This window comes from Kitasatospora sp. NPDC091207 (assembly GCF_044768625.1).
GTDB lineage: Bacteria > Actinomycetota > Actinomycetes > Streptomycetales > Streptomycetaceae > Kitasatospora.
Genome location: NZ_JBIVVS010000005.1, coordinates 227142 through 282308, shown reverse-complemented (window position 1 = coordinate 282308; position 55167 = coordinate 227142). Strand labels below are relative to the sequence as shown.

The 55167-nt window shown below is 74.3% G+C and carries 55 protein-coding genes (2 of these 55 running past the window's edge); 33 read left to right on the top strand and 22 right to left on the bottom strand.

Features of this window, described 5'->3' with window-relative positions:
- Positions 1-511, top strand: the 3' portion of a protein-coding gene (locus tag ACIQTO_RS12815; RefSeq protein ID WP_402386855.1) for a FadR/GntR family transcriptional regulator. Its footprint begins 242 nt before the window's first position; only the last 511 of its 753 coding nucleotides appear in the window; its start codon lies off the left edge, out of view; it ends in the stop codon at positions 509-511.
- Positions 512-601: 90 nt separating this feature from the next.
- Here ACIQTO_RS12815 and ACIQTO_RS12810 read toward each other — a convergent pair whose 3' ends face one another.
- Positions 602-1330: a (2Fe-2S)-binding protein gene (locus ACIQTO_RS12810; RefSeq protein ID WP_402386852.1), complete on the bottom strand. Its 729-nt coding sequence runs from the start codon at positions 1328-1330 to the stop codon at positions 602-604.
- A gap of 490 nt (positions 1331-1820) precedes the next feature.
- Here ACIQTO_RS12810 and ACIQTO_RS12805 point away from each other — a divergent pair, with 490 nt between their 5' ends.
- From ACIQTO_RS12805 to ACIQTO_RS12795, 3 genes are all read left to right on the top strand, one after another.
- Complete coding sequence (locus ACIQTO_RS12805) at positions 1821-2975, top strand: sensor histidine kinase (RefSeq protein ID WP_402386849.1); 1155 nt, start codon at positions 1821-1823, stop codon at positions 2973-2975.
- 245 nt (positions 2976-3220) lie between these two features.
- Positions 3221-3685, top strand: a complete 465-nt coding sequence (locus tag ACIQTO_RS12800; RefSeq protein WP_402386846.1) for a hypothetical protein — start codon at positions 3221-3223, stop codon at positions 3683-3685.
- A 159-nt stretch (positions 3686-3844) separates the two neighbouring features.
- Positions 3845-4492 carry a response regulator gene (locus ACIQTO_RS12795; RefSeq protein WP_402386986.1) on the top strand — a complete coding sequence of 216 codons (648 nt, stop codon included), beginning with the start codon at positions 3845-3847 and terminating at the stop codon, positions 4490-4492.
- Between the two features lie 365 nt (positions 4493-4857).
- On the opposite strand, the gene polX is transcribed toward ACIQTO_RS12795, so the two are convergent.
- On the bottom strand, positions 4858-6585 hold the full coding sequence (gene polX, locus ACIQTO_RS12790; protein WP_402386843.1) for a DNA polymerase/3'-5' exonuclease PolX: 1728 nt from the start codon (positions 6583-6585) through the stop codon (positions 4858-4860).
- Between the two features lie 307 nt (positions 6586-6892).
- Between polX and ACIQTO_RS12785 the strand changes: the two genes are divergently transcribed.
- From ACIQTO_RS12785 to ACIQTO_RS12770, 4 genes are all read left to right on the top strand, one after another.
- The gene (locus ACIQTO_RS12785; protein WP_402386840.1) at positions 6893-7615 is read left to right on the top strand and encodes a hypothetical protein; all 723 of its coding nucleotides are present in this window, start codon (positions 6893-6895) and stop codon (positions 7613-7615) included.
- Between the two features lie 149 nt (positions 7616-7764).
- Positions 7765-8445: an ArsR/SmtB family transcription factor gene (locus tag ACIQTO_RS12780; protein ID WP_402386837.1), complete on the top strand. Its 681-nt coding sequence runs from the start codon at positions 7765-7767 to the stop codon at positions 8443-8445.
- The gene (locus ACIQTO_RS12775; RefSeq protein ID WP_402386834.1) at positions 8442-9899 is read left to right on the top strand and encodes an MFS transporter; all 1458 of its coding nucleotides are present in this window, start codon (positions 8442-8444) and stop codon (positions 9897-9899) included. Before ACIQTO_RS12780 ends, ACIQTO_RS12775 begins: the two co-directional genes overlap by 4 nt.
- Complete coding sequence (locus tag ACIQTO_RS12770; protein ID WP_402386831.1) at positions 9886-10434, top strand: Imm21 family immunity protein; 549 nt, start codon at positions 9886-9888, stop codon at positions 10432-10434. Before ACIQTO_RS12775 ends, ACIQTO_RS12770 begins: the two co-directional genes overlap by 14 nt.
- An 81-nt stretch (positions 10435-10515) precedes the next feature.
- Here the strand turns inward: ACIQTO_RS12770 and ACIQTO_RS12765 are convergent, their stop codons facing one another.
- From ACIQTO_RS12765 to ACIQTO_RS12755, 3 genes are all read right to left on the bottom strand, one after another.
- Positions 10516-11718, bottom strand: coding sequence for an SLC13 family permease (locus tag ACIQTO_RS12765; protein ID WP_402386828.1), 1203 nt, complete (start codon positions 11716-11718; stop codon positions 10516-10518).
- Positions 11719-11853: 135 nt separating this feature from the next.
- Entirely contained in the window at positions 11854-12516 is a 663-nt protein-coding gene (locus ACIQTO_RS12760) for a DUF6629 family protein (protein WP_402386826.1), read from the bottom strand.
- A 29-nt stretch (positions 12517-12545) separates the two neighbouring features.
- Positions 12546-13532, bottom strand: coding sequence for a DMT family transporter (locus tag ACIQTO_RS12755; RefSeq protein WP_402386823.1), 987 nt, complete (start codon positions 13530-13532; stop codon positions 12546-12548).
- A 286-nt stretch (positions 13533-13818) separates the two neighbouring features.
- Between ACIQTO_RS12755 and ACIQTO_RS12750 the strand changes: the two genes are divergently transcribed.
- Positions 13819-14082 carry a dsRBD fold-containing protein gene (locus ACIQTO_RS12750; protein WP_329490920.1) on the top strand — a complete coding sequence of 88 codons (264 nt, stop codon included), beginning with the start codon at positions 13819-13821 and terminating at the stop codon, positions 14080-14082.
- 259 nt (positions 14083-14341) lie between these two features.
- On the opposite strand, the gene ACIQTO_RS12745 is transcribed toward ACIQTO_RS12750, so the two are convergent.
- Positions 14342-15850: an MFS transporter gene (locus tag ACIQTO_RS12745; protein ID WP_402386820.1), complete on the bottom strand. Its 1509-nt coding sequence runs from the start codon at positions 15848-15850 to the stop codon at positions 14342-14344.
- Between the two features lie 256 nt (positions 15851-16106).
- Here ACIQTO_RS12745 and ACIQTO_RS12740 point away from each other — a divergent pair, with 256 nt between their 5' ends.
- The gene (locus ACIQTO_RS12740; RefSeq protein WP_402386817.1) at positions 16107-16706 is read left to right on the top strand and encodes a TetR/AcrR family transcriptional regulator; all 600 of its coding nucleotides are present in this window, start codon (positions 16107-16109) and stop codon (positions 16704-16706) included.
- A gap of 59 nt (positions 16707-16765) precedes the next feature.
- On the opposite strand, the gene ACIQTO_RS12735 is transcribed toward ACIQTO_RS12740, so the two are convergent.
- Positions 16766-17731 (bottom strand): alpha/beta fold hydrolase, encoded by a 966-nt coding sequence (locus tag ACIQTO_RS12735; RefSeq protein ID WP_402386814.1) that lies wholly within the window; start codon positions 17729-17731, stop codon positions 16766-16768.
- 118 nt (positions 17732-17849) lie between these two features.
- Here ACIQTO_RS12735 and ACIQTO_RS12730 point away from each other — a divergent pair, with 118 nt between their 5' ends.
- Positions 17850-18284, top strand: coding sequence for a MarR family winged helix-turn-helix transcriptional regulator (locus tag ACIQTO_RS12730; protein WP_402386983.1), 435 nt, complete (start codon positions 17850-17852; stop codon positions 18282-18284).
- Between the two features lie 76 nt (positions 18285-18360).
- On the opposite strand, the gene ACIQTO_RS12725 is transcribed toward ACIQTO_RS12730, so the two are convergent.
- Together ACIQTO_RS12725 and ACIQTO_RS12720 are read right to left on the bottom strand one after the other, a co-directional pair.
- Entirely contained in the window at positions 18361-18684 is a 324-nt protein-coding gene (locus ACIQTO_RS12725; RefSeq protein WP_402386811.1) for a hypothetical protein, read from the bottom strand.
- Positions 18685-18822: 138 nt separating this feature from the next.
- Complete coding sequence (locus ACIQTO_RS12720; RefSeq protein ID WP_402386808.1) at positions 18823-19749, bottom strand: AEC family transporter; 927 nt, start codon at positions 19747-19749, stop codon at positions 18823-18825.
- Positions 19750-19894: 145 nt separating this feature from the next.
- On the opposite strand from ACIQTO_RS12720, the gene ACIQTO_RS12715 reads away from it, so the two are divergent.
- Positions 19895-20353, top strand: a complete 459-nt coding sequence (locus ACIQTO_RS12715; protein WP_402386805.1) for an HD domain-containing protein — start codon at positions 19895-19897, stop codon at positions 20351-20353.
- A 339-nt stretch (positions 20354-20692) separates the two neighbouring features.
- On the opposite strand, the gene ACIQTO_RS12710 is transcribed toward ACIQTO_RS12715, so the two are convergent.
- Together ACIQTO_RS12710 and ACIQTO_RS12705 are read right to left on the bottom strand one after the other, a co-directional pair.
- A complete protein-coding gene (locus tag ACIQTO_RS12710) occupies positions 20693-21067 on the bottom strand; it encodes a transglycosylase SLT domain-containing protein (protein WP_402386803.1) in 375 nt (124 codons plus the stop codon).
- A gap of 560 nt (positions 21068-21627) precedes the next feature.
- Complete coding sequence (locus tag ACIQTO_RS12705) at positions 21628-22422, bottom strand: NAD(P)H-dependent oxidoreductase (RefSeq protein ID WP_402386800.1); 795 nt, start codon at positions 22420-22422, stop codon at positions 21628-21630.
- Positions 22423-22512: 90 nt separating this feature from the next.
- Between ACIQTO_RS12705 and ACIQTO_RS12700 the strand changes: the two genes are divergently transcribed.
- On the top strand, positions 22513-23520 hold the full coding sequence (locus tag ACIQTO_RS12700) for a helix-turn-helix transcriptional regulator (protein ID WP_402386980.1): 1008 nt from the start codon (positions 22513-22515) through the stop codon (positions 23518-23520).
- 21 nt (positions 23521-23541) lie between these two features.
- Here ACIQTO_RS12700 and ACIQTO_RS12695 read toward each other — a convergent pair whose 3' ends face one another.
- The gene (locus tag ACIQTO_RS12695; RefSeq protein ID WP_402386978.1) at positions 23542-24348 is read right to left on the bottom strand and encodes a methyltransferase domain-containing protein; all 807 of its coding nucleotides are present in this window, start codon (positions 24346-24348) and stop codon (positions 23542-23544) included.
- A gap of 623 nt (positions 24349-24971) precedes the next feature.
- Between ACIQTO_RS12695 and ACIQTO_RS12690 the strand changes: the two genes are divergently transcribed.
- Entirely contained in the window at positions 24972-25505 is a 534-nt protein-coding gene (locus ACIQTO_RS12690; RefSeq protein WP_402386797.1) for a SigE family RNA polymerase sigma factor, read from the top strand.
- Entirely contained in the window at positions 25502-26458 is a 957-nt protein-coding gene (locus ACIQTO_RS12685; RefSeq protein WP_402386795.1) for a hypothetical protein, read from the top strand. Before ACIQTO_RS12690 ends, ACIQTO_RS12685 begins: the two co-directional genes overlap by 4 nt.
- Positions 26459-26548: 90 nt before the next feature.
- Here ACIQTO_RS12685 and ACIQTO_RS12680 read toward each other — a convergent pair whose 3' ends face one another.
- The gene (locus ACIQTO_RS12680; protein WP_402386792.1) at positions 26549-28111 is read right to left on the bottom strand and encodes a carboxyl transferase domain-containing protein; all 1563 of its coding nucleotides are present in this window, start codon (positions 28109-28111) and stop codon (positions 26549-26551) included.
- Between the two features lie 175 nt (positions 28112-28286).
- On the opposite strand from ACIQTO_RS12680, the gene ACIQTO_RS12675 reads away from it, so the two are divergent.
- A complete protein-coding gene (locus tag ACIQTO_RS12675; RefSeq protein ID WP_402386789.1) occupies positions 28287-28682 on the top strand; it encodes a hypothetical protein in 396 nt (131 codons plus the stop codon).
- Positions 28683-28712: 30 nt separating this feature from the next.
- Here ACIQTO_RS12675 and ACIQTO_RS12670 read toward each other — a convergent pair whose 3' ends face one another.
- Both ACIQTO_RS12670 and ACIQTO_RS12665 read right to left on the bottom strand, forming a co-directional pair.
- Positions 28713-29498 (bottom strand): sirohydrochlorin chelatase, encoded by a 786-nt coding sequence (locus ACIQTO_RS12670; RefSeq protein ID WP_402386786.1) that lies wholly within the window; start codon positions 29496-29498, stop codon positions 28713-28715.
- A 104-nt stretch (positions 29499-29602) separates the two neighbouring features.
- Complete coding sequence (locus ACIQTO_RS12665) at positions 29603-30751, bottom strand: uroporphyrinogen-III synthase (RefSeq protein ID WP_402386783.1); 1149 nt, start codon at positions 30749-30751, stop codon at positions 29603-29605.
- Between the two features lie 346 nt (positions 30752-31097).
- Here ACIQTO_RS12665 and nirB point away from each other — a divergent pair, with 346 nt between their 5' ends.
- From nirB to ACIQTO_RS12635, 6 genes are all read left to right on the top strand, one after another.
- Positions 31098-33692 carry a nitrite reductase large subunit NirB gene (gene nirB, locus ACIQTO_RS12660; RefSeq protein ID WP_402386780.1) on the top strand — a complete coding sequence of 865 codons (2595 nt, stop codon included), beginning with the start codon at positions 31098-31100 and terminating at the stop codon, positions 33690-33692.
- Positions 33689-34105, top strand: a complete 417-nt coding sequence (nirD, locus tag ACIQTO_RS12655) for a nitrite reductase small subunit NirD (protein ID WP_402386778.1) — start codon at positions 33689-33691, stop codon at positions 34103-34105. Before nirB ends, nirD begins: the two co-directional genes overlap by 4 nt.
- Positions 34102-35460 carry a nitrate/nitrite transporter gene (locus ACIQTO_RS12650; RefSeq protein WP_402386775.1) on the top strand — a complete coding sequence of 453 codons (1359 nt, stop codon included), beginning with the start codon at positions 34102-34104 and terminating at the stop codon, positions 35458-35460. Before nirD ends, ACIQTO_RS12650 begins: the two co-directional genes overlap by 4 nt.
- 170 nt (positions 35461-35630) lie before the next feature.
- Positions 35631-36302, top strand: a complete 672-nt coding sequence (locus ACIQTO_RS12645) for a TetR/AcrR family transcriptional regulator (RefSeq protein ID WP_402386773.1) — start codon at positions 35631-35633, stop codon at positions 36300-36302.
- 190 nt (positions 36303-36492) lie between these two features.
- Complete coding sequence (locus ACIQTO_RS12640; protein WP_402386769.1) at positions 36493-37092, top strand: universal stress protein; 600 nt, start codon at positions 36493-36495, stop codon at positions 37090-37092.
- On the top strand, positions 37089-37487 hold the full coding sequence (locus ACIQTO_RS12635) for a hypothetical protein (protein ID WP_402386766.1): 399 nt from the start codon (positions 37089-37091) through the stop codon (positions 37485-37487). Before ACIQTO_RS12640 ends, ACIQTO_RS12635 begins: the two co-directional genes overlap by 4 nt.
- Before the next feature lie 140 nt (positions 37488-37627).
- Here ACIQTO_RS12635 and ACIQTO_RS12630 read toward each other — a convergent pair whose 3' ends face one another.
- Together ACIQTO_RS12630 and ACIQTO_RS12625 are read right to left on the bottom strand one after the other, a co-directional pair.
- Positions 37628-38389 carry an alpha/beta hydrolase gene (locus ACIQTO_RS12630; RefSeq protein ID WP_402386763.1) on the bottom strand — a complete coding sequence of 254 codons (762 nt, stop codon included), beginning with the start codon at positions 38387-38389 and terminating at the stop codon, positions 37628-37630.
- A 512-nt stretch (positions 38390-38901) separates the two neighbouring features.
- Positions 38902-39966 carry an IclR family transcriptional regulator gene (locus ACIQTO_RS12625; protein ID WP_402386760.1) on the bottom strand — a complete coding sequence of 355 codons (1065 nt, stop codon included), beginning with the start codon at positions 39964-39966 and terminating at the stop codon, positions 38902-38904.
- A 321-nt stretch (positions 39967-40287) separates the two neighbouring features.
- Between ACIQTO_RS12625 and ACIQTO_RS12620 the strand changes: the two genes are divergently transcribed.
- The 3 genes from ACIQTO_RS12620 to ACIQTO_RS12610 are packed head-to-tail and all read left to right on the top strand — an operon-like array spanning position 40288 to position 43472.
- A complete protein-coding gene (locus tag ACIQTO_RS12620; protein WP_402386757.1) occupies positions 40288-41601 on the top strand; it encodes an extracellular solute-binding protein in 1314 nt (437 codons plus the stop codon).
- 45 nt (positions 41602-41646) lie between these two features.
- Positions 41647-42627, top strand: coding sequence for a carbohydrate ABC transporter permease (locus tag ACIQTO_RS12615; RefSeq protein WP_402386754.1), 981 nt, complete (start codon positions 41647-41649; stop codon positions 42625-42627).
- Positions 42624-43472: a carbohydrate ABC transporter permease gene (locus ACIQTO_RS12610; RefSeq protein ID WP_402386752.1), complete on the top strand. Its 849-nt coding sequence runs from the start codon at positions 42624-42626 to the stop codon at positions 43470-43472. Before ACIQTO_RS12615 ends, ACIQTO_RS12610 begins: the two co-directional genes overlap by 4 nt.
- Before the next feature lie 216 nt (positions 43473-43688).
- Here ACIQTO_RS12610 and ACIQTO_RS12605 read toward each other — a convergent pair whose 3' ends face one another.
- The 3 genes from ACIQTO_RS12605 to ACIQTO_RS12595 all read right to left on the bottom strand — a co-directional run bounded on the left by ACIQTO_RS12605 (position 43689) and on the right by ACIQTO_RS12595 (position 46838).
- Positions 43689-44510, bottom strand: coding sequence for a VOC family protein (locus ACIQTO_RS12605; RefSeq protein WP_402386749.1), 822 nt, complete (start codon positions 44508-44510; stop codon positions 43689-43691).
- Positions 44511-44599: 89 nt separating this feature from the next.
- A complete protein-coding gene (locus ACIQTO_RS12600; protein ID WP_402386746.1) occupies positions 44600-45241 on the bottom strand; it encodes an alpha-ketoglutarate-dependent dioxygenase AlkB in 642 nt (213 codons plus the stop codon).
- A 103-nt stretch (positions 45242-45344) separates the two neighbouring features.
- Positions 45345-46838 carry an MFS transporter gene (locus ACIQTO_RS12595; RefSeq protein ID WP_402386743.1) on the bottom strand — a complete coding sequence of 498 codons (1494 nt, stop codon included), beginning with the start codon at positions 46836-46838 and terminating at the stop codon, positions 45345-45347.
- 115 nt (positions 46839-46953) lie between these two features.
- Here ACIQTO_RS12595 and ACIQTO_RS12590 point away from each other — a divergent pair, with 115 nt between their 5' ends.
- Positions 46954-47442 carry a MarR family winged helix-turn-helix transcriptional regulator gene (locus ACIQTO_RS12590; protein WP_402386740.1) on the top strand — a complete coding sequence of 163 codons (489 nt, stop codon included), beginning with the start codon at positions 46954-46956 and terminating at the stop codon, positions 47440-47442.
- A 264-nt stretch (positions 47443-47706) separates the two neighbouring features.
- Here the strand turns inward: ACIQTO_RS12590 and adhP are convergent, their stop codons facing one another.
- Positions 47707-48720: an alcohol dehydrogenase AdhP gene (gene adhP, locus ACIQTO_RS12585; RefSeq protein WP_402386738.1), complete on the bottom strand. Its 1014-nt coding sequence runs from the start codon at positions 48718-48720 to the stop codon at positions 47707-47709.
- A 464-nt stretch (positions 48721-49184) separates the two neighbouring features.
- Between adhP and ACIQTO_RS12580 the strand changes: the two genes are divergently transcribed.
- Positions 49185-49586 (top strand): SHOCT domain-containing protein, encoded by a 402-nt coding sequence (locus ACIQTO_RS12580; RefSeq protein WP_402386735.1) that lies wholly within the window; start codon positions 49185-49187, stop codon positions 49584-49586.
- A 176-nt stretch (positions 49587-49762) separates the two neighbouring features.
- Here ACIQTO_RS12580 and ACIQTO_RS12575 read toward each other — a convergent pair whose 3' ends face one another.
- Entirely contained in the window at positions 49763-50017 is a 255-nt protein-coding gene (locus ACIQTO_RS12575; protein ID WP_380575994.1) for a LapA family protein, read from the bottom strand.
- 180 nt (positions 50018-50197) lie between these two features.
- On the opposite strand from ACIQTO_RS12575, the gene ACIQTO_RS12570 reads away from it, so the two are divergent.
- From ACIQTO_RS12570 to ACIQTO_RS12545, 6 genes are all read left to right on the top strand, one after another.
- On the top strand, positions 50198-51415 hold the full coding sequence (locus tag ACIQTO_RS12570; RefSeq protein ID WP_402386733.1) for a DUF2254 family protein: 1218 nt from the start codon (positions 50198-50200) through the stop codon (positions 51413-51415).
- Positions 51416-52150: 735 nt separating this feature from the next.
- The gene (locus ACIQTO_RS12565) at positions 52151-52534 is read left to right on the top strand and encodes a hypothetical protein (protein WP_402386730.1); all 384 of its coding nucleotides are present in this window, start codon (positions 52151-52153) and stop codon (positions 52532-52534) included.
- A gap of 130 nt (positions 52535-52664) precedes the next feature.
- Complete coding sequence (locus ACIQTO_RS12560; RefSeq protein ID WP_402386728.1) at positions 52665-53858, top strand: hypothetical protein; 1194 nt, start codon at positions 52665-52667, stop codon at positions 53856-53858.
- 82 nt (positions 53859-53940) lie between these two features.
- On the top strand, positions 53941-54345 hold the full coding sequence (locus tag ACIQTO_RS12555) for a roadblock/LC7 domain-containing protein (protein WP_402386727.1): 405 nt from the start codon (positions 53941-53943) through the stop codon (positions 54343-54345).
- A 216-nt stretch (positions 54346-54561) separates the two neighbouring features.
- A complete protein-coding gene (locus ACIQTO_RS12550) occupies positions 54562-54936 on the top strand; it encodes a hypothetical protein (RefSeq protein ID WP_402386724.1) in 375 nt (124 codons plus the stop codon).
- Between the two features lie 211 nt (positions 54937-55147).
- Positions 55148-55167 carry the 5' end (the start) of a VOC family protein gene (locus tag ACIQTO_RS12545; RefSeq protein ID WP_402386721.1) on the top strand. 385 nt of this gene lie beyond the right edge of the window, so 20 of the gene's 405 nt are visible here — the first part of the coding sequence; the start codon lies at positions 55148-55150; its stop codon lies beyond the right edge, outside the window.

The window sequence follows — 55167 nt, the reverse complement described above, 5'->3', positions numbered from 1 at the left end:
GCGCCGGGGCGGCAGCTTCGTCCGCAGCCCGGCCGAGGAACCCGTCGGCCGCCAACTGGCCCGGCTGCGCGCACTCGGGACCGTCGAGCTGCGGGACCTGGGCGACGAGGAGCTCGCCGTCTCCGGTACCGCCGCCCGGCTGGCCGCCGAACGCGCCGCCCCCGCCGACCTCGCCGCCCGCCTCGCCCGTCTCATCGCCCTGCTGCGGGAGGCCGCGACCCCGGCCGAGCGGCGGCGCGCCGACACCCGCTTCCACATCGAACTCGCCGTCGCCGCCCAGTCGTCACGCCTCACCCGACTGGCCGTCCGGCTCCAGGCGGAACTCGCCCCGGTGCTCTGGCTGCCGGCGCCCTACGCCCCCGACCGGGAGCGGCTCGTCGAGGAGCACCGGGAGATCCTGGTCGCGGTGGTCGCCGGGGACGGCCCGGGAGCCCGTGCGGCGGCCGAGGCGCACACCGTCGCCTGCGTGCGCCACCTCGTCCGCGGCCGCCTGCGGCTCGGTGACGACTGACCCCGGGCAGGTGGGACGCCGACCGTCGCGGACCTGACCTCCGAAAGGAGAGGTATCGCGCGGCCGGTCGCCCCCTCCCGGGGCACGGGATCAGGGGCGGCGGGGAGGGCTGTCGAAGCAGCAGTCGCCGCAGACACCCGCGCCCGGGCCGACCCGGTAGTAGAGGCAGCAACTGGTCCGCCGGAAACCGGTGCTGCGCAGCGTCCCGGTGCCGGCCAGCGGAGGCCGGCGGAGCAGCTCCGCGACGAGGGCACGGGCCCCACCGGGGGCCGCGTGGGCCTCGACCATCCGCAGGGCTCCCGCCAACGCGGAGGCGGCATTGCCGTCGAGCAGCTTGCCGGCGAGCGGCACGGCGGCCCGGACGGCGGCCGCGAGCGGCGCCAACTGGCCCTGGACGAGCACCTGGTGGAGCCGGTCGGCCAGGTGCTCGCGCGGTCTGTGCGTCTCGGACGCTTCGTGCGTCTCGTACGGCGTCCAGAGATCGATCGGGCCCTGCTCGGGCACGCGCACCTGGGCCCGGTCGGGATCCAGCGCCGGCACCGTGCCCAACAGGACGGCGGAGCCGAGGCCCACCGAACAGAACCGCGCGGCCAGTCCGAGGTGCAGGATCGAGGCCGCCACCCGGAGTTCGGCGGTGCCGAGCCTTCGGGCCACCACCCGAACCCGCTCCGCCAGCGGCCCGTCCGGCCCCTGCGCGTACAGCTCGCGCAGCGGGCGGAACCCCGCCGGCGGCACCTCGGCGGGCGAGGCGGCGGCGTCCAGGGCGAAGTACGGTCCGACGGCGGCGAGTCGGCGGTAGTCGGCCACGGCGCCGGTCATCGGCCGGCTGCCCGGGGGAGCAGCCGGCCCGGGGTCGACCGGTGGCGTCCCGGGCTGCCTGCGGGCGGGCGGTCGTCGGTCATGGGAGGCTCCTCCGGGGGCGGGCCGGTGGGGTGTCGGCCCCGAACGGTCAAGATGCCGCTGCCGGCAGCGATGAACGCTACCCTGCCCCGGCGGTTCGGGAGAGGGCAGTCGGACGTGGTCCGGAACCGGCCCGGCCGATGGCGCGGCTGTCGGCGTTCAGGGGTGCGGCCGTACCACCGCTTGAGCGGCTCGGGGCCGGGCCGGTGCCCGAGGGCGGGGCCGTAGGCTCGGGCGCATGCGTACCGAACCGCCGGCGCCGTCCGGTACGGCCTCGGCCGCGTCCGGCCCAGTGACGTCCGGCTCGCCGTCGTCCGCCCGGGCTTCGGGGCCGCCCCCGGCCCTGGTCCCGTCCCGGTCGCCGGCCCCGGTCGCCCTCGCGGGTCGCCTTCGTCGACTGCTGTGCGTCGTGGCCGTCCTCGGGGTGGTGGCGCCCGTCCTGCTGGCGCACCCGGGGGAACACGCGGCCGCGCTGCTCGTCGCCGTGACGGCGGCGCTGGCCGTGGCGTCGGCGATCCTGCCGTGGCCGGTCGGCCGGGTGGCGCTCGCGGGGGCGGCCGCGGCGGCGGCGGTGGCCTCGCTGGCACTGGACGCGGCCTACTCCGGCCCCTACCGGCTCCCCGCCTTCTGGTTGCCCGTCGAGTGGTCCGCCCTGCTGGTGCTGCTCGGGCGGGCGACGCGACGGGTCCGGGGGCGGTGGGCCGGACCGGTCGGGGCAGTGGCGGGCCTGGCCGTGCTCCTGGTGCCGCTCCGGTTCACCTTGCGGGTGCCGGACGCCGGTTGGACGGGTTCGCTGGTCGCTGTTCTGTTCTCCGTCCTCCCGGTCGCCGGAGTCGCCGGGGCCGGTCTCTACCTGCGTGCCCTGGACACCCGGCGGGAGGGTGCGGTGATCGGTGCCCGCCGCGAGCAGCGCCTCGAAGTGGCGCGCGGCCTCCACGACTTCGTCGCGCACGAGATCACCGGCATCGTGCTGGAGGCACAGGCCGGCCAACTTCCCGGTGCGGGTCCGGAGGAGACGGCAGCGCTGCTGCGCCGGCTGGAGGAGGCCGGGCTGAGGGCCCTGGACTCGATGGACGCGATGGTGGGCGCGCTGCGCGACCCGCAGGTCGACGAGACGGGTCAGGGCCGGGCCGTCGGCGCCACCCGGATGCACGGACTGGCCGATCTCCCGGAGCTGGTCGGCCGCTTCACGACGACCGGCACCACCCGGGCCACGCTCGACTCGGCGCCGGACACGGCCGGGTTGCTGTCCCCCGAGGGCGAGGCCACCGGGTACGCCGTGGTACTGGAGGCGTTGACCAACGTGCGACGGCACGCACCCGGCGCCGCAGCGGTGGTCGTTCGGGTCGCGATCGGCCCGGACGGCCGGTCGGTCGAGCTGTCGGTGACGGACGACGGCGGGCGTGGACGCGGCCCGAAGGGCCTGCGCCGGCGTCGCCAGGGCAGCGGCGGCACCGGGCTGGCGGGGCTCGCCGAACGGGTCGCCGCCCAGGGTGGGGCGCTGGACGCCGGCCCGTACCGGCCGCCGGGCTGGCGGACCCGCTGCGTCCTGCCCGTGCGGTAGGCCTCTTTGGCAGGGCTATGGGCTGACGGGGGCCGCTGCCATCTGCCGAACGGCACCTGCGGTACTGACGGACGAGGGCCGCGAATATGTGCCGAACGGCAGATGGCAGCAGGGCGCGGAACGGCGAAGCTCGTACTTGTCACCCGCTGTCGCCACCGCTTCGTTCCTGCCGGAGGACTTGTCCCATGACCATCGCATCGGCCGTCCGTCGCCTCCCTCTTCGGTTGCCGCCTTTTCGTCGTTTGTTGGTCCGTCGATCGCCGGTCCGTCCGGAGTCCGACGGTCCGAAGGCCTTCGGCCGGAGCCCCGGCCGCCGAACGGTCGGCAGGGCGAGGCCCGTCATCGTCCTCGTCCTGGCCGCCCTTGCCGGGTCGGTGGTTGTCACCGGCTGTGCGAGCGCCGACGAGGCCAAACCCGAGGAGATGACCTTCTCCTACAGCGGTTCCACGCTCGACGTTGTCTCGCTCCATCACGTCCCCACCGATCTGGTGGCGACGGACCGTCAGGACATCAAGGTCACCCGCTGGTTCAAGGCGGACGTCGTCGGTACGCAGAAGAGCGACTGGTCCCTGGAGGGCGACACGCTCACCCTGGAGGCCAGTTGCAGCGGCTTCGCGAACTGCGATGCCCGGTTCCGCGTCGAGGTCCCGTCCAGTGTCGCCGTCCTGCGGGACGGCCGGGCGACGGACCTCAAGGGCACGGTCCTATGACCCGTCAGTTGCTGGGGGTGGTGTGCGAGACTGCCCCCCGTGACGAGTCCGACGGCCGAGCCCGATCCGCAACCCGCCCCGCAGCCCGACCCGCAGCTCGGCGTGGAGTGCCGGCCGGAGCCCGGCCCGGGGCATCGCCCGGGTTCCGGGCCGGGGCCGATCCGCGTCCTGATCGCGGACGACCAGGAGGCGGTGCGCCGGAGTGTGCGGCGGATCCTGGAGGTCCAGCCCGACATCAGCGTGGTCGGCGAGGCCGCCGACGGCGCCGCTGCGCTCCGACTCGCCGGGGAACTGCGCCCCGACGTGGCGCTGGTGGACATCCGGATGCCGCGGATGGACGGTCTGGAGCTGACCAGGCTGCTGGCCGGGCCCGGTGCCGCCACGCCGGTCCGGGTGGTGGTGCTGACCACCTTCGACCTCGACGAGTACGTCTACCCGGCGCTGCAGCACGGCGCCTCGGGCTTCCTGCTGAAGCGGTCCGGTCCGGCTCTGCTGGCCGAGGCGGTCCGGGCGGCGGCGAGCGGCGAGAGCCTGATCAGCCCGTCCGTCACGGTCCGGCTGTTGAAGCACGTGACCGTGCCGCGGCGGGCGGCCGACCGGCGCGCTCCGGCGGTACCGCTCACCGCCCGGGAGGTGGAGATCGCCGGTCAGGTGGCGGCCGGGCGGACCAATGCCGACATCGCCGCCGAGCTGTTCATCTCGCCGGGCACGGTGAAGACGCACGTCGCCAGCATCCAGCGCAAGCTCGGCGTGCAGAACCGGGTCGGCATCGCCGTGCACGCCTGGGAGATGGGGTACGCCGCGTAGGCGTGTGCGGGCGGTGCGCTGCCCTCGGCCCGGGCAGCGGCCCCCGGGTCACCGCGAGGGTTTGCGGACCTCCGCGTGCCCGACCGGCCGGCATGCTTCGGCTGTCGTCGGGCGCGCGGAACCTGCGGGGAGGGGGTGGCCTCCGGACTTCGCGTCCTCCGGCCTCACAGTCCGATCGTCGACCGAGGTACCAGCGGCAGACCTGATCCGTCTCGATCTGTCGCCACTGCCTCCTGCGGTCGAACTCCCACAGCTCCTCGCAGGTCCATCTCCATGATGCGCCTCCGGTGCCTTCTGCACCAGGGCTTTTCTTCCTGAATCGGGGCAATTCGGGTTCAGCGGGTGCCGTCCGGCGGGCCGGGGCTCTACCGCAGCGCGTCCTTGCGCAGGAAGTGCTTCAGGCGTTGCCACGGCCATGTGTTGATCACGTCCTCGGTGGTCAGCCAGGCCCGTTGCGCGGTGCCGACTCCGTACCTCGGGTAGGCCAGCTGCTGCGTGGAGTGGGCGTCACTGTCGATCGAGAAGCGGACCCCGTGCCGCTTCGCCAGCAGCACGTCCTCGTCGCGCAGGTCGAGCCGCTGCGGAGAGCTGTTGATCTCGATCGCGGTGCCGGTCCGGGCGGCGGCCCGGAAGACGGCGTCGAGGTCGACGTCGATCGGCCCGCGCCGGCCGATCCGCCGGGTGGTGAGGTGGCCGATGACGTGCACGTGCGGGTTCTCGCAGGCGCGGATCAGCCGGCGGGTCTGGGCGGCGCGGTCGGCTCCGAAGTGCGAGTGGACGGAGGCGACGCAGACGTCGAAGCCGGCCAGGAACTCGGCCGGCCAGTCCACGTCGCCGTCCGGGCCGATGTTCAGCTCGGTGCCGTGCAGCAGGCGCAACTTCCGGTGCCGGCCGGCGAGTTCGCGCAGCCGTTCGCGCTGGGCGAGCATCTTCTCGTCCGTCATGCGCTGCATCACCAGGTCGGGAGCGTGGTCGGTGACGGCGTAGTACGCGTAGCCGCGGGCGGCCGCCGTGTCGATCATGTCCTCCAGGCCGGCCACCCCGTCGGTGAGGTCGGTGTGGGTGTGCAGGTCGCCGCGCAGGTCCGCCTCGGTGACCAGCTCGGGGAGTTCGCCGCGCAGGGCGGCCTCGATCTCGCCGCGGTCCTCGCGCAGCGGTGGTGCGATCCAGGGCAGGCCGAGCGCCGCGTAGACCTCCTCCTCGGTGGCCGAGGCCACCTTCGCGCCGCTCTCGGCGTCGAACAGGCCGTACTCGGAGAGCTTGAGCCCGGCCCGGACGGCCATCGTGCGGAGCCTGATGTTGTGCGCCTTGGAGCCGGTGAAGTACACCAGCGCCGCTCCCCAGTCCTCCTCCGGAACCACCCGCAGGTCCACTTGGAGGCCCTTGGCGGTGCGCACCGAGGTCTTGGTCGGCCCGCCGGCGATCACCTCGGCCACGGAGGGGAGCGTGGTGAGCGCGGCCATCAGCGGTGCGGAGTCCTCGGCGGTGGCGAGCACGTCGATGTCGCCCACGGTCTCGCGCATCCGGCGCAGCGAGCCCGCGTACGCGCAGCGCGTGCAGCCGGGGACGGCCGCGAGCGTGGCGACGATCTGCTCGGCCTGCTCGGTGGCGGCGTCGAGCAGGGTCCGCCCGCCGGACCGCCGCAGCACGTCGATGCCGCGCAGGATCTGCTCGCCGCTGCGCTCGCCGAAGCCGGCGACGGCACTCAGCCGGTCGGTGCGGACGGCCTCGGCGAGCTGGTCCACGGAGGCGATGTCGAGGTCGCGGTAGAGGGCGAGGGCGCGTTTGGGGCCGACGCCGGGGACGGCCGTCATCTCGCGTACCCCGGCCGGGATGGCCGCGCGCAGCGTCTCCAGGGCCTCCATCCGGCCGGTGGCGAGGTACTGGGCGATCTTCTCGGCGGTGGACTTCCCGACGCCGGGGATCTGCTGGAGGCCCTTGGCGTCCAGTCCGTCGATGTCCTCCGGGTGGCCGCCCACGGCACGGGCGGCCTTCTCGTAGGCGCGGGCCCGGAAGGCGTCCCCGCCGGTGATCGCGATCAGGTCGGCGTACTCCTGGAGCAGCTCCCGGACCTGGTCGTTGAGCCGGGTCATGGGGCCAGTCTAGGTTCGGCGGCCCGATCGGGCCGGGCGGGCGGGGACGGCCCCCGGGCCCGGCGTACGGGGTGGGGGCGGTCCTGGCGGGGCCGGGCCGGGTACCGTCCGTCCGTCGGCACCCCCGCCGGTCGGCGGGTTCGAAACCGGCCGGTCGGCGGGGTGCCGTGCCCGGTTCGTGCCCGGAAGCCGGATTGTCACCCGTGCGGCCGGGGCGCAGGCTTGGCGGGAAGGGCCCGTATCGCGGCCCAGTCCGGTTCGCCGCTCGGCCGGCGGCGGTGATCGGTGAAGCACGAGGGGCAGGGCGATGGCACGCGGGAAGCTCTGGGGCTATGTCGCGTCGGGCGCCCGGGCGCTCGGCGGGATCGGCGCGTTCGGTGGCACGGGTGGCGAGGGCCGGGGTGGTGGCCCCGGTGCGGGCGCAGGTCCGGACGGTGCCGGGGAGGGCGTGGCGTTCGGCCCCGCCGACGGCTCCGGACGGCCGCGGCCCGGCGTGATGGCCGGCCCCCGCGAACTCAGCCGGCCGGAACTGGAACGGGTGCGGTGGACGGACCGGGCGGAGGGCTGCGGTCCGCGGGCGCCGCACGTCCAGGTGGCCGACGTGGTCCAGCGGGTGCTGCGCGGCGGTGGGCGCGCGGGGCAGGTGGTGGCCCGAATACCGGCCGGTCTGCCGGTGGTGGTCGCGGACGCCCGGCGGTTGGAGTCCGCGCTGGCCGGGCTGGTCGATCACGCGATCCGTCGCAGCCCGTGGGGGGCCAAGGTGTTGGTGCGCGCCGATGTGGCGCGCGGCCCGCGGGGGTCGGCGGGTGCGGACGGCGCGCCGGCCCGGGTGGAGCTCAGGGTGGTGGACCGCGGGGAGAGCGAGCTGCCGGAGGCCCGGCAGTGGCTGCTCGCCGGCCTGGGCTCCGGCGGTGCGGCGGGCCCGGTCGTGGACGGTCTGGTCCGCTCGGCAGGCGGGCGGCTGGCGGTGGAGCAGACCCCGGGGGGCGGCATCACCGTGGTCCTGGTCCTGGTGATCGCCCGCGAGTGAGGCCGGGCGCCGAGAGGCGGAGTCGGGGTGTTGCGCGCGCGGCCGGGGGGTGCGGGCCGCGACGGTCGGCGGACCCGGCCGACCGAACCGCAAAGACTTCTTCGCAAAAACCCTTTGCGAAGAAGTCTTTGCGGTTCTAGTCTGCTGCCATGACCGGAGAAGAGCGGTGGCCGCACAGTCCCGAGCCGCAGCGTGACGTCGTGCTCGACGCCAAGGGCCTGCGGGCCCTGGCCCATCCCGTCCGCGTGCAGCTGATCGGACTGCTGCGCAGGGGCGGACCTTCCACCGCGACGCGGCTCGCCGAACAGATGGGGCTGACGTCGGGCGCGACCAGCTACCACCTGCGCCAGTTGGCGGGCGCCGGGTTCGTCGCCGAGGACACCGAGCGCGGCAACGCCCGCGAGCGGTGGTGGCGGGCGGTCCACCAGCTCACCGTGTGGACGGACATGGAGCTGGCGGACGAGGATCCGGAGGCGGCCCTCGGGTACCTCCGGTCCATCGTCGCCGCGCACACGCTGGTCGCCCAGCGCGCGTTGAACGGGTTCGAGACCATGCCGCGTGCCTGGCGCCATGCCCTCGACCTCAGCGACCTGGCGCTACGGCTCACCCCCGAGGAGGCCCGCAGTCTGAAGGAGGAGCTCGCCGCCGTTATCTGGCGCTATCGGCAGGTCGACGCGGAGGATGCTCCGGACGGCGCCGAGCGGGTGGCGGTGGTCGTCCAGGTGCTGCCCGAGCCCGAACGCGGCGCCGACCAGGACGAGGCCGAGCGGGACGCCGATGAGCCGGACGGTGCGGTGGACGGGCGCGAGGGGCCGGGAGCAGGATCATGACCGCGCCGACCGTCGTCGGGACCGCCGCCGCCCCGCGCAGCGCCCGGTCGCTGGTCGTGGTGCTGTCGGCGATGGCCGTCTCGCTCACCGGTACCCGGGTCTCGGCCATCGCCTTGCCCTGGTTCGTCCTCGCCACCACCGGCAGCGCCACCATGACGGGCGTGGTCGCCTTCGTCGAAATGGCGCCGTACGTGCTGGTCAAGGCACTCACGGGGCCGGTCATCGACCGGCTGGGCCCGCGCGTCGTCTCCTGGACGACGGACACGGTGAGTGCCGTCGCGGCGGGCCTGGTGCCGTTGCTGCACGGTGTGGGCCTGTTGCCGTTCTGGCTGCTGCTGGTGCTGGTCGCGGTGGTCGGTGCGGTGCGCGGTCCGGGGGACTTGGCCAAGGAGGTGATGGTCCCCGAGGCGGCCGACCACGCCCGGGTGCCGCTGGAGCGCGCCACCGGGCTCTCCGGGGTCACCGAGCGGCTGGCCTCGACGATCGGTCCGGCGGTGGGTGGCGGGTTGGTCGCGCTGCTCGGTCCGATGGCCGGGCTGACGGTGAACGCGGCCTCCTTCGGGCTGGGGGCGCTGGTCGTCCTGTTCGCGCTGCCCCGGGGCATGGGCCGGGGCGCACTCGCGCCGCGGTCCGCGCGGTCGGTGAAGTCCGGGAAGTCCGCGAGGTCCGGGAAGTCGGTGAAGGACGACGAGCGGGAGGAGCAGGCCGGCTACTGGCAGATGTTCCGGGAGGGCTTCACGTTCCTGCGCGGTGAGCCGCTGCTGCTCACCGTGATCGTCATGATCGCGGTGACCAACCTCCTGGACGCGGGCTTCATGACGGTCCTGGTGCCGCTCTGGGCGCAGCAGTCCGGTGGTGGCCCGGCTGCCATCGGGCTGACCGGCAGCGCCTGGGGGATCGCGGCGGTGGCCGGGAGCCTGATCGCGGCGGCCGTCGCCCACCGGCTCCCGCGCCGGGTGGTGTTCTTCGCGGGCTTCCTGCTCTGCGGAGCGCCGAGGTTCCTGGTCCTCGCGCTGGACGCGCCGATCGGTGTGGTGCTCGCGGTCTTCGTGGTGGGCGGGTTCGGGGCCGGCTTCCTCAACCCGATCCTCGGGGCGGTGACCTTCGAGCGGGTGCCGCGCCATCTGCTGGGCCGTGTCGGTGCCCTCGGCGACTCCCTGGCCTGGGCCGGCATCCCCGTCGGCGGCCTCCTCGCCGGTGCGGCGGTGGCCCTCTCCGGTCTGATACCCGTCCTGCTGGTGAGCGGCGGCCTCTACTTCGCGACCACCTCGTTGGCGGCCCTGCGGCCGGAGTGGCGGGAGATGGACCGCCTGCGGGGCCGCGGTGCGGCGGCCGACCCCCGTGCACCCGTGCGGTCGGCGGTGTCGGCGCAGTCGTCGGCGGGCGTCGACGAGTCGACTGCCGGCGTCGGTCGTCGGTCCCTGCCGGTAGCTTCCTCGCATGGCGAGGGATGAGAAGTCCGTGCAGGTCCGATGGGTGGAGTCGCTGGGCGGCCCGCTGGTTGTCGTGCCCGAGTCCGCGCTCGACGCCTGGTCGGGATCGGCGGGCGGCGGCGGGCCGGTGGACGACTACGACCGGGCCTGCGCCGTCGAGGGCCTGACCGGGCTTCTCCCGGTCGGCCCGAGCGACGCGCTGGTCCTGGCGGACGAGCCGGCATCGACGGCCTGGCTCGCGGAGCGGGGTCTGTTCGTGCGCTGGTCGGCCGCCGAGTCCGAGGAGGCCCTGCTCGCCAGTGTCGACGCGGCTCTGCTTGCCGCCTGCTGGGATCCGGAGGTGATCTGGCAGGTGCCGGGCCCGGCCGTCCTGTTCGACGCGGCGTGGACGGGCGAGGAGTCCGGTCGGGAGGAGCATGTGCGGATCGACCTGACAGCCGGGCGCCACGCGGTCCGGGCCGCCTACGTGGAGCCCGATCCGCAGACCTGGCTCACCCTGGTGCAGCTGCGCCTGGTCCGCTCCCACGGCGGGGCGGACGGTTTTCGCCGGGGGTGATGCGGCAGCGGTGGCGCCGGAGCGGTGGTGACAGCGCGGTGATGCGGGAGCGGTGGTGACAGCGCTGTGGTGCCGCCGCCGTCACGACGTCAAGGCGAGGGCCGCGGTGGCCAGCGTGACGCCGCCGACGGCCAGGACGGCGCTGGTCGCCGCGACGCTCCGCAGCGGCACCCGCAGACCGGCCGACCGGCACCGCTCGTACCAGAGCAGGGTGGCCAGCGACGCCCAGGGGGTCACCAGCGCGCCGATGTTGGTGCCGATCAGCAGGGAGAGCAGTTGCTGGTGGTTGGTGTCCGGGACGGCGGCCTCGCCGGCCAGGTAGACGGGCAGGTTGTTGAGGAGGTTCGACAGGCCCGCGCCCACCGCCGAGGCCCGGAACATCCCGACCACCCCGCCGTCCGTCCCGATGGCCGTGGCGAGCAGCCGGTGCAGCCCGTGCGCGTCGACGGTCTGCACCACCAGGAACATCCCCGGCACCATCACCAGCAGCCGCCACGGAATCAGCGACGCCCGCAAGGCTGCGGGCCGTCGCACGGCGAACGCCGTCACCACCACCAGGGCCGCCGCTCCCGACGCGACCCAGAGCGGGAGGTCGGCCAGCACACTCGCCAGCAGGAAGCCGGCACAGGTCAGCGCGCAGATCCTGAACAGCACCCGGTCCGCCGGGCGGTGGGCCGGCGGCGGCCGGTAGTCGAGCGCGCCGCGCCGGTCGCGCCGCCAGTAGAACCACCACAGGCAGGCCATGGTCGCCAGACCGGCGGCCAGTTGGGGCGCCCACATGACCCGGGCCAGCCCGGCCGGGGAGAGCGCGACCCGCTCGGCGGCCAGCAGATTGGTCAGGTTCGACACCGGGAGCAGCAGGCTGGCGGTGTTGGCCAGCCAGACCGTCGTCATGGCCAGCGGGAGCGGGGCGATGCCCACCCGGGAGGCGAGGGCCAGCATCACCGGGGTGAGCAGGACGGCGGTGGTGTCCAGGTTGAGCGTGATCGTGGTGACGGAGGCCAGTGCCACGCAGAGCAGGAACAGGGCCGCGTAGCTGCCCCGGGCGGTCCGCGCCACCCCCGCCGCCAGGACGTCGAACACCTCGGCGGCGCTGGTGAGCTCGGCGAGCACGATCACGGTGCCGAGGAAGGCGAGCAGGGGCGCGATCCGGGAGACCGCGGCCCCGGCGGAGTCCGCCGGGAGCAGCCCGGTGGCGAGGAAGAGCAGTCCGCACAGGAGAAGGCCCGCGGCCACCCAGTCGAGGGGATGCAGTCGTCTGAGGGCGGGCGGGTAGGCGAACACGGACGTCAGGGTCGCATACGAGCGGTGGTTGGTCGAGGTCGCCGAACAGGGGCCGGCCTTCGAGGAACGGCCACGAGCTCGCTCCGTGGGGGCTTTGACGTGAACCCGGGCGGCGCCCCGGGCCGATCGACTCCTTCATCGGGCCCCCGGGGTCCGGTCCCGGGTCGGCCGGCCGGTCCAGTGCAGCAGGAGCAGGCTGGCCAGGGCGGCCAGCGCGCACCAGGTCGAGACGAAGGCGAGCCGCCAGAGCAGCGCGCAGAGGACGGCGCCCGCCCCGGTGAGCAGGCCGAGCCGGCGCAGCAGGCGGTCACCGCTGAGCAGCAGCGAGCCGACGGTCGCCACCAGGTAGCCGGTCAGCAGGAGGGCCGGGTGCGGGATGCCGACGGCGTAGCCGAGGGTGTGGCCGTGGGCGGTGGCCGTCACCGGGCGGGTCGCGACGGCCACGGCGAGCGGGACGGCGACGAGCAGGCCGAGCAGGACGAAGGCCAGCAGCAGGCGCCGGCGGGCCCGGTCGCGGGCGGCGCACCGGACACCGACCGGGACCAGCACGGGCAGCAGCGGCAGCGCGATCACCGCCCAGGCGGTGCGGGCCCACCCGGCGGGGCCGGCGGGCAGATCTCCCTCCGTCCCGAGCCAGACCGCGGCCTCGATCAGTTGGTGTGCGCCCAGGACGAGGGGGAGGGCCGCGAGCGGCAGCCGCTCGGGCCGTCCGGCGCGCCGGGCCCGGAGCAGGCAGAGGACGCCGATGCCGGACACCACCCCGCCGACCACGAGGTCCGCCTGCGCGCTCCAGCACATGGGCCGCCGCCGTTCCGCCGCCGCGCCGGCTACCGGGAGCCGGTGCTGTCGGAGCTGCCGGGGCCGTCCGAGCCCTCGGCCCCGTCGGCCGCACCGTTGCCGTTACAGCTGCCCCGGCCGTCGGGTGGTCCGTCGGGTGGTCCGTCGGAGCCCGCCACGGTCTCGCGGGCGCTGCCCGGCATGGCGGGGTGACGGCCGATCACCACCACCCCGACGACGATGGCCACCAGTCCCGCGGCCTCCCAGGCCAGGGCGCCGGGGGTGACCCGCAGACGGTCGCCGAGGAAGCCCACCGCGCAGGCGATCCCGGTGATCGGCTGGGCCGCCGTCAGCGCGGGCAGGGACATCCGCAGCGGGGCGGCCTCGAACGCGCTCTGCACCAGCAGCAGTCCGACCACGCCCGCGGCCACCACGGCGTACGGCTGCCAGCTGCGCAGGACCGCGTCCAGCCCGTCGTGGTCGAGGCGCAGTGTGGTGGTGCGGGTGAGCGCGTCCTGGAGGCCGTAGAGCAGGCCGGCGGCCAGGGCGAGCAGGGTGGCCTCCTCGAACAGCGGCAGTCGGCGGGCCATCGAGACGAGCAGCAGCGTCAGCCCGACCACGGTGCCGACCACCAGCCAGTGCCGCAGCTCGCCGGCCGGTGCGCCGCCCCCGGTGGGGCGGCCGGCCACGATGAAGGCCGTCACGCCGAGGCCGAGCAGCAACACCCCGGCCCAGCCGGACCGGCCGAGGCTCTGCCGGGTCAGCACGCGGGAGAGCGCCATCGCGAACAGCAGGTTGGTGGCGAGCAGCGGTTCGACCAGCGAGACCTCGCCCTGGTTGAGGGCGAGCGCGGAGAGGATCAGGCCGCTGACCATGAAACCGGTGCCGAGCAGCCATTCGGGCATCCGCAGCAGGTCCAGCAGCAGCCGCCAGCGCAGCAGGTCGGCACGCGGGGCACGCTGTGCCGCGTGCTGCTGGAGGACGAATCCGAGGCCCAGGCAGCAGGCGGCGCTCAGTGCGAGAAGGAAGACCACCACGTAGGGACCACCCGAACGTCGCTGCCCGCGCCGCGCCGGCGGTCCGCAGTTCGACGGCGGTCGCGGCGCGCTCCCGCCAGCCTACCGCCGGGGCGTTGTCGCGACCGCCGGGACGCGTGCCGCCCGGGCCGGTCGGCCGGGCCCGCCGCCGCCGGGAGGCCCCGGCCCCGGCCGGGCTTGCCGCTGTGGGCGCCGGGGGCGCACGCTGGTGTGAGCAGCCGCCACGGGGTCCGCATCCGTGCCGGCCTGAGCAAGGGCGACGGGGGCAGGCGCCAGGAGGTGTGGCATGCACAACCAGTGGGATGTGGAGCTGAGCTTCGAGGAAGACGGTGTGCACACGGGATGCGACGCGAGGCTGACCGGTGCCAGGGCGCCGGGTCTCAGCGCCCACGGGGAGTCGCTCAAGAGCGCGGAGGACCGTCCGCTCGCCCGGATCGGTGAGGAGGTCGCGGCCTCGCGCGCGCTGGAGGCGCTGTCCCGCAAGCTGCGGGCCCAGGCGACCGGGGAGATCGAGGACGAGGGCCACCGGCCGGGCTACCTGATCTACTGAGGCGCCGCCGCCCACCGGCCGACCGGGAGCGCTCGGCCGGTGAGCCGGCTGGACGTGAGCCTGAGCCCGGCTGGGCCGGCTCGCCCGGCTGGACATGAGCCGGGCGGGTGAGCGGCGTACGCGACCCCGGCGCGCTGACCGCGCTGACCGCGCTGACCGCGCTGACCGCGCTGACCGCGCTGACCGCGCTGACCGCGCTGACCGCGCTGACCGCGCTGACCGCGCGAGCCGGCGGAACCGGCCGACGGCGGCCGCCCGTTCAGCGTCGCGCGGCCGCCTCCGTAACCGCCTCCGCGCCCGTGCGGGCGCCGGGCGCGCGCTTCGGCGCCGGGACGAACAGCACCGCGACCAGGGCCGCCAGGCCCAGCAGCACCGCCGTCACGACGAACGCCCGGTCGTACCCGGCGGCCAGCGCGGCCGCCGCGGTGTCGCCGCCCCCGGCCGCGTGCCGGGTGGTGGTCACCGCGAGGGTGGAGAGCACGGCCAGGCCGATGCTGCCGCCGCACTGGCGGCCGGCGTTGAGCAGCCCGCTGACCAGACCGGCCTCGCGCGGGTCGACCCCCGAGGTGCCCATCGAGGTGTTGGCGACCATGCAGAGACCGACGCCGAGGCTGGTCACCAGCGACGGGCCGACGAAGGCGGTCAGGTAGCCGGAGTCCACACCGAGCCCGCCGAACCAGAGCATCCCGAGGCCGGCCAGCAGCAGGCCGGTGGTCAGGACGGCGCGGCCGCCGACGCGTGCGGTGAGCCGGGCGGCGACCATGCTGCCCGCCATGGTTCCGGCGCAGAACGGCAGGAAGGCGGCGCCGGCCGCCAGGGGGCCGTAGTGCAGCACGTTCTGCAGGTACAGCGAGCAGAAGTAGAAGCCGACCAGCATCGCGGCCCCGAGCAGGGTGACGATCAGGCCGGACACCCAGACCGTGCGCACCCGCAGGATGCCGAGCCGCACGATCGGCGCGGTGGCGAACCGGGCCTCCCAGGCCAGGAAGGCCGCGCCCAGCAGCAGGGCCGCGCCGAGGGTGCCGAGCGTGCGGGTCGAACCCCACGGGTGGCGGTCGGCCTCCATCAGCCCGTAGACCAGCGCCACCATCGCCCCGGTGGCCAGGACCGCGCCGGCCACGTCCGGCCGGCCGGTGCGCGGCGGGCGGACGGCGGGGACGGAGCGCCCGGCCAGCAGACCGGCGACCAGGACGATCGGCAGGTTGACGAAGAACACCCACCGCCAGTCGAGCAGGTCGGTCAGGACGCCGCCGAGCAGGACGCCCAGTGCGCTGCCGCCCGCCGTGACCATCGACCAGATGCCCAGCGCCCGGGCCCGGGCGGGGCCTTCGGTGAAGGTCACCATGATCAGCGTCAGGCTGATCGGCGCGAGCAGCGCGGCGGCCACGCCCTGTCCGGCGCGGGCGGCGACCAGCTGGGCGGACGTCTGGGCGAAGCCGCCGAGGACGGAGGCGAGACCGAACAGCACCAGCCCGGAGAGCAGGGCACGGCGGTGGCCGACCAGGTCGGCGATCCGGCCGCCGAGCAGCAGCAGGCCGCCGAAGGCCAGCGCGTAGGCGTTGACCACCCACGGCAGCGCGCTGTCGGCGAAGCCGAGCGCGTGGCCCATCGCGGGGAGCGCGATGTTCACGATGCTGGCGTCGAGGGTGACCATCAACTGGCAGAGGCAGACGGTGGCCAGGACGATGCCGGACCGGGTGTGGCCGGCGGCGGGTGAGTGGGGCCGGGCGTGGGTGGTGTCGAGGACGGGTGGGGTGGCTTCGGGCATGGCGACCTCCGATGCGAACGTTGTTCGCGTAAGGTAAGCCTAAGTTCGAGGCGAGTGCAATCGTGCCTGGTGAGGAGGGCGAGGGCGCCGCGGTGACGCGTGGCAGGATGGCGGGATGTCTGAGCGGAGCCCGGGACCGGCACAGGAGAGCGGTGCACAGCGGAGTCGCGCGCCGGAGCCGGGCGGGCCCGGGGGCGTTGCCGAGCGGGGCCGGTACGGGCGCCGCCGTCCGCGCCCCGGACTCACCACGGCCGGGGTGGTCACGGCCGGGCGCACGGTGATCGAGCGCGACGGTATCGAGGCGCTCACCATGCGGGCGGTCGCCACCGAACTCGGCACCGCGCCGGCCTCGTTGTACCGGCATGTCGCCGACCGGGAGGCCCTGCTGCTGGCCGTCCTGGAGCAGATCGCCGAGGGGTTGCCGGTGGACGTCCCCGGCGCCGAGCCGACCGCCCGGCTGCTGCGCCGACTGGTCGGCGCCCATGACTACCTGGCCGGGCAGGCCTGGGTGCCGCACATCCTGATCCGTGGCGAGCTGGTCGCCGAGAACGCGTTCGCGTTCTCCGATGCCTGCCTCGCCGATCTCGCGGCGGCCGGGCTCCCGCCGGCCCGGGCGATGCCGGCGTACCGGGCCTGCTGGCAGTTGGTCCTCGGCGAGCTGCTCTCCGAGCACCCCGTCCGGCCGCCGCGCGAGCCGAACCAGCGCCGCGGCGCGTTCGCCGCCGTCGACGCGGACCGCCTGCCGGCCCTGGCCCGGGTGCTGGCGGAGCTGGGCTACAGCGAACCGGGCACGCACTGCGCCGAGTTGGAGGTGGCCCTGCGCGCCCTGATCGACGGGCTGACGGGGGCGGCCTGACGGGAGCGGCCCGGCCGTGGCGCCGGGTCAGGGGTGCGGCGCGGACGGCGCGGTGGAGGTCATGCCCCGCCGGCGAGGAACGCCGTGAGCGGGCCGGTCAGCTCGGCGGGCCGGGCCGTGAGCAGGTTGTGGTGGGTGACCCCGGGCAGGACGGCGACGGTGGCGTCGGGCAGTGAGTCGTGGATCGACGTGGCCACCCGCCGGGCGTCGTGGGCGCGGCCGCGCTCGGCCAGCAGGACCAGCGCCGGTGCGGCGAGCGCGCGCAGCCGTTCGCGCGTCGGGCGCGGTCCGGTGACCACGCGGGAGGCCGGGAAGCCGGCGTGCCCGAGGGCGAAGACCTCGCGCCAGCCGGCGTCCAGCCCGCTGCCGCCGCTCTCCCGGTCCAGGAACGACCGGGCCCGGCCGGCCGTGCGCGGCGGCAGGAAGAGTGGCAGGGCGCGCAGCAGGTAGCCGGGGCGGAACCCGGCGAAGCACTGGGTCGGATCCAGCAGGGCGAGCCGGCCGACCCGGGACGGGGCGTGCAGGGCGTACTCCAGGGCGATCCATCCGCCGTACGAGTGTCCGCAGAAGTCGGCCTCGGGCACGTCGAGTCGGTCGAGCACGGCGTCCAGCCAGCCGAGCAGACCGGGTACGCCGTCGAGGGGGGCGCCGTCGTGGACGCTGCGCCCCGGGTCGCCGATCAGGTCGACGGCGAGGACGCGGTGCCCGGTCGCGGTGAGCGCTCCGATGATGGCCAGCCAGCCGGTGGAGGTGGCGCCGCCGCCGTGCAGCAGGACCAGCGGCCGGCCGTCGCGGGGGCCGCAGGCGTTCACCCGGGTGGTGCCGTGCGGCGTCCGGACGGTGAGCGGTTCGACGGGGACGGGCCAGCGGGCCAGTACGGCGTCATAGGCGGCGAGGAACGCGCCGAGGGCCTCGCCGGCCGGGTCGGTGCTGGGGGTGCCCTGTGAACCGTGCGGGCCCTGTGAACCGTGCGGGCCCTGTGAACCGTGCGGGCCGTGTGGGCCGCGTGGAGTGCGTGCTGACATGGTGGTGCCTCCGGCGGGTGGCAAAAATACTCGCTGAACAATAGTCTCGCTGAGCGAGAGAATAATCCCGCAGCGCCTGGAGAGGAAGGACCACAGCGTGGACGAACCGGAGGAGCCGATGCGGCTGATCCATCTGCTGCGCGGGCTGACCGTCGAACTCGACCTGTTCGGAGCCGAGTTCGCCGGCCGTCATGGCCTGCACCCGACCGATCTGCGGGCGCTGATCCACCTGTTGGACGCCGCACGCGCCGGGACGGTGGTGACGCCCGGCCGTCTCGGCGAGGCGCTGCGGTTGAACTCGGCGGGTACCACCGGCCTGGTCGACCGCCTGGAGCGGCTCGCCCTGATTCGCCGTGAGCGCGACCCCGGGGACCGTCGCAAGGTCCGGCTGGTGGTCGAGGAGCGGGCGATGGAGCTCGGGCAGGACTTCTTCGGCGGGCTGATCGCCGATCTGCTGGCCGCCATGGGCCGGTTCGACGCGGCGGAGCTGGCGACGGCCCGGCGGTTCCTGCTGGCCATGACCGAGGTGGTGGCCGGGGCCCGGGAGGGGTGACCGGGCTGCGGACGGGCGTCGGGCGCCGTCCGGGGCCGGTGTCGCGGGAGCCCCCGGAGGGAAGCGCGCCGGGAGTTCAGAACCAGGTCTCTCCGTAGTGGTCCCCCGGGTGGCCCTCGCGGAGCAGGCAGATGTCGGGTTCCCTGACGTGGTCCGGCCCCTTCAGCCCGGCCTCGGCCGGGCAGCGCGGGGCCAACTCGACCGTGTACACGGGCCAGGAGGCCCAGTGCAGGTCGTTGCCGACGCCCTGGACCAGGGCGCAGTGGACGCTCTCGTGGCCGGCGACGAGCTCGCACCGCAGGTGCTGCTCCATCATGAAGGCCGCGTGCGGCAGGTTGTTGAAGTGCTCCACATCGGACTGCGGGAGCGTGACGACGGCGGGACACTGACGCTTGACCATGGGTGGACGGTTGGCGTGAGTCATGCCCGCCAGCATTGCACCGTGTCGTCCGGGAGGCGATGCCTTCGGCCCGGTCGCACGCGTCTTGTACAGGTCGGGTGGGTTTGTCCCGAACAGTACCGGTCGGACGGTAGGCACTCAGGCGGGGCCCAATGCCCAGCTCACCAGCGACAGCGTCGCCATCGAGACCACGGTGGAGCAGAGCATCGAGTCCCGCGCGAGCGCGGTGCCGTGCCCGTACTGGCCGGCGTAGACGAACACGTTCTGCGCGGTCGGGAGGGCGGAGAACAGTACGACGGTAAGCAGTTGATGGGGTGGCAGGTGGAGCAGGCCGGCCCCGACGGCGAACGCCGCCAACGGCTGTATCAGCGTCTTGAGCACGACCGTCACCCCGACCTCGGCGTACCGGGCGCTGCCGGTGGCGGCCGGCCGGCCGTGCAACGACATGCCGAGTGCCACCAGGGCGGCCGGCACGCCCGCGCCGCCGAGCAGTTCGCAGGAGCGGGTCAGCTCGCCGGGCGGGTGCCAGCCGGTGGCGGAGACCACGGCGCCGAGCGCGACCGCCAGCAGGATGGGGTTGCGCACCGGCAGGGTGAGCGCCGCGCGGCGGCCCGCCCGACCGGTGTCCAGCACGGTCAGCACGATCGGTGTGACCAGCAGGGTCTGGAACAGCACCACCGGCCCGACGAAGGAGGCGTCGCCGAGCACCTGCAGTGCCACCGGGATGCCGAGGTTGGCCGAGTTGACGTACCCGGAGGCCATCCCGCCGATCGTTCCCGCCGCGAGCCCCCGGCCGAAGAACCGGTGGGCGGCCAGCAGCCCCAGGCCGGCGGCGAGCGCCGTGCCGGCGGCGAAGGCCAGCATCGAGGGGTTGGCGAACCGGTTCAGCGGGGTGCGGGCGATCATCAGGAACAGGGCCGCCGGCATCGCCAGATGGAAGCTGAAGCGGCTCAGTACCGAGTCCGCCTGCGGCCCGAGCAGCCCGGTGCGGCCGACGAGGTAGCCGACTCCGATGAGGGCCCAGATCGGGGCGAAGCCGGAGAGCAGCGGGTGCAGGCTGGGCATGGGTCCTCGCGGGGCCGGGGGTGACCGGGGGTGTCCGGTGGGCGGGGCGGGCCGAGGATCACCCGGCACCGCCGCAGTCAACCAGACGCCCGCGCGGCCGAGTCGGCCGGGCGTCCCGCGCGGGCCCGCGGCCTACCATGGCCCGGTGGAGAACCTGAGCCTGGCCGAGGTGGAGACGATCGCGCGGCGCGCCCACGAGGGGCAGGTCGACAAGAACGGCCACCCCTACAGCGAGCACATCGCCGCGGTGGCGCACGGTGTGGCGCGGCGCGGCGGCAACGAGGAGCAGATCGCGGCGGGCTGGCTGCACGACGCGATCGAGGACGACGTGCTGACCCGCGAGTGGCTCGCGGCCGCGGCCCTGTCCGACCGCACCAAGGCGATCGTGGACGCCCTCACCAAGCGTCCCGGCGAGCCCCCGGAGGAGTACGCGGCCCGGATCCTGGCGACTCCCGGCGCGCTGGTGGTCAAGCGGGCCGACCTGGCCCACAACTCCAGCCCGGCCCGGCTGGCCACCCTGGACGCCCCGACGGCCGAGCGGCTGGCCGCCAAGTACCGCCGGATGCGTGCGCTGCTCGGCCTGGAGGGCGTGGACGGCGACTGACGTCCGGTCGGCCCCCCCGGGGGGGCCGACCGGTCGGTGACCGCGCCCCTCGGTAGCCGGGCCGGTAGCCGGCCCGCCCGGAGACGGCGAGAGGGCCCGTGCACGCGGATCGCGTGTGCACGGGCCCTCTCGGTCACCCCGGTGATCCCTGTCCGATCCCCGGGGTGAGGGGGGACAGTGGTCTGGCCGCGACCGCCGGAGCCCCGGCGGCGCCCGGACGAATCGGAGGATCGGAGGATCGGACGATCGGCCGGTCCGCTCGGAGGCTCAGCGGTTCAGAGGCTCAGCGGTTCGGAGGCTCAGAGACTTCGGAGGCTCAGAGGCTCAGTAACGCGCGGCTTAGTACCAGTGGTGGGTCTGCCAGAACGCCCAGGCGCCGTTCGGGCTGCCGTAGCGGCCGTTCATGTAGTCCAGCGCCCACTTGATCTGGGTGCTCGGGTTGGTCTTCCAGTCCGCGCCGTGGGTGGCCATCTTCGAGCCCGGCAGCGCCTGGGCCAGGCCGTACGCACCCGAGCTGGGGTTGGTCGCGGTCACGTTCCAGCTGGACTCGTGGGCGATGATCTGCTTGAACGAGGCGAGCTGGCCGGCCGGCACGATCTGGGCGGCGATGGCCTGCGGGGAGGCGGTCGCGGCCGAGGCGGTGGCGGGCACCAGGCCGGCGCCCAGGGCGGTCAGACCGGCGGTGCCGGCGAGAAGAGCGGCGGAAGTGCGCATACGGAGCTTGAAAGCGGGCATGAAGGAGAAGACCTCAATCGGGTTGGGCCGGTGTCACGCCCCGCCTCGACCGTTGGCCGGACAGGGGCCGAAACGGTCGCGGGGCGTGACTCGGCAGTAAGCCGCTTCCGGCGGGACAGGTGCCGGAGCGGCTGACGACTGAGCCATTGTTGCCAGACCGGATCGGCCGTCGCCAAGACCCCCTGGCTACGATCCACCGTCGTAGCACGGGGTGGTGCCGTGGATTCGAAGGGCCTGCCACGGCTGCTTCCGGTGTCCCCGCCTACCTGGGCTCATGCCCGGGGTGGGTGGCCGGGCGGTCCGGTCACCCGGGACCACTACCGCCCGTCGTGGTGGCCATCCGCGTGTGAGCGCACTCACCGGCGGCCCTTCGGAGTCCGTCACGGACCGCTCGGCGGGCAGCACTACGGGTACAGACGATCTGAGAGCGGCGCCACACCGCGGGCGTCGAGTCGGCCGACCCCGTCGGTCCGGCCCATCCGCTCGTCCGCTCAGCTGGTCGTCCGCTCGTCGGATCAGCCGCTCAGCCGTTCCTCCGCTCAGTCGCGCGGGCGGACGTGGAGGCCCAGGCCGCTCGTCCCCGGCGCCTCGACGTCCGGCAGCAGCCGCATGTCATGCCCGTAGTCGCCGCCGACGAGTGACCGGAACGGGACCGGCTCGTCCGTGAAGAGCCCGTCCAGGCGCCGGCCGTACGCGTGCTTGGCGGCCACGAACCGCTCCTCGGACAGGGCGTTCGCGTCGTACACCGCGAACGGATCCAGCGGTGCCATGCCGGTGAACCAGAACAGACCGTGCTGGACCGGGTACAGGAGGTCCGCGAGCCGTCCGTGGATGCCCCGGTCGAGCAGCGAGGTCTCCCGGGCACCCGCCGTCACCGACACCAGGGCGCGCCGGCCTGCCAGAACGCCCTCGCTGTAGGGGGGAGGAACGGCCGGGCCGTAGCCGAACCCGGCCGTGAAGACCCGGTCGATCCAGCCCTTCAGGATGGCGGGCGCCGAGAACCACCAGAGCGGGAACTGCAGGATCACCGCGTCCGACCAGAGCACCTTCTCCTGCTCCGCCGCGATGTCCGGGGACAGCAACCCCGCCAGCGTGGCCCGCTCCGAGTCGGCCATCACCCGGAGCCGCTCCTCCGGCGCCTGCCCGGGAAAGTCGTCGGCGTCCAACGCGGCCTTCCACTTCATCGCGTAGAGGTCGGACTCCCGCACCTCGTGCCCTGCCTCGCGCAGGTGGTCGACCGCGAAGGTGCTGAGCGCGGCGTTGAGGGAGCGGGCCTCCGGGTGGGCGCTGACGACAAGGATCTTCTTCGGCTGCTGCGGCGTGGCTTCGGTCATGTCGTACACGTTCTCCCGGGCGCCGCCGGGCAGCCAGAACCCTGGTCGACCGGAGGACCGGTGGTCCTGGTACTGCGAGGGCCACCCATACTGGACGGCATGAACGGGGTGGACCGGATGACGCGCACGGACGGTACGGAGAACGGCGGCGGGGCGGGCCCGGGGGGCACCGCCGGGGGAGCGGGCGGGGCGGTCGACGGGGTCGGCGACACCCGGCGCGCGCTCGGCGGGTTCCTGCGGGCCCGCCGGGGCCGCGTCGCGCCGGAGGACGTCGGCATCGCCGGTGGCCGCCACCGGCGGGTCCGCGGGCTGCGCCGGGAGGAGCTGGCCCAGCTCGCCGGGATCAGCGTCGACTACTACGTCCGCCTCGAACAGGGCCGGGCCACCCAGCCGTCCCCCGAGGTGCTCGACGCGCTCGCCCGGGCGCTCGGCCTCGACGCCGCCGAACGCCGCCACCTCGCCACCCTGGCCGGAGCCCGGCGCGGCACCGCACCCGAGGCGCGGGTCAGCCCGCAGCTGCGGCGGCTCCTGGACGCCGTCACCGACTTCCCCGCCTTTGCGACGACCCACCGCCTCGACGTGGTGGCCTGGAACGCCCTGGGTGCCGAACTGATGGGCGGGCTCGGCGTGCCCGGCCGCCGGGACGCGAACAACGCCAGGTACCTGTTCTGCGACCCCGCCTCCCGGGACGTCCACCCCGAGTGGGAGAACCGGGCCCGGGAGGCCGTGGGCCAGCTGCGGGTCTCCGCCGGGACTTACCCCGACGACACGGAGCTGGCCGCGCTCATCACCGAACTCTCCGCACGCAGCGCGGACTTCCGGCGGATCTGGGCCACCGGCGAGATCGTGGTGTGCGGCGCGGGACGCAAACAGCTGCGGCACCCGGTGACGGGGCTGATCACCCTGGACTACGAGACGCTGCACGTGGCGGCCGCCCCGGCCGAGACGGGCCTGGTCGTGCACGTGTTCAGCGCGGCGCCGGAGAGCCCGGAGGCAGCCGCGCTGGCCCGGCTGGCCGCGGCCTCGACCGCCGCGACTGGAGCGCCGCCGGAGGCGCGGCCGGACGCCGTGGAGCAGTACGCCGGCACGACGTCGTGAGCCGCGGCCACAGCCGAGGGCTCAGTGCGCGGTGACCCAATAGGCCGGGAGCGGGCGGTTGCCGTGCGGTGCGGCGACGGCCCGCAGGGCGTCGGTCTGGCTGAGGACGAGTTGCCGTACCGGTTCGGACAACGTGGCCAACCGTTCTCCTCCGGTGATCAGGTCGAGGCAGGCGGTGATCTCCCAGTCCGCGTCCTGGAGTCCGTCGGTGTCGACCGGTCCGTTGCCGTCGGCTGTCCAGCCCGTCTCGGGCAGGAGCCGCAGCAGTGCCTCGCGGGAGAAGGGCGTGCGGACGTTGCCCTCGCCGTGCGAGCCCGCGGCCTCGATCTGACCTTGGATCAATACGGAGAGGAGGTGCGCCAGTTGGTCGCCGGAGGAGGGCGTCAGGTCCCACTCGGCGAACCACAACCGCCGCGCCCAGGGCCGCACCCGGGCCAGCGTGTCACGCAGCTGTCCGAGTGAGGCGAAGTACCAGGCGCAGTGGGCGAGCACGATGTGGTCGAAGGCGTCGGAGGAGAAATCGACCGATGGGTCGCGGACATCCGTGCCCAAGTGAAATTCAATGCGCGGCCCGAGCGGGCTCGCCGCGAGCCGGGCCGCCGATGCCCCGAGCGTGACGGGCGCTCCATAGGTCGGATCGGCGACATCGACGGCCACCACGCGTCCCTCGGGTCCGACGGCTCCCGCGAGGACGGCGGTCATGTCGCCCTGCCCGCAGCCCAGTTCGAGGACGGTGGATCCGGGCCGGATGTCCCAGCTGCTCGCGACCGAGGCGCGGTGGCGCGTCTGTATCAGCTGGGCGTCCGGGCTGTGGTCGGCAGCGGCCATGGCCTTCACGAGCAACGGAATCCTGGCGTGGAGATCGACGTGCTTCACACGATCCTCAGTGGTAGTGGGCGAACCGGTGAGGACGAGGGTACGAGACACCCCTCGGCGGCGCCTGCGATTTCTCACCCGCGTCCCGCACACGACAACAGCGGATCCCTGTCACCGTCCGCGAGGAGGAGGTTCTGTCGTGATTCGTGCCCCTGAGGTGGCGGATGACCAGCGAGAATCTCGATCTGATGGGGAGTGGGGATGGCATCCGACGTTGCTGCGGCGGCCGCGGAGCTCACCGCCATGGTCGCGGCAGATCACCCGGCGGATCACGCGCGCGCCTGATCCGTCGGACAGACCCCAGGGACCGCGGTGTCCGCGCCCGTTCGACGATCGCCGCCCCGGTCGGGCCGGCCGGCGACGGCGGTTCTCCGCCTCCGTCTCCCGGGGGAAGCCCGAGTACCCCGCCCGGTGCCCGTGCCGGTGTCGCCCCGTTCGACCGTCGCCTGCGCGACGGCACCCCGGTCCGTGTCGCCCGTCCGGCGCAGGAGGGGTGCGGGCCGCCGGGGGGTCGAGTTCGCCGCGGAGGAAGCGGTTTCGGTCGCGCCTGGGCTCAGGAGGGTGAGGAGGTGCTCATGGGAGAAACGAAGATCGACCGGGACGAGGAGTTCCAGGCGTTCATCGTCGGGGCCTGGCCGCGACTGCTGCGCACGGCGTACCTGTTGGCCGGGGAGCAGTACGCGGCCGAGGACCTGGTGCAGTCCGCGGCGGAGAAGGCCTGCGCGGCCTGGGGGAAGGTACGCCGGGCCGATGATCCGTACGCCTATGTGCGGCGGATCCTGGTGAACCAGCACGCTCGCAGGTTCCGCCGCCGGCTGCCGGAGCTGCTGGTCAACGCCGTACCGGAGACGGCCGGGGAGGAGGACGGCTTCGCGCGGTCCGACCAGCGCTCGGCGTTGATGGCCGCGCTCGCCACCCTGCCGCCGCGTCAGCGCGAGGCCGTCGTGCTGCGCCACTGGGAGGACCTGAGCGACAGCCAGGCCGCCACGGCGATGGGCTGCTCGGTGGGAGCGGTGCGAAGCCAGGCGGCGAAGGGGATAGCGCGGCTGCGCGAGGTCTCGATGCTGAAGGAACTCAAGGGCATGACACACGTCGGAGGTGCGGTATGAGCGGGCACGGCAACGACCGGACGGGCGCCACGGGTGCGGCGGACGACGGCGACACGGCGGTGTGGGTCGGGCTCGGGCTGGCGGAGGCCGCGGCCGGGGCGACGATCGGGGCGGTGCCGGTGCCGGAGATCATGGCGGGCGGTCGCCGGCTGCGGCGTCGGCGGCGGACCCTGCTGGGGGCGGTCGCCCTCGGGTCGGTGGTGGTGCTGGCCGGCGGCACGATGGCGGGGCTGAACGGGGCCACCGCGGGCGGCACGTCGGTGGGGGCGATCGCCCCGGCCGGCTCCGGGACCGGCGGTGGGACCGGTGGCGGGCCGTCGCCCGACACGTCCGCCACGGCCTCGCCGTCCGCGGCGGCGCGGGACCCCTTCACCCCGACCCGGACGGTGCTCGCCCAGGGCACCGCCGACGGCAAGGAGTGGAAGCTGTGGATCGCGCTGTGGCCGCTCGCCCCGAAGGAGCAGGCGTTCCAGCAGGCCCAGGCCGTCTGGCAGGAGCGGCAGGCGGCCGACCCGGCGCTCACCGCGCCGACGGAGGCGTTCGTCCAGCAGTACTGGCAGCCCCACGACGACGTCACGAACACGTACTTCACGGTGGACGGCGTGCGTCTCGGTCATGACTCCGAGGGCAGTGTCCCGGCGCCGTCCGCGCCCGCGACGCCCGTCGACACGGTGGGCACGCTCAGCGGGGGTCTGGTCGGCCACTGGGGCAAGGGCGACACCGTGGCCCCGCTCGACGTGGTGGCGGCGGCCATCGATCCCAACGTCGGCCGGGTGTCGGTGACCTGGACGGACGGTACGACGTACGAACCGCCGCAGATCACCGTGGGGGACTCCCCGATCCGCTGGATCGCGGTGGCCCGGCCGGAGGGCAAGACGGCGAAGTCGTGGGAGGTCTTCGACCGCACCGGCCAGAAGATGCGGGGCGGTGACTCGATCGACTTCCTGAAGTGACGCCGGATGGCCGGGGCCGGGTGACCAGGGCCGGGTGACCAGGGCCGGGTGACCGGGGCCTCGGCAGGCTGACCGGCGCGCCGGGCCCGGCTACCCGCCCCCCGGACCGGCGAGCGCGTCGCCCAGGCGGCGGTGGCGTCGGGCCCGGGCGGTGAGCCGCTCGGCCTCCGGTACGGCGGCGAGTGTGCCGAGCGCCGCGCCGATCGCCCGTCCGAGCCGGTCGCAGAACGCGGCCGGCTCGTCGGCGGCGTCCGGCAGCTCCGGCACCACGGCGTCGACCAGGCCGACCGCCCTCAGGTCCTCGGCGCCGATGCCCTGGGAACGGGCGAGTTCGGCGGCGTGCGTGCCGTCCCGGTGGACGATCGCGGAGGCGCCCTCGGGCGGCAGCGGCGCCAGCCAGGCGTGCCCGGCGGCGAGCACCCGGTCGGCGGGCAGCAGGGCGAGGGCGCCGCCGCCCGAGCCCTGGCCGAGCAGTACCGCCAGCATCGGTGTGCGCAGGGCGAGCAGCGTGGTCAGGCAGTGCGCGATCTCGACGGCGACGCCGTCCAGTTCGGCCGCCGCGGACAGTTCGGCGCCGGCGGTGTCGACGACGGTGACCAGTGGCAGCCCGAGCTGCTCGGCCAGCCGGGCGCTGCGGCGTACCGCCCGCAGGTCGGCGGCGGTGAACGGCCGCTCGTGGCCGCGACCCTGCCGCTGCTGCCCGACGACCAGGGCGGGTTGCCCCCGCAGCACGGCGAGGGCCCGTACCAGGGCGCCGTCCCGGCCGCCGGGCGCGTCCAGCAGCACCAGCTCCTCGGCGGTCCGGCGCAGCAGTTCGCGCGTCCCCGGGCGGTCGGGGCGGCGGGTGCGCCGGACCGAGTCCCAGGCGTCCGGCCGTTCGGCGGGCGTGGGCGCGGGCTCCGGCCCGGTCCCGGCCACGACGCCGGCCGGCGTCCCGGGGCCGGACGCGGCAGCCGGTGTGGTGGGCGGTCCGGCCGGGGCCAGCACGGCCAGCGACCGCCGTAGCACCTCCCGGAGCCCCTCCGGAGCCACCACGGCGTCCACCAGGCCGCGTTCGGCCAGCGTTTCGGCGAGCTGCACGTCGGCGGGCAGCTCCACGCCCCGCAACTCCTCGTACACCCGCGGCCCGAGGAACCCGAGCCGGGCGCGCGGCTCGGCGAACACCAGCTGCCCCAGCGTCCCCCAGGACGCGAACACGCCGCCCATGGTGGGGTTGCGCAGATAGGTGAGGTACGGGAGCCCGGCCGCGCGGTGCGCCTGGACGGCGGCGGTGATGCGCAGCATGCAGAGGAAGGCCGCCGACCCCTCCTGCATCCGCGTCCCGCCCGAGACGGGCAGGGCGACGAGGGGCAGGCGCCCGGCCGTCGCCCGCTCCACGGCCCGGGTGATCCGCTCGGCCGTGGCCACGCCGATCGACCCGCCGAGGAAGCCGAACTCGGACGCGACCAGGGCCGTCTCCCGCCCGGCGATCAGCCCGACGCCGGTGATCACCGCCTCGTCCACCCCGCTGCGTTCGCGGGCCCGGGTCAGCGCGGCCCGGTAGCCGGGGTCCGAGGGCTGCGGTCCGAGGGGCTCGTCCCAGCTCCGGAAGGTGCCCGGATCCACCAGGAGACCGAGGAGTTGACGTGCCGTCAGCGCACTTCCGGTTCCCAACGCCCACCCCGTCGCCCGAGCCGCCCACACCGACAAGATCCACCCTACGCAGCGGCCGCCCACCCGTCCCGGACCGACGTGCGGATGTGACCGGGTCGACAGCCCCGGGGCGGGGGAACCCGGGGCCGGGGAAACTCCGTCGCGGTCCGGACCGGCCGTCGGCATGATGGCGGCCATGGACACCGAAGCGCTCGCCGGCACCTGGCGCCGGCTCATCACCGACCGGGCCAAGTCCTGGGTGCTGTTCGAGCACGGCACCTGCGTCGTGCTGGTGGCCCCGGCCGGCTCCGACGACCTCGCCGGGCGGGCCCGCACCCTGCTCGCCGACGCCGGCCCGGTCCATCCGGGCTCCTCCGCCGGGGACTTCGGCGTGATCGACCTCGGGGACACGGCGGGCTGGGTGGTCACCGGGGACCACCCCGACGTCCTCACCTACGTCGGGCCCGCGGAGCCGGCCGAGCGGTCGGAACTCGTGGTCGGGCTGTTCGGGCGCGGCAAGCGCCATCGGGACGGCACCGACCTGCGCGTCGTCCACGTCGAGGACCGGCGCGACGCGGCCGGACCGGGCTGAGCGGCCGCCGCGCGGACACCCGCCGCCGCCTCAGCGCGGGGCGGCGGCCTCCTCCCGCCGGTGGGGAGCGCGGCGGTCCGCGGCGACGGGGCCGGTGGGGCAGGCCCGGTCGTAGCGGTCGGCGACCAGGCGGGCGAGCGCGTCGTGCGGGCCGAGCGGGGCGCTGCTCCACCGGGCGGCGGTGCCGGCCGCCCGGTCGGCGAAGAAGCCGGGGCCGAGCAGGTAGGTGGCGACGGCGACCCGGCGGTGGCCGGCCGCGTGCAGGGCCTCGACCGCCTCGCGCGGGGTCGGCCGGGCCGCCGAGAGGTAGGCGGGGACGACCGGCCGGCCGTCGCCGAGCCGGCGGCCGAGCAGCCGGGCCGCGCGCACGGTGTCCGCCACGGCCGCCGGGTCGGAGGAGCCGGCCGCGGCGAGCACCACCGGGCCCGCGCCCGGGGGCCGGCCGCTCTCGGCGAGCCGGTCCGCGAGGGCGGCGGCCAGCAACGGGCTCGGGCCGAGCGCGGGGGCGAGGCGGACGTGCGGACGTGCGGCGGCGGCCAGGGCACCGGGGATGTCCACCCGCAGGTGGTAGCCGGAGCCGAGCAGCAGCGGCACGAGGGCTGCGGGCTCGCCCGTGGACAGGGTGCCCAGCGCCTCGGGGAGGGACGGCGCGGCGAGGTCCAGGAAGCAGCAGCGGACGTCGAGTTCGGGCCGCAGCGCGCGTACGCGGGTCAGTAGTGCCCTGGTCGTGGCGGTCCCGGCCGGGTTCCGGCTGCCGTGCGCGACGGCCAGCAGTACGGGGCGGCCGGCGGGCCCCGGCGCGCGGCCTGTCAGCACCCGCGGTTCCCCCGGGCGGGCGCCGTCGCGCGTCCGGTCCCGCGCGTTCCCGGGGCCGTCCGCGCCGCTCAGGGCCTGCGCACCCCCCGGGGCGTCCGGGCGCATCAGCCCGCCGCCAGCCGGTAGCCGCGCTTCGGGACGGTGCGGATCAGCCCACCGTGCGGTCCGAGCGCGGCCCGCAGCCGGCCGACCGCCGCCTCGACCGCGTGCTCGTCCGCCGCCGAGCCCACCCAGACGGTGCGCAGCAGGTCGGCCCGGCTGAGGACCCGGCCCGGTTGCTCGGCGAGCGCCCGCAGGACGGCGGCGCCGCGCGGGCTCAGCCAGTGGCTCTCGCCGTCGACCAGCACGGCGTTGCCCTGGAGGGTCAGCAGCCTTCCGGCGAGCGTGAGTTCGCGCCGGTCCCGGCCGGGCAGTGTCTCCCCGAGAAAGCGGACCAGCGCGCCCAGCCGACCGCGTTCGGGGAACACCACGGGCAGGCCGAGCTCGGCGAACGGCCGGGCGCAGAGCGCGCCGACGCAGACCGGCAGCACGTCGCCGCGCAGGGCGTCCAGCAGCGGCTCCCGCAGGCCCTCGGCGGTGGCGGTCTCCACGAAGGCGGTGACCGCCGGGGCGCTGGTGAAGGTGAGCGCGTGGATCTGCCGCCGGACGGTCTGCTCGACCAGCCGGCGTACCGGAGCCGGGTCGTCCGGCGCCGCCCAGCGGTAGACCGGGACGGAGATCACCTCGGCGCCGCGCTCGCGCAGCGCCGCCGAGAAGGCGTCGAGCCGCACGCCGTGCTCCTGGACGGCGACCCGACGGCCGGCCAGCGGGCGCGCGAGCAGCCAGGTGAGCAACTCGTCGGTGGCCTCGGAGCGGGGGGAGAACTCCTCGTCGAGCCCGCTCGCCCGGACGGCGCCGGTCGCCTTCGGGCCGCGGCTGAGCACGAGCGCGTCCCGGCAGGCGTCGGCCAGCGCGGCGCCCCGGCCCCACCCCTCGGCGGCGCTCATCCACCCGCGCCAGCCGACACCGGTGGTGGCGACCACGTAGTCCAGCGGGGCGGCCAGGCAGCGCTCGGTGGCCCGGCGCAGCGCGAGGTCGTCGGCCAGCGGGGTGATCCGCAGCACGGGGGCCTCGACCACCTGGGCGCCCCGGCGGGTGAGCAGGGCGACCAGTTCGTCACGGCGGCGGGCCGCGGTCACCCCGATCGTGAAGCCGGTGAGTGGGCCGGGGGGCGCGCCGGGGCGCGGGCCGCTGGGGGTGGGGGTGGTTGCCATGGGCGAAAGGGTCCGTTCTCCGCGTTACGGCGGGGTTGCCCGCCGGTCACCCGGGCGTAAGCGAAACCGGCCCGGCGGTTACGGCTGATGTCCTGCCGCGCACCCCGCACCCGGGGCGGCGTGAGCGAGGCGTACCGCGCGCGCAACACGGGGGACCCGGTGGCGAAACGACCACCGGTCAGATTCGTGGCCAGGACGACGGTGCGCGACAACCCGCTCGGCGGAGACCCGCCGCACCGGCCGCGGCCCGAACGGCTACCGCACCGTGACCCGCACCTTCGCCACCCGGCTCACGCCACCCGCACCTTCGCCACCCGCACCCCCGTACGACCCGAGGAGCATCGCGATGACGTCGCACCCGCCCGCCCGACGACGGGACCTCGTCCTGGTCGGCCACGGCATGGTTGGCCAGCGCTTCCTGGAGGCCTGGACCGAGCAGCCCGGCGCCGAGCACTGGCGGGTCACCGTCCTCGCCGAGGAGCCGCGCCCCGCCTACGACCGCGTCCACCTCAGCTCGTTGTTCGAGGGCCGGACACCCGAGGACCTCACGCTCTGCCCGCCCGGCTTCCTTGCCGAGCACGGCATCGACCTGCGCCTCGGCGACCCGGTCGGCACCATCGACCGGGCCGCCCGCACGGTCACCACCCGGGCCGGGCGGCAGGTGCGCTACGACGCCCTGGTGCTGGCCACCGGCTCCGTTCCCTTCGTTCCTCCCGTCCCCGGGCGCGACGCCGCCGGCTGCCACGTCTACCGGACCATCGAGGACCTGGACGCGATCCGCGCCGACGCCGGCCGGTCGGCGGTCGGGGTGGTGGTCGGCGGTGGCCTGCTCGGCCTGGAGGCGGCCGGCGCGCTGCGGGCGACCGGCCTGACCACCCACGTGGTCGAGTTCGCGCCCCGGCTGATGGCCGTCCAGGTCGACGAGGGCGGCGGGGCGCTGCTCCGCCGCAAGATCGAGGATCTCGGCGTGACCGTGCACACCAGCGCGGCCGCGAACGCCGTCGAGACCGGGCCCGAGGGCCGGGTGCGGGCGCTGACCCTCTCCGACGGCCGCGAACTCCCCGCCGACCTGGTGGTGTTCTCCGCCGGCATCCGCCCGAGCGACCGGCTCGCCCGCGACTGCGGCCTGCCGGTCGGGGCCCGCGGCGGCATCGTGGTCGACGAGCGCTGCCGCACCGCCGACCCGGCCGTGCTGGCCATCGGTGAGTGCGCCGAGGCGGCCGACGGCCGGGTCTACGGCCTGGTCGCCCCCGGGTACCAGATGGCCGAGACCGCGGCCCGCGAACTGGCCGGGCGCCCCGGTGACGGCTTCGCGGGCGCGGACACCTCCACCAAGCTCAAGCTGCTCGGCGTGGACGTGGCGAGTTTCGGCGATCCGCACGGCGTCGCGGAGGGCGCCGTCGACGTGCTGTACAGCGACAGCCGGCTCGGCGTCTACCGCAAGCTGGTGATCGGCGCCGACGGCGCGCTGCTGGGTGGAGTCCTGGTCGGTGACACCGATGCCTACGGCGCCCTGCGCCCGCTCGCGGTGGCCGGCCGGCCGCTGACCGTCCCGCCCGAACACCTGGTGCTCCCCGCCGGGTCCGCGGCCGCCGGGCCGATCGCGCTCCCCGACGAGGCGGTGCTCTGCTCCTGCCACAACGTCACTCAGGGCACCGTGCGCGCCGCCGTCCACGAGCGGGGCTGCGAGAGCGTCGCCGCCGTCAAGAAGTGCACCCGGGCCGGCACCGGCTGCGGCAGCTGCCTCAAGCAGCTCACCACCGTCGTCACCGAGGAGCTGGCGGCGACCGGCGTCGCCACCCGGACCGGCCTCTGCGAGCACTTCACGCAGACCCGCGCCGAGCTGTACGAGATCGTCCGGGTCACCGGCACCACCGGCTTCTCCGAACTCCTCGACCGGCACGGGCGGGGCGAGGGCTGCGAGGTGTGCAAGCCGGTCGTCGCCTCCATCCTGGCCAGTCTCGGCGGCAGCCACATCCTGGACGGCGAGCAGGCCGCGCTGCAGGACTCCAACGACCACTTCCTCGCCAACCTCCAGCGCAACGGCTCCTACTCGGTGGTGCCGCGCGTGCCCGGTGGCGAGATCACCCCCGAGGGCCTGATCACGATCGGTGAGATCGCCCGCGACTACGGCCTCTACACCAAGATCACCGGCGGCCAGCGGATCGACCTCCTCGGTGCGAGCGTGGACCAACTCCCGGGCATCTGGGCCCGGTTGGTGGACGCCGGCTTCGAGTCCGGACACGCCTACGGCAAGGCGCTGCGCACCGTGAAGTCCTGCGTCGGCGAGACCTGGTGCCGCTACGGCGTGCAGGACTCCGTCGCCCTCGCGATCGAGCTGGAACTGCGCTACCGGGGTCTGCGCTCCCCGCACAAGCTCAAGTCGGCGGTGTCCGGCTGCGCGCGCGAGTGCGCCGAGGCGCAGAGCAAGGACTTCGGGGTGATCGCCACCTCGGCCGGCTGGAACCTCTACGTCGGCGGGAACGGCGGCATGACGCCACGTCATGCCGACCTGCTGGCCACCGATCTGGACCGCGAGACGCTGATCCGCACCATCGACCGCTACCTGATGTTCTACATCCGCACCGCCGACCGCCTGGAGCGCACCTCGGTCTGGCTGGACCGCCTGGAGGGCGGTCTGGACCACCTGCGCGCGGTGGTCCTCGACGACTCGCTCGGCATCGCCGCCGAACTCGACGAACTGATGCTCCGTCATGTCGACGGCTACCAGGACGAATGGGCGGCCACCCTGGCCGACCCCGACCGGCTGCGGCGCTTCGCCTCCTTCGTCAACGCCCCCGGCACGGCGGACCCGGCCGTCACCTTCGTCCCCGAGCGCGGCCAGATCCGGCCCGCCCGCCCCGGCGAGGACGGCCGCGTCCTCACCACCCCCGTCCCGGTCCTGGTGGCCGGGCCCCGACTGGAGGTGCTCACCCCGTGACCGTGGAGATCCACGACGGCGGCCGCTGGCGACCCGTCTGCACCCTCGACGACCTGCAACCCGGGCGCGGCGTCGCCGTACTGCTCGACGGCGCGCAGGTGGCCGTCTTCCGGGACCGCGCCGGCGCCCTGCACGCCGTCGACAACCGGGACCCGTTCAGCGGCGCCCAGGTGCTCTCCCGCGGTCTGCTCGGCAGCCGCGGCGACCGGCCCACCCTGGCGTCCCCGATGTACAAGCAGGTCTTCGACCTGACCGACGGACGCTGCCTCGACGAGGAGACCGCCCCCGACGGCACCCCGGCCGTGCTCAGGCTCTGGCCGGTCCGCAGCACGCCGAAGCCGGCCGGCGACACGGCCGCGCGTGCCGCCGGGCCCGCCACCACGCCTGCCACCGCGAAGGAGGACACGGCATGAGCGCCGTCATCGAGACCGAACCCCCAGGCGGCAGAGCCGCGCCGGCCGCGCTCACCGGTTGGGACCCGGAGGACACCGCGTTCTGGGAGCGGACCGGCGCCCGGATCGCCCGGCGCAACCTGGTGTTCTCGGTGCTCTCCGAACACATCGGCTTCTCGGTCTGGAGCCTCTGGTCGGTGCTGGTGCTCTTCCTCGGTCCCGAGTACCACATCGACACGGCCGGCAAGTTCACCCTGACCGCCCTGCCGACCGCGCTCGGCGCTGCGCTACGCCTGCCGTACACCTTCGCGGTGGCCCGGTTCGGCGGCCGGAACTGGACGGTGGCCGGCGCGCTGCTGCTGCTCGTGCCCACCGCGCTCGCGGCCCTGGTGCTGACCCCGGGCGTCCACTACGGCACGCTGCTCGCGGTCGCCTGCGTCGCCGGGGTCGGCGGCGGCAACTTCGCCTCCTCGATGGCCAACATCAACGCCTTCTACCCGCACCGCCTCAAGGGCTGGGCGCTCGGGATCAACGCCGGCGGCGGCAACCTGGGCGTCCCGGCGGTGCAACTGCTCGGCCTGCTGGTGCTCGCGACCGCGGGCGCGGCCCACCCCCGGCTGCTGCCGCTGCTCTACCTGCCGCTGATCGTGCTGGCCGCGGCCGGCGCCTGGTGGCGGATGGACAACCTCGCCGCCCCGCCGCGCGGTGAGGGCCGCGCCCTGCGCGAGGTGGCCCGCGACCCGTACGGCTGGGCGGTCTCCACCCTGTACATCGGCACCTTCGGCTCGTTCATCGGCTTCGGCTTCGCCTTCGGCCAGGTCCTCCAGGTGCAGTTCCACGACCGCTTCGACACCCCGGTCAAGGCCGCCGCGCTGACCTTCCTCGGGCCGCTGCTGGGCTCGCTGCTGCGGCCGGTCGGCGGGCGGCTGGCCGACCGCTGGGGCGGTGCGCGGGTCACCCTGGCCACCTTCGTGGCGATGGGCGCCGGGACGACGGTCGTGCTGGCCGCCTCCCGGGCCGGCTCGCTGCCGCTCTTCCTGGCCGGCTTCATCGTGCTCTTCGTCCTGAGCGGCATCGGCAACGGCTCGACCTACAAGATGATCCCGGCGCACTACCGGGACCGGGCCCGCGCGGAGGTCGCGGCGGGCGCCGATCCGCACACCGCCGAGGCCGACTCGCGCCGCCGGTCGGCCGCGCTGATCGGACTGGCCGGTGCGGTGGGGGCGTTCGGCGGGGTGCTGGTCAATCTGGCCTTCCGGCAGTCCTTCCTCACCACCCACAACGGCGATGTGGCGTATCTGGCCTTTCTCACGGCCTATCTGTGCTGCTCGGCGCTGACCTGGGCGGTCTGGCTGCGCGGGGCACGCGCGCACTGACCGGTGACCGCCCCCGGCTCCGGACGCGGACCCTCGCCCCCGGGCTCCGGACCCCCGCCCCCAGCTCCGGACGCGGGCGGCGCCCGGAGCCGGACAGGGCCGGCCGGGGCAGGGGACGAACCGGCCCGAACCGGTCCGGTCCGGGGTACGCCGGTTGCTAGGGTCCTCCCATGGCATCGAGCAGTGCGAGCCCCCCCGGCCGGTTGCGCCGCGACGCGCAGCGCAACCGTGACCTGCTGCTGGCCGCCGCCCGCGACCTCTTCTCCCGGCACGGTCTGGACGTCCCGCTGGACCAGATCGCCAAGGAGGCCGGGGTCGGCAACGCGACGCTGTACCGGCACTTCCCGACCCGCGAGGCGCTGGTCGGCGAGGTCTTCGCCGACGCCGCCGCGCTGATCGGGGACGCGGCGCAGGAGGCCCTGGCCGCCGAGGACGCCTGGGTCGCGATCGAGCGCTACTTCGAGCGGATCTTCGAGCTGGTCGCCGCCGACCGGGGGATCAACGACCTGGTCACCCAGGCCATCCCCGCCACACCCGCGATGATCGGGATCAGCCGGCAGAACGCGGCGACGGTCGGCACGCTGGTGGCCCGGGCACAGGAGCAGGGCACCATGCGCCCCGACGTCGTCACCATGGACCTGCTCTTCATGCTCGGTCCGCTCTGCCGGGCCCTGCCCGCCACCACCGAGCTGCGCCCCGACCTCTGGCGCCGCTACCTCGCCCTGCTGCTCGACGGTTTCCGCACCCGGGCCACCCACCCGCTGCCGGTCCCGCCGATCGGTGAGGAGCACCTGGACAAGATGTTCGCCGACCTCTGGGAGGCGGACGGTCCGGGCGCCTGACCCGAGGCGCCCGAAGGCCCCGGTGTTCCGGACGCCGCACGCACCGTCGGGGCCGACGCGACCGTCAGGACCGCGTACGGATCCCCCCGCCGCGCGTCAGAGCTCCGTCAACGAACCGCTCCTTCCCCGGCCGCCCGGCTTTGCTGAATCCGACAACGCATCAGCACCAGCCGGAAGGACGGGGAGCGCCATGGCGGACAACGGCGCCGGTCACCACGAGCACGGACCGACGGACGAAGCGGGCGACGGACAGGGGGCCGAGCCGTTCGGCGCGCCGAACGGGAGCGGCCGCGTCGTGGTCGGGGTCAGCGGCTCACTGGGCAGCCTCGCCGCCCTGCACCGGGCCGTCGCCGAGGCCCGCCGCACCGATGCCGAGGTCCTCGCGGTGCTCTGCTGGACGCCGGCCGGCGGCGAGTTCGGCTACCGCCGATCCCCCTGCCCGCCGCTGCTCACCGCCTGCCGGGACGCGGCCACCGCCCGGTTGCGGCAGGCCCTGGACGAGGCCTTCGGCGGCGGCCGGGCCGGTGTCCGGCTGCGTTGCCAGGCTGTCCGGGGCGAGACCGGCCAGGCACTGGTCCGCTCCGCCGACCGCGCCGACGACCTGCTCGTCCTCGGCGCCGGCAGCCGGGGAGCACTCGCCCGCGCGCTGCGCCCGTCGGTGACGTCGTACTGCGTGCGGCACGCCGGCTGTCCCGTCCTGGCGGTGCCGAAGCCACCGCTCCAGCGCGAACTCGAAGCCCTCGAACGCCACCACCACGTCCGCGTGCGGCCGCTCACCGTCGGGAGGTGACCGTGATGGTGCCGACCCGCCCCGACCACCTGCCGCCGGCCATGTCCGCGGCGGTCGCCCTGCTCGCCTCCGGCGCGCTGCTCCCCGCGCTCGCCGTCCTCGGCGAACTGCGGCCCGGCTGGGTTCCCCTGGCCGCCTACGCCGCCCTGTGCGCGGCCCTCGGCCGGTACTCCCGTCCGGTCGCCGCACCGCTGATCGCCTTCGCGGCCTGGCTCTTCCACAACGGCTTCGTCGACCATCGCCACGGCGTCCTCGGCTGGTCCGGCCTCTCCACCGAGGCGGCCCGGTTCCTGGTCCTCGCCGTCCCCGCCCTGCTCCTCGCCCTCCCCGGCAGCCTCCCGCGCCCCGCTCTGTCGGCCCCGCGTGACCGTGGCCGCCGACACCGGACAGCCTGAGCCCGAGGCCGGGTCGCGGCGTCCGCCGCCCCGTCGCTCGACTTCCCTGTGACCTGCTTCCCGGTGACGTGCTTCCCCGCGAGACCCCGCGAGGCCCGGCGGGAGCCGTGTCGGCCCGGGCGGGTGGCCGGTCCGGTGGGTCAGCCGGTGGGCAGGACCGCGGCCGGGGTCGGCACGCCGATCCCGGCCGCCTCCGCCAGTACCCGGGCGCTCAGGCGGCCGGCCCGTACCGCGTGCTCCGCGCGGGCGGGGCGGCAGCGTTCGACGGCCGGGTCGTACTCGGCCAGCACCACGCCGGCGTGGTCGCTCGCCGGCTCCAGCAGGCGGACCGGTGAGCCCTGCTGCTCCAGGGCGGTGTGCAGCTCCCGCGTCGCCCGGGCCGGTACCAGGTCGTCGGCGGTGCCGTGCACCAGCCAGACCGGGACGGGGGAGCGGTGCTCGGCGAGGTACGGCAACGGCGCGGCGCCCGTGGTGACGGCGGGTCGGGTGTAGCTGGAGGCGATGCCGACGGCCGCCGACGGCCGGACGTCCTCGGGGGTGTCCGGATGGGTGGCCAGTGCGACGGCCTCGCGCCCGCCCAGCGACCAGCCGGCCAGCACGAACCGGGCCGGATCGCCGCCCAGCGCGGGAGCCTCCCGGCGGGCGTACGCGAAGGACGACAACAGGCGTGCCCGGCCGCCGTCCTCCTGGTCCGAGCGCCAGTCGGGGACGAGCACCAGCAGGCCCAGCCCGGCCGCCTCCTGGGCGAGCGGTCGCAGGACGTCCCGTTCCTCCGGGCCCCGCCCGTGCCAGAGCAGGACGACGGGCGCCGGTCCGTCGGCGCCCGCCGGGCGGTGGATGTCCATCAGATGGCCGGGGGCGTACTCGACGGCCTCGGGCGCGGTGGGGTGCGGACCGGTCATCCGGGATTCTCCTCGGGTTCGGGAAGGTGTCTCCGAGCTGGTACTGTACTTCCTGTCGCGAGGGAGATGATCTCTCGTCAGGCGTCAGTGGTGCTACCGGAGCACGTCCTACTTTCAGTAGGGAGAGTCCGTTCGACCCGGGCCTGGCGCTCCAATGCGGACGAGGTCCGGTGCCTTTTCAGGTGCCGGGCCTCTTCTGCTTTTCCGGCGCCGGCCGCCGGGGCGGACCGGTTCGGCGCAGGGCTTCTGACCTGCTACTGTTTCTCCTGTCGCGAGGGAGATGATTCCTCGTCAGGCGTCAGTGGTGCTACCGGAGCACGTCCTACTTTCAGTAGGGAGAGTCCGTTCGACCCGGGCCTGGCGCTCCAATCCGAATGAGGTCCGGTGCCTTTCCAGGTGCCGGACCTCATTCGTTTCCCGGGTGCCGGTGGAGCCGGAGCACGGGAATCGGTTCGGCCCCGAATTCCCGAGCCGAGACCGCCCCGGTTCAAATCGCCCCGGCCGAATCCGCCTCAGCCGGTCTGGCGGTCGGAACCGAGCTCGCGGGAGATCCGCAGGCCGACCTGGGCGACCACCGGGCCGAGCGAGCGGACGCGCGCGGCGGTCATCCGGGAGGTGAGGCCGGAGACCGAGAGGGCGGCGGTCACCTCGCCGGTGTGGTCGAAGATCGGGGCGGCGACACAGCGGACCTCCGGCTCGTTCTCCCGGTCGTCGATCGAGTAGCCGCGGGCGCGGATCCGGGCGAGGTCGGCCCGCAGGTGCGTCTCGTCGGAGATGGTCCAGGCGGTGACCGGACGCAGTCCGGCGGCGACCACCTCGGTGACGGCCTCGTCCGGCAGCCAGGCGAGGATCGCCTTTCCGGTCGCGGTGCAGTAGGCGGGCGCCCGGCTGCCGACCCGGGAGGCCATCCGGACGTTGGTCTCGTCCTCGACCTTGTCGAGGTAGACGATGCCGGGGGCCTGCCAGACGGTCAGGTGGACGGTCTCGCCGGCCTCGCGCTGCAGGCGCCGCAGGTGTTCGGCGGCGACGCTGCGCAGGTCCAGGGTGGACAGGTAGGCCTGGCCGAGGCGCAGTGAGCCGTGGCCGAGGCGGAACCAGCCGGTCTCCCGGTCGCGGTCGAGCAGGTGCTCGTCGAGCAGCGGGCCGGTCAGCCGCAGCACCGTGCTCTTGTTGAGGCCGAGTGCCTCGGAGAGTTGGGCGAGCGGTACGCCGCGTCCGTTGCCGTGGTCGCGGACGTGGCCGAGGACGGCCAGCGCGCGGCGCAGCGAGGACGACTGGTTGCGGTCGGAGCCGCCCGCCTTCTTCGCGGCCGCGGCCGCCGCGGTCGTCGTGGCCGGCGCGGTCCTCGCCGGCGTCGCGTCGTCCTTCGGTGCCGTCCGGTCGTCCTTCGGCGGAGTCCCGTCGTCCTTCGGCGGTGTCCGGTCGTCGCTCCCGGAACCGGTGGGCTCTGCTTCCGCCCCGCCCCGCCCCGCCTCCGGACCGGCCGGCCGGGTCTCCGGTGCGACCGGGCCGGCCGATGCCCGGGGCTCCGATCCGGTCCCCGACCAGGCCTGCGACCCGGTCCCCGTCTCCGTCATCGGTCCGTTCCCCTCTCGCTCCGCCGCAGGGCTGCGGCGGTGGTCAGACCGTACCCCCTCGCACCACGTTCACCGATTCTTCGATACAGCGTTGTGCAGTGCAAAACTTCCCGAACGGCCTCTTGTTGCCCGCGAGCGCCCCCGCCTAACGTCCCTGGCATCGAGCAGGCGACGCGGCCCACCCGAGCGGTCGCTCTGCCGTACCCCCACATCAACGCGTTCACGCACCCACCATCGGCCCCGGTCAGGGCCTGCTTCGACGTGCCCGTCCCCAGCGGCGCACGTCCGGGCGGCAACTGTCGGGAGGGGAGGTCTCCACCCATGCGACTCATCAGACGGACTGCCGCGGCCACCGTCCTCGCCGCCACCTGTCTCGCGGCTGCCGCCTGTTCGCCCGGCACCGCGCTGCCGGCCGGCGACAAGGCCGCTGACGACAGGACGGGCACGCTGCAGGTCTGGCTGTACAACGAGGCCGGCAACGCGGCGAAGGAGGCGGTGATCGGTAAGGCCGTCACCGAGTTCCAGGCCTCCCACCAGGGCGTCACCGTCAACATCAGCTACATCGACACCGACGCCTCGGCCCGCGCCGCCAAGATGAAGGGTGCGTTCAACGACCCGAACAGCGCCCCGGACCTGGTCGAGTTCGGCAACACCGACCTCCCCGGCTACGTCGCCGCCGGCGGCCTCGCCGAGATCGGCGCCGACCTCGACCAGTGGAAGGACAAGGGCGACCTCGACCCGGCGATCGCCAAGACCGCGGTGCTGGACGGCAAGACCTACGGCCTGCCCTGGTGGGTCGGCGTGCGCGCGCTGTACTACCGCACGGACCTGTTCACCGAGGCCGGGCTGAGCGCGCCGACGTCGTACGCCGAGCTGGTCGCCGCCAACCAGAAGATCCACGCCGCGCACCCGGACACCTTCGGCATCGCGGTCGGCGGCAAGTACACCTTCGGTGCGCTGCCCTTCGTCTGGGACGCCGGCGGCGACATCGCCACCAAGGACGGCTCCGCGTTCAAGGCCGCGATCAACTCGCCCGCCGCGCAGGCCGGCATCAAGCGCTACACGGACCTCTTCGGAGCCGACGGCTGCCCGGCCCAGCAGTGCGCCGACCTCACCGGCGGCAAGACGGTCGACCTCTTCGCCGCGGGCAAGTCCGCGATGGCGATCCTGCCCAACTCCAGCCGCAGCAAGGTCGACGCGGGCGCGGTCAACGGCAAGTACGGTGTCGTCCCGCTGCCCGGCGAGAAGGCCGGGTCGATCGCCCCGGCCTTCGGCGGCGGCAACAACCTCGGCGTGATGAAGGCGGCCAAGCACCGCACCCTCGCGGTCGAGTTCGCCGAGCTGCTGGCGAGCCCCACGTACCAGGAGCAGATGTACGACGCGATGGGCAACCTGCCGACCCTCAAGTCGGTCAACGCCAAGGTCGCGGCGAAGGACGCCTTCCTGAAGCCGTTCACCGACACCATCGCGGCCGGCACCAAGTTCGTTCCGCTGGACCAGGCGTGGGCGCAGATCGACGCGCAGGCCGTCATCCCGACCATGCTCCAGCAGATCGTCACCGGAAAGGCGGACGTGGCCAAGGCCTCCGGCGACGCCGCCACGCAGATCACCTCGGCCTTCGCGGCCGGCCACTGATCGCAGGACCCGAGAGAGCAGGCCCCGAGAGAGCAGGTCCCGTACGTGTCCGCACCCACCACGACTGCCCCGGCGGCGCCGACTTCCCCGAGCGGGCGTCGCCGGGGTACCGGCCCGGCCGCGCCCCCGCGCGGCCGGCGCCGCCGCCCACCGCTGCTGCTGCTCCTGCCGGCCGCGATCATCATGATCCCGCTGGTGGCCTACCCGATCTACCAGCTCGGACTGTTGTCGGTGCTGGACTTCGGGCAGGCCCAGGCCTCCGGGGGAGTGCCGACCAGCTTCGTCGGCTTCGGCAACTACGAGAAGATCCTGAGTGACGGCCAGTTCTGGTCGGTGCTCACGCAGACGATCGGCTTCGCCGCCTTCTGCGTGGTCGCCACCCTGGTGGTCGGCGCCACCCTCGCGGTGCTGCTGACCAGGGTCGGCCGGGTGGCCCGGTTGGTGCTGACCACCGCCGCGATGGCGGCCTGGGCGGCGCCGGCGATGACCGGGTCGACGGTGTGGAGCTTCCTGTTCGACACCAACCTGGGTCTGGTCAACAAGACCCTGGTCAACCTGGGTCTGAGCGGCTTCCACGAGTACAACTGGTTCTACGACAAGTGGACGGCGTTCCTCATCGTCGGTGCCGTGGTGGTCTGGCACTCCTTCCCGTTCGTCATGGTGACGCTCTACGCGGGCATCCGGGCGATTCCCGAGGAGATCCTGGAGGCCGCCGCGCTGGACGGCGCCAACACCTGGGCCACCTTCCGCCGGATCACCGCCCCGATGCTCCGGCCGATCCTGACCATCGTGGTGATCCAGTCGGTCATCTGGGACTTCAAGGTCTTCACCCAGATCTATGTGATGACCGAGGGCGGCGGCATCGCCGGGCAGAACCTCGTGCTCAACGTGTACGCGTACCAGAAGGCGTTCGCCTCCTCCCAGTACGGACTCGGCGCGGCCATCGGCGTGATCATGCTGCTAATCCTGGTGATCCCGACGGTCCTCTACATCCGCACCCTGCGACGGACGGGGAATGAACTGTGAACGCCCGTAGCCGTTGGCGGCTCGCCGCCAACACCACCGCGATCCTGGTGGCCGTCGTCACCGCCTTCCCGATCTTCTGGATGGTGCTGTCGGCCTTCAAGCCCAAGGGCGAGGTGCAGTCGCTGGACCCCAAGCCGTGGACCACCCACCCCACGCTGGAGAGCTTCCGGCAGGTGCTGAGCGTCGACGGGTTCGGCCGCTACTTCCTCAACAGTCTGGTCATCGCCCTGTCGGTGGTGGTGCTGTCGGCGCTGGTGGTCTTCCTGGCGGCGGTGGCGGTGACCCGGTTCCGCTTCCGGTTCCGCACCACCGTCATGGTGATGTTCCTGATCGCCCAGATGATCCCGGTCGAGGCGCTGACCATCCCGCTGTTCTTCATGTTCCGCGACGCCGGCCGGGTCGCGCCGGGCATCGGCCTCAACACCCTGGCCTCGCTCATCCTGGTGCAGTTGGCGTTCTCCCTGCCGTTCGGCATCTGGATGATGCGCGGCTTCGTGGCCGCCGTCCCGGTCTCCATCGAGGAGGCCGCCCAGATCGACGGGGCGAGCCGGACCCGCATCCTGTGGCGGATCCTGCTGCCGCTGGTGGCCCCCGGCCTGGCCGCGACCAGCGTGTTCTCCTTCATCGCGGCGTGGAACGACTTCGTCTTCGCCAAGACCTTCATCATCAGCGCCACCGACAACCAGACCCTCCCCTCGGCGCTGCTGGTCTTCTTCAAGCCGGACGAGAACGACTGGGGCGGCATCATGGCGGCGTCCACGCTGATGACCGTGCCGGTACTGATCTTCTTCATCGCGGTGCAGCGCAAGCTGGTCTCCGGACTGGCGGGCGCCGTGAAGGACTGAGTCCGAGAGGAAGGGGACGAGGCGGGCGCAGCGTCCCGGTCATGGAGGTGGGGTCCGGGAACCGGGGCCGTGCCGACGGGCCACCCGCCCGGATCGCCGAGACGGTGGGCCCGGCCCGCCGTCTCGGCATCGGCGTTCGCCGCGACCTGCTGACCTGTTGACCTGCTGGGCCGTTGAGTCGGGCTGGGGTCGGACCGGTGCGGGCAGTCCGGCCGCTCAGATCGTCGTCGCCGTGCCGCCCGGCTCATCCGGGCCGTCCGGCTCATCCGGGCCGCCCGGGGGGACGGAGATCAGGGTGAACACCGCCCCGCCGTCGTCGCGCACCACCGCGAGCCGCCCGAACGGTGTCGGCTCGGGCCCGTCCAGCACGCTCCCGCCGAGCCGGACGGCCCGTTCCACCGTCCGATCGGTGTCCGCCGCCCCGAAGCACACCGCCCAGAACGCCGGCGGTCCGTCCGGGTCGATGCCCGGGTCTCCGCCGATCCCGCCGGCCGGCAGCCCGTTCACCCGGAACACCGTGTGGTCGGCCGCGGCGGCGTCGTACCCGTAGTCGAAGACCCGCCGGTAGAAGTCCCGGGCGGTGTCCGGATCCGGGGAGAGCTGGTCGTTCCAGGCGACGGTGCCGGGTTCGTTCACCAGGCCGGCCCCCGGATTGAGATACCCCTGCCAGAGCCCGAACACCGCGCCGAGCGGGTCCACCGCGAGCACCCCGCGCCCCTGGTCGGGTACCTCGAAGGGTTCGAAGACCACCAGACCGCCCGCCTCCTGGACCAGCCCGGCCACCCGGTCGGCGTCGTCCACCGCGAGGTAGGTCGTCCAGGCCGGCGGTCCGTGCCCGTCGACCTCCCGGCGCGGCCTGATCCCCGCCACCTGCACCCCGCGCACGGTCGCGACCAGGTACTCGTCGCCCACCGGCCCGGTGGCGACGTACTCCCAGCCGAACAGCCCGCCGTAGAACCGCCGGGCGCGTTCGACGTCCGGCGCGGCCAGCTCGGCCCAGCACGGGACGCCCTCGTGGTACCTGCCGGCCTTCGGCATGCCGTCCTCCAAGCCCTGGCGGACCCCTCGGCCAGCCTCCGTGACCCCCGCGGCCCCGGCAACCGGGGCGCGAGGCCCGGGCCCGCCGCTCAGGCCACCCCGCGCGGCCGGAACTGGACGCTGATCCGCGGCCCCGCCGGCCGGGCGGTCTTCGGGATCGCGTGCTCCCAGGTCCGCTGGCACGATCCGCCCATCACCAGCAGGTCGCCGTGCCCCACCGGGTGCCGTACGACCGGTCCGCCGCCCCCGCGCGGCCGCAGCAGCAGCGCCCGGGGCTCGCCCACCGAGACGATCGCGACCATGGTGTCCTCGCGCTCCCCGCGCCCGATCCGGTCGCCGTGCCAGGCCACGCTGTCCCGCCCGTCCCGGTAGTAGCAGAGCCCCAGCGTCCGGAACGGCTCGCCGAGTTCCGCCGCGTAGTGCGCGCTCAGCGCCGCCCGGGCCTCGCCCAGCAGCGGGTGCGGCGGCGCGTCCCGCTCGCCGTAGGACGCGAGCAGGCGCGGGACCTCCACCATCCGCTCGTACATCTCCCGCCGCTCCGCCCGCCACGGCACCTGTGCGGCCAGCTGTTCGAACAGCTCGGCCGCCCCCCGCACCCACCCCGGCAGCACGTCCACCCAGGCCCCGGCCCCCAGGACCTCCCGCCGCATCCGGGTGAGCGGCCCCAGCGCGGCCCCGCCCCCGTCGGCGTCGTCGAACAACGAGGGTTGGAGGTGAACGGTGCTCTGCATGGGCCCAGCCTACGCCGATATCGAACACATGCTCGAATGATTGTCCCCGAGCCAGGCCGGGCCGGACCGAGCCGTCGCCGCGCGAGCGGCACCCGGTCGTCGTTCAGACGGTGGTGCGTCGGGCGTCGGGCGTGGCACCGGTGGGGGTGGTGCCGTGCTGCTCCTCCTCGGGCCGGCTCTTCCTCGGCAGCAGGAAGGTGATCGCGAGGAACGCCGCCACCAGGCACGCCTGGACGATCAGGGCGTGGTGGTAGCCGGTGGTGAAGTCGCCCGCCCGCGCCCGGGCGAAGAACACCGAGCCGAAGACCGCGACGCCGACCGAGCCGCCGACGGACTGCACGGCGGACAGCACCCCGGAGGCGGAGCCGATCTCGTGGTCGTCGACCGCGGCGAGGACGAAGCCGAACAGGGCCGCGATCACCAGGCCCGCTCCGACGCCGCAGACGGCCACCCCCGGGGCGATCTCCAGGATCGAGAACGACGCCGGGTCGAGGCCGTCGAGCTCGAACCAGAGCAGGGCCGCGCCGGCGAGCTGGACCAGCGGGCCGACCTGCAGGACCGCCCGGCCGATCCGGTCCGCCAGTAGCGCGCCGCTGACCGCGCCGCCGATCGCCGTGCCCACCGCGAGCGGCAGGTTGCCCAGCCCCGCGTCACCGGCGGTGAAGTGCCGGCCGATCTGCAGGTAGAGGGTCAGGACGAGCTGCGTGCCGACCAGTCCGCCGAAGAACAGCGCGATGCCGCCGAGGCCGACGGTGAAGGCGGGCTTGCGCAGCAGGCCGGGGGTCACCAGCGGCTCACGGCCCGCTGCGGCCGTCCGGCGCTGCTGGAGCGCGAACAGGGCGAACCCGCCGGCGGAGGCGGCCATGGAGAGCCACGTCCACAGCGGCCAGCCGTCCTCCTGGCCCTGGTTCAGCGGCAGGACCAGCAGCGCGCAGGCCACCGCGACCAGGGCCGCGCCGGTCAGGTCCACGCGCACGGTGCGGTCGCCCGGCCTCCTCGGCACGAACCGCGCGGCGACGGCCAGGGCCGCGGCGCCGATGGGCAGGTTGACCAGGAACACCGACCGCCAGCCCAGGCCGAAGAAGTCGCCCTCGATGAGGAAGCCGCCCAGGACCGGGCCGATGATCCCGCCGAGGCCGAGGACGGGGCCGAAGACCGCGAAGACCTTGGTGAGCTCGGGGCCGGAGAAGTTCTCCCGCAGCAGGCCCAGGCCCTGGGGCAGGAGCATGGCTCCCGCGGTGCCCTGCAGCAGCCGGAAGGCGATCAGCGCCCCGATGTTCGGCGCCAGCGCGCAGAGCAGCGAGGTGGCGGTGAAGGCGGCCAGGCCGATCAGGAACATGCGGCGCCGCCCGTAGCGGTCGCCGAGCCGGCCGCCGAGCACGAGCCCGGCGCCCAGGGTGAGCGCATAGCCGCCGATCACCCACTGCAGGCCGACGGAGCCGGCGCCGAGGGACTCCTCCAGGGCCGGGCCGGCGACGTTGACGATCGACGCGTCCAGGAGATCCATGAGCTCCGCGACGAGCATCGCCACCAGGATCAGCCATCGCCACCGGTAGGGCCCGGTGGTCTCGTCGGTGGTGGGGGACGGGTCGCGCATGCTCGATACCTCCATGGTGAAGTAATTCCATGATGAAGGTAAATTGATGGCGATAGGTTGTCAAAGCGGCCGTCGACGCGGACCGTGCGGCGGGAGTGAGAGGTGGCGGGCCTTCATGGCGGAACCGATGCGCGACGGTGTGGCGGCGCGGCGCGAGCGGCTGATGGAAGGACTGAGGATCTACGGCGGCCACTACGCCGAACTCAGCCGCCGCTTCGCCGCCTGGCTGGGCCTGCACGCCACCGACGCGACCGCCGTCCTGGCGATCGCCGCGGCCGAGGAGCGCGGCACCCCGCTCTCACCGGCGCGCCTGAGCGAGCGCATCTCGCTGTCGACGGGCGCCACCACCGCACTGCTGAACCGCCTCGAAGCGGCGGGGCACATCACCCGCAGCCGCGAGCACACCGACCGGCGCGTCGTCACGCTGCGCAGCGGCCCGCACATCCAGGAGCGCGCGGACGAGTTCTTCGGACCGCTCGCCGGCCGCCTGGACGCGGCGATGTCCCACTACCCGCCGGAGCTCCTGGAACGGTTCGAGTCCTTCGTGACCGAGCTGAACGCCACCATGGACGCCCACCTCGCGGAGCAGGGCACGGGCGACTGACGGGCACCCCCGTACCCGGCGGCGGCCGGCGCGGCCTCGTGCGCCCGGTCGGCCCGGCCCCGTGGGTGCGTCCCGGCGGGCGGGTGCCTCACCCCACCGCCCGCTTCACGAGCACGTCGATCCTCGCCTCGGCCTTCGCCGCGCCTGCGCCTCGGCCTTCGCCACCGCCTCGGCCGTCACCCCGGTCATGGCGAAGCCGGCCGCCGTGGCCGGGTCGTGCCGCCGGTGAGGGTCACCCGGCCCACCGGCGGCGCGTGCGCGGGCTCAGCGCAGGTCGAAGACCAGACGGGCCGAGACCTTGCCGGCGAGCACCTCGTCGAAGCAGGTGTTGACCTCCTCCAGCCGGCGCGTCTCGCGGATGACGCGGGTGCGGCCGAGGGCGTGCAGACGGAAGACCTCGGCGAGGTCCTGCCGGGTGCCGACGATCGACCCGATCACCTTGGTGCCGTTCAACACCGTGTCGAAGACCGGGAGTTCGAGCTTTCCCTCGGCCGGCAGGGCGACCAGGACGAGCGTGCCGCCGCGCCGCAGCGATCCGTACGCGGCCTGGAAGGAGGCGTTGCTGACCGCCAGGGCGACGGCGGCGTGGGCACCGCCGAGCCGTTGCACCTCGGCGGCGACATCCTGGGTCCGGGCATCCAGGACGTGGTCGGCGCCCAACTCGCGGGCCAGGGCGAGCTTGTCGTCGGTGACGTCGACGGCGATCGTCTCGGCGCCGAAGATCCGCGCGTACTGCAGGGCCAGGTGGCCCAGTCCGCCGATGCCGGAGACCAGTACCCGCGTACCGGGGGCCGCGCCGGACACCTTGAGGGCCTTGTAGGTGGTGACTCCCGCGCAGGACAGCGGCGCGGCGTCCAGCGGGTCGATCCCGTCCGGTACCGGGATGACGTAGTCCCCGTGGGCGAGCGCGTATTCGGCGTAGGCGCCGTCCACCGAGTAGCCGCTGTTGTGCTGCCGGAGGCAGAGCGTCTCCCAGCCCGAGACGCAGTGGTCGCAGCGGCCGCAGGCGTCGGCGAGCCAGGCGACGGCGACCCGCTCGCCGACCTGGACGTGTCGGACCTGGTCGCCGGCCGCCTCGACGACGCCGACCCCTTCGTGCCCGGGGACGAAGGGCGGCGCGGGCTTGACCGGCCAGTCGCCGTGCGCGGCGTGGATGTCGGTGTGGCAGAGGCCGGAGGCCTCGATCCGGACCAGCACCTGGTGCGGCGCGGGCGCCGGCACGGGGCGGTCCTCGATCACCAGCGGTTGGGTGAAGTCGTGCACGACGGCGGCCTTCATGGCGCTCCTTCGGGTTGCTGCTCGCTGCTCTGGCGGTGGTGTTGCGGTGGCGGCGCTCTTCGCGGCGGTGCTCTCTGTGGCGCTGTTCCGGTGGGCTGTTCCGACGGCGGTGCGCAGGGCACAGCCTGCCGGCAGCTTCACCCGCCGGAGTGATCCGCCGCAGCCGGAGCTGGTTCGAACGAGTGATTCCCGCCCGGATCCGGCCCGGAGGGGTTTGGAGGGCGGGCTCCGGCCCGGGTGCGCCGGCCCGGATCCGGACGGGGCGGGTCGGCGCCGATCCGGTGCGGCGGGTGGGCACCGTCGGTCGGCGGCAGGGCCGGTCGGCGGCCGGTGGCACCGTTCGATTTCCGGCATGCGGCGGTCGAATTGCGGTGATATGACTCGTTTGGCCGCCGCCCATCTCCGGGCGGCGCGGTTCACCGCGTGGCCGCCGACGGTCGGTCGGCCGGCGGGAGGAGGACACCGTGAACGACTATCCGCTGCTCAACCTGTTCTGGACGATGCTGGAGCTCTTCCTGTTCATCCTCTGGTTCTTCCTGCTCTTCAAGATCATCTCGGACATCTTCCGCAGCCACGACATGGGCGGCTGGGGCAAGGCCGGCTGGCTGATCTTCGTGATCCTGCTGCCCTTCCTCGGCGTGTTCGTGTACCTGATCGTGCGCGGCAGATCGATGGGCGAGCGCGACCTGGCGCAGGCGAAGCAGGCCGATGCCGCGTTCAAGGCGTACGTCAAGGAGGCGGCCGGCACCGAGGGCGGCGGAGCGGGCGGCCACGTCGACGAGCTGGCCAAACTCGCGGACCTCAAGAGCAGCGGAGCGATCTCCGAGGAGGAGTTCACGAAGGCGAAGGAGAAGCTGCTCGCCTGACACCCGGGCGGCGCCGGCGGGCCGTGGGCACCTCCCACGGTCCGCCGGCGCCGCACGCCGGGTCACGGCGGCAGGGCCGGGTGTCGGGGGCCGGACCTCCCGGCACCCCCGGGAGGCCGTGGCGATCGGGCCGGACCGGTGCCGGGATCAGGCCCCGGCCCGCCCGGGTACCGGGGTCAGACCCTGGCCCGCCGACGGGCGACGAAGTACCCGATGACCATCCCGGTCAGCAGTGTCACGGTGAGGACCACCCACAGGGGCAGGGTGACGGAGGTGACCCACAGGGTGATGGAGACCGATCCGGTGTTGGCCGCGATGAACCAGACGGCGAGCACCGCGAGGACGGCGACCCCGATCGTACGCAGCCGCACATCACGTCCCTTGACCGTGACGGTCGGCGGACGGTGCGGCGGAGGAGTGTTCTGCGCCATGCCCCCAGTATGGTGCGGACCGGTGATCGGGGCCCGTTCGGAGCAACCCGGCTCCCCGGATCCACGCCCGCCCGTCCTCTCCCGCCCGTCCGTCCCGTTCTGTTCGTCCCGCCCGTCCCGCCCGTCCCGGCGGCTCGCCGGACCGGCGCCCGCGTGGCGGGCCGCGGCCCGTGGGTCGAGGTGAGAACGCGGTCCGCGCTGCGCCGCCGGCGCCGGGTGCGCGCGGGTGCCAGCCAACTGCTCGGTCTCCTGGCGGGACTGGCGCTGGGGATCGCGCTGCCGAGGATCACCGGTGGGCCGATGGTGCCGGCCGGCCCCGTCACCGAGCTGGTGCTCGCTCTGGGTCTCGGGCTGCTGGGCGCGATCGCGCTGATCTTCTCGCTGCTGTTCCTCGTCGTGCAGTGGGCCGCCACGACCTTCACACCGCGCCTGACGCTCTTCCGTGACGCCCCGATCGTCTGGCGGACCTTCGCCCTCACCATCGGGCTGGTCGTCTTCTCCCTCACCGCCGTCGTCGCCACCGGAGACCGCACGGAGGTCTCGGCGGCTGTCCTCGTCTGTGAACTCCTCCTGCTGCTCATGCTGGCCGTCCTGCTGCGCAGCCTGCAGCTCAAGGCCTTCGTCGCGATCCAGCTGGCCGAGGTGATCGCCTCGATCGCCGAGCGCGGGCACGCCATCCTCGACTCGCTCTACCCCGTCCCCACCGCGGCGCCCGGCAGCCCGCAGGGCCCCGGCGCCGCCGCGGAGGCCCTGCCCGGGTCGGGCTCGACGGTGGTCTGGCCGCACCCGCCGAGGGTGCTCCAGCAGATCGACGTCGACCGGCTGCTCAGAGCCGCCGGTGCCGCCGACGCGGTCGTCGTCCTGCCGCACGCCCCGGGCGCCACCCTGCGCCGCGGCGCCGTCGTCGCCGAGGTGCACGGCGGGGAGGTGTCGGCCGGCGCCGTCCTCGGCGCCCTGGTCACGGGCAAGGAGCGGACCTTGGAACAGGACCCGACCCTGGCACTCCGGCTGCTCGCCGACATCGCGTTGCGGGCACTGTCCCCGGCGGTCAACGATCCGGCCACGGCGGTGCAGGTCCTGGACGACCTGGAGGACCTCCTGAGTCGGCCCGCCGCGACGGCGGCCGCCGCCGTACGCGTCCGTGACGACCGGGGGACGGTGCGGGTGGTGGTTCGGCTGCCCGGCTGGGAGGAGGTGTTGCGGTCCACCGTCGACGACCTCGTCGTGGCCTCCTTCGCGTCCCCGATGGCGCTCAACCGGATGCGCGCCCTGCTCCGGCGGCTCCTGGAGCCGGCCCACGCCGACCATCGCGGACCGATCGTGCTCCGCCTCGGTTGGCTCGACGACGAGGAGGCCGCCCGGTTCGCCCGCCTGCGGCAGGAGCGCGCCGGGCCGTGAGCGCCGGGAGGGCTGCCAGGTCCTCCCGCTCGATTTCTGACCAGGCGTGATGTCCTGCTAATGTTCTTCCCGTCGAGAGGAAATGATCTCTCGGTCAGGCGTCAGAGGTGCTACTGGAGCACGTCCTACTTTCAGTAGGAAGAGTCCGTTCGACCCGGGCCTGGCGCTCCATCCAAGGCGGCCGCTCCCCATCGGGGGGCGGCCGCCTTGTTCGTTTGCCCGCTCGCCGGTGGTTCGTGGCCCCCGCCGTTCGTGCGCTCCGGGGTGCCGGGGAGGGACCTCACGGGGCGGCTCCGCGAGGTTGCCTTCGCGGGGCGGAGCGGCCGGGGCGGCGAGACCTGCGGTGCTGTGGGCAGATCCGGTCGGGTCAGGCCAGGTCAGGTCAGGTCCGGGCGTTGGGGCCCGTTGTCGCTTCCTGCGGTCATACGGTCCTATCGCAAACCGGGTCCGAAACCCTTTGTCGTGGCAGACAACCGGCCAAGGTCCCGTTCCAGGTCGGCTGCCGGGCGGTCCGCCGGCCCGGCGCCCGGCCAGCGGCTTCGCCACCCCCGATGATCTGACGATGCATCACAGGATGGCTGGAAGTAGCTGCCTGCAGTGTGAATATGCCATTGGAATGTTCGTCATACGGAATCCGGCAGTAGCCTTCCGTGTCGAAGCCGCCACTGGTCGTGGTGGACCGACCGGTACCGCCCGAGGGCGCCCGGCCGTCCCGAACCCTGCGAAGGAGCCCGAGTGCCGGGTATCGACGAATGCCTCTCCGGGGCGATGGCGATCGCCGGCGCCCGGGCTGCCAGTCTGATCGACTGGAGCAGCGGGCTTGCCCTCGGCAGCGTCGGGATCAGTCCCAGTGGCGACCACGATACCTCGGCTGCCGACGCAACCGACTTGGTGCGAGCGGCTGTTGAGAGCGAGACCTTCGCCGGGGCGGAGGATCGGCAGTCGCCGTTGCAGGACATCATCGTCACTGCCGGCCGCAGTTACCACCTGTTGTGCTTTATCGACACCGTCTTCGACAGCCGGCTCGTCCTGCATCTGTGGCTCGACCGGACGGAAGGCAACCTCGCCGCGGCGCGCTACCGCCTCCAGGGCCTCGCCGAGGAACTGGTGCTCGGATGACGAACGAAGTCGCCAGTCCGGTGGCCCCCGTGACAGCGCAGAGCGCGGCGGGCCTGACCGAGGTCCGCTCGGCGCCGGCCGTCGTGTTTCGGCCAGTCGGGCGGGGGCCTGTCGCGCTCGGGCGGTCGGCATGAGTGGCCTCGCCCCGTCCCCGGCGGGTGTCCTGCTGCCGGCCCGGCTCGGGCGGACCCCGGGCGAGGCGGTCGCTCGGCTGGCCGAGGAGCGGGTGACCGGCGTCCTGCGCGGACCGGCGGGGGCGGTCTACTTCGCCGACGGTCTGGTGGTGCACGCCGAGTCCGATCGCAGTCCCGATCTGGCCGCACTGCTGACCGCTTGTGGCCGGATCACCCCGGGGGCCTGGCAGGACGCCATCCGGACCTTCGGTCCGCAGTGCCGGGTCGGTGGCGCCCTGGTGGAGCAACGGCGCATCACCCGGGGCGAGTTGGAGATCTGCCACCTCGGTGCGCTGTTCGACGCGGCGTTCTTCGTCCTGGACGGTGCGGGCGCCGCGGCCTGGACCGCGGCCGCCTGGGCATCCGGAGTCCTGGAGGCATCCGGGGCGCTCGGGGCGGCCGGGGACGGCAACGGGGTGGCCGGGTCCGTCGGGCCTTCGAGCGTGGGGTGCTGGGCGTTCGAACCCGGCGTGCGGCACTGGCTCGGGCCGGTGGCGGCGGTGAGTGCCTTCCGGCTCTGTCGGGAGGTCGACCGCCGCCGGCGGTTGCTGGAACGGATCTGGCCGTGGCCGGAGCTCGACACCGCCCCGGTGCGCCCGGCGGTCAGCGGGGCCGTCGGGAGCGCGGAAGCCGCCGACGCCCGCGAGGCCCGGGCATGCGGGGCTGTCCGGACCATCCGCCGCCGTCAACCCAGCTGGCATCAGCGGGAGTTGCTCGACCACGCGGACGGCCGAAGAACTCCGGCGGAGCTGGCCCGGCTCCTCGGGCGCTCGGCCTTCGCGACCACGGCGGACGTCCGCCGGCTCGCCGCTGCCGGGTTGCTCACCACCCCGGGACGCGCCGCGCCGCGACATGCCGCGCAGGCGCCGGCCGGGGCCGACCGCGGCACGGGTGCACCGGCACCGGCCGCGAGGGTGCCGACCGGGCACGTACCGGCCGCGCGCTCCGGGAGCGACGTCGTCACGACCAGCCGGACCGGTGCTGGGCTGCACCGTCGCGTCCCGGGCGCCGCGTTGGCCGGGCTCGTCCCGGCGAGTGCTGCCCGCTCCGCCCACCCACCGACCCCGGCAGCGGCCCACCCGCTGACCGTTCCAGACCCGGACATCGCGCTGCTGACCCGGGTCCGAACCCTTCTGGAGGCCCGACTTTGAATCACTCTCCACCTGCGACTCCGTTCTCACGGCCATGAGGCGGGCGCTCAAGCAGCGTGTCGGAAGGAGACAACTGATCGCCTTGGAGACCGACCTGCTGGCCGAACTCCGCGCCCTCAAGCATCGGGTACCGCATCTCGCGGGTGGGCTGGTGGCCAGCGTGGACGGCCTGCTGGTCGCCCACGACACCCACGGGACCGAGCCCTCGGGCCTGGCGGCGATGACGGCGGCCTCCCTCGGTCTGGCGCAGCGGCTCGCCGACACGACCGGGCAGGGCGACTTCCGGGAGTCGCTGGTCCGCGGTGAGCACGGCTGCGTCGCCACCTACGCGGCCGGCGGAAGCTGCGTGCTGACGCTCCTGGCGCACCCGGACGTGAACGTCGGCCGGCTGCACCTGGAAGCCCGGCGCTCCGCCCGACGCATCGCCGACCTCCTCGCCGACACCCTCGCGCCGAAGGAGTCCCGGGAGTCCCGGGAGGTGGGCTGACCCCCGCCGCCCCACGGGCCGTCCGAGGATCCTTCGCGCGGCCGTTCCGGCCCTGGACCGATCTGTCGACGGACCGATCTGTCGATGGGTCGACCCGGCCACGGACCGACCCGTCGACCCGCCGATGGGTCGACCGATCGACCTGTCGACTTATGACCTCCGACCTCTGACCTTTCGAACGATCCCCGACCTTCCGAACGAACTGGAGAAACCGATATGACGGACGCAGCAGGCGCGCTCAAGCAGGCCATGACCGTGATCGAGGGCGCCATCGGCGCTGCCCTGGTGGACTACAACAGCGGTATGGCGCTCGCCACCGTCGACGGCCCCGGCGGGCTGGACCTCAACGTGGCCGCCGCCGGGAACACCGACGTGGTCCGGGCCAAGATGCGCACGATGGACATGCTCGGCCTGCAGGACGGCATCGAGGACATCCTCATCACGCTCAGCAGCCAGTACCACCTGATCCGCCCGCTCACCTCGCGCAGCGGCAAGGGCCTCTTCCTCTACCTCGCGCTGGACAAGAGCCGGGCCAACCTCGCGATGGCCCGGCACCAGCTGACGAAGATCGAGGCCGACATGGAGGTCTGACTCGGCCCCGAGGGCTCGGTCTCGCCGGGACCGTGAGGCGCCGACCCCCGGAGGCACCGACCCCGGCGGCACCGGCCCCCCGGTAGGGAGCCGGCCGGTTGACCCGTCCGGGGTACGGACCCCGCGTCGCGCGGCGCGGGGTCCGGCCCGACCGTCGGTGCGGTCTGCGAGGCTGACAGCCGTTCAGCCGACCGCGCCGGAAGGGTTCTCCGTGTCCACCAAGATCTTCGT

Coding starts and splice junctions, on each gene's coding strand:
- ACIQTO_RS12735 (WP_402386814.1), bottom strand. CDS start 17,731: ATGTCAGCACGCACTCCACGCGGCCCACACGGCCCGCACGGTTCACAG.
- ACIQTO_RS12775 (WP_402386834.1), top strand. CDS start 8,442: ATGACCGCGCCGACCGTCGTCGGGACCGCCGCCGCCCCGCGCAGCGCC.
- ACIQTO_RS12770 (WP_402386831.1), top strand. CDS start 9,886: ATGGCGAGGGATGAGAAGTCCGTGCAGGTCCGATGGGTGGAGTCGCTG.
- ACIQTO_RS12605 (WP_402386749.1), bottom strand. CDS start 44,510: ATGCCGAAGGCCGGCAGGTACCACGAGGGCGTCCCGTGCTGGGCCGAG.
- adhP (WP_402386738.1), bottom strand. CDS start 48,720: ATGAAGGCCGCCGTCGTGCACGACTTCACCCAACCGCTGGTGATCGAG.
- ACIQTO_RS12630 (WP_402386763.1), bottom strand. CDS start 38,389: ATGACCGGTCCGCACCCCACCGCGCCCGAGGCCGTCGAGTACGCCCCC.
- ACIQTO_RS12730 (WP_402386983.1), top strand. CDS start 17,850: ATGCGGCTGATCCATCTGCTGCGCGGGCTGACCGTCGAACTCGACCTG.
- polX (WP_402386843.1), bottom strand. CDS start 6,585: ATGACCCGGCTCAACGACCAGGTCCGGGAGCTGCTCCAGGAGTACGCC.
- ACIQTO_RS12705 (WP_402386800.1), bottom strand. CDS start 22,422: ATGACCGAAGCCACGCCGCAGCAGCCGAAGAAGATCCTTGTCGTCAGC.
- ACIQTO_RS12685 (WP_402386795.1), top strand. CDS start 25,502: ATGAGCGGGCACGGCAACGACCGGACGGGCGCCACGGGTGCGGCGGAC.
- ACIQTO_RS12720 (WP_402386808.1), bottom strand. CDS start 19,749: ATGCCCAGCCTGCACCCGCTGCTCTCCGGCTTCGCCCCGATCTGGGCC.
- ACIQTO_RS12745 (WP_402386820.1), bottom strand. CDS start 15,850: ATGCCCGAAGCCACCCCACCCGTCCTCGACACCACCCACGCCCGGCCC.
- ACIQTO_RS12760 (WP_402386826.1), bottom strand. CDS start 12,516: ATGTGCTGGAGCGCGCAGGCGGACCTCGTGGTCGGCGGGGTGGTGTCC.
- ACIQTO_RS12780 (WP_402386837.1), top strand. CDS start 7,765: ATGACCGGAGAAGAGCGGTGGCCGCACAGTCCCGAGCCGCAGCGTGAC.
- nirB (WP_402386780.1), top strand. CDS start 31,098: ATGACGTCGCACCCGCCCGCCCGACGACGGGACCTCGTCCTGGTCGGC.
- ACIQTO_RS12690 (WP_402386797.1), top strand. CDS start 24,972: ATGGGAGAAACGAAGATCGACCGGGACGAGGAGTTCCAGGCGTTCATC.
- ACIQTO_RS12645 (WP_402386773.1), top strand. CDS start 35,631: ATGGCATCGAGCAGTGCGAGCCCCCCCGGCCGGTTGCGCCGCGACGCG.
- ACIQTO_RS12550 (WP_402386724.1), top strand. CDS start 54,562: ATGACGGACGCAGCAGGCGCGCTCAAGCAGGCCATGACCGTGATCGAG.
- ACIQTO_RS12665 (WP_402386783.1), bottom strand. CDS start 30,751: ATGGCAACCACCCCCACCCCCAGCGGCCCGCGCCCCGGCGCGCCCCCC.
- ACIQTO_RS12725 (WP_402386811.1), bottom strand. CDS start 18,684: ATGGTCAAGCGTCAGTGTCCCGCCGTCGTCACGCTCCCGCAGTCCGAT.
- ACIQTO_RS12625 (WP_402386760.1), bottom strand. CDS start 39,966: ATGACGGAGACGGGGACCGGGTCGCAGGCCTGGTCGGGGACCGGATCG.
- ACIQTO_RS12600 (WP_402386746.1), bottom strand. CDS start 45,241: ATGCAGAGCACCGTTCACCTCCAACCCTCGTTGTTCGACGACGCCGAC.
- ACIQTO_RS12810 (WP_402386852.1), bottom strand. CDS start 1,330: ATGACCGGCGCCGTGGCCGACTACCGCCGACTCGCCGCCGTCGGACCG.
- ACIQTO_RS12575 (WP_380575994.1), bottom strand. CDS start 50,017: ATGGCGCAGAACACTCCTCCGCCGCACCGTCCGCCGACCGTCACGGTC.
- ACIQTO_RS12710 (WP_402386803.1), bottom strand. CDS start 21,067: ATGCGCACTTCCGCCGCTCTTCTCGCCGGCACCGCCGGTCTGACCGCC.
- ACIQTO_RS12640 (WP_402386769.1), top strand. CDS start 36,493: ATGGCGGACAACGGCGCCGGTCACCACGAGCACGGACCGACGGACGAA.
- ACIQTO_RS12650 (WP_402386775.1), top strand. CDS start 34,102: ATGAGCGCCGTCATCGAGACCGAACCCCCAGGCGGCAGAGCCGCGCCG.
- ACIQTO_RS12620 (WP_402386757.1), top strand. CDS start 40,288: ATGCGACTCATCAGACGGACTGCCGCGGCCACCGTCCTCGCCGCCACC.
- ACIQTO_RS12560 (WP_402386728.1), top strand. CDS start 52,665: ATGAGTGGCCTCGCCCCGTCCCCGGCGGGTGTCCTGCTGCCGGCCCGG.
- ACIQTO_RS12750 (WP_329490920.1), top strand. CDS start 13,819: ATGCACAACCAGTGGGATGTGGAGCTGAGCTTCGAGGAAGACGGTGTG.
- ACIQTO_RS12590 (WP_402386740.1), top strand. CDS start 46,954: ATGGCGGAACCGATGCGCGACGGTGTGGCGGCGCGGCGCGAGCGGCTG.
- ACIQTO_RS12675 (WP_402386789.1), top strand. CDS start 28,287: ATGGACACCGAAGCGCTCGCCGGCACCTGGCGCCGGCTCATCACCGAC.
- ACIQTO_RS12785 (WP_402386840.1), top strand. CDS start 6,893: ATGGCACGCGGGAAGCTCTGGGGCTATGTCGCGTCGGGCGCCCGGGCG.
- ACIQTO_RS12695 (WP_402386978.1), bottom strand. CDS start 24,348: ATGGCCGCTGCCGACCACAGCCCGGACGCCCAGCTGATACAGACGCGC.
- ACIQTO_RS12595 (WP_402386743.1), bottom strand. CDS start 46,838: ATGCGCGACCCGTCCCCCACCACCGACGAGACCACCGGGCCCTACCGG.